The following is a 41,353-nucleotide window of genomic DNA, read 5'->3' as shown; positions in this document are numbered from 1 at the left end:
TACCACCTAAGAATTTTTCAAGACGGTCACGTTGTTTGATTAAAATCCCAACTTCTTTTTTAGGAAGGACATCAAAAGTTCCGTCTTCTTCCATTTTGTTGATAGCTTTCAAACGTTTGATACGTTTTTGGATAGTATCCCAGTTTGTCAATGTTCCACCTAACCAACGGTGGTTTACAAAGTATTGTCCAGCACGAGTTGCTTCATCTTTGATAGCTTCTTGTGCTTGTTTTTTAGTACCTACGAATAAAGCGATTCCGCCGTTTTCAGATACTTCTTTCATGTAGTTGTATGCTGTATCAGCTAACTTAACAGTTTTTTGTAAGTCGATGATGTAGATACCGTTTCTTTCTGTAAAGATATAACGTTTCATTTTTGGGTTCCAACGACGTGTTTGGTGACCAAAATGAACTCCTGCTTCAAGCAATTGTTTCATTGAAATTACTGCCATAATATGTTTCCTCCATTGGTTTTTTATTTTCCTCCTTCAAATTCAACTGTAAGGAGACTTGAATAATCAAGCACCGTCCTTTACATCCTTTGAAGTGTGAAATAATTTTCAGTGCTTTTAGCACCGTTAATAATTATATATTATCTATTTGAAAATATCAAGCCTAACTCACGTTTTTTATTCCTTATTACATTCCTATACTCAAAATCTCACGAATGTCATCTTCTGATAATTGACTTCCTTCTCTTTGGATAGAGCCATCTTCAGTAATAATTTGATCAAACAAGGCTTTTTTCTCTTGTTGCAATTGGTCGATTTTTTCTTCAATGGTTCCTTCTGCAATTAAGCGCAATACTTGAACAACTTTTTTCTGTCCAATTCTATGTGCTCTACCTGCTGCTTGTTCTTCAACTGCCGGATTCCACCATAAATCATAAAGGATAACCATGTCTGCACCCGTAAGATTTAGACCAGTCCCACCAGCCTTAAGCGAAATAAGAAAGACTTCTTTTTCTCCTGCGTTAAATCGATTAACCATTTCAATTCGTTCTTTCGGTTTCGTTTGACCGCTTAAATAGAATGTTTCAACACTTTGTTGCGCTAATTCTTTTTCAATGATAGCAAGCATTGACGTGAATTGAGAAAAAATCAAGATGCGTCTGCCATTTTCTCTTGCAGTTTGAACTGTTTCTTTTAATTGCTCCAGTTTTCCTGAGTCGCCTTCATAATCATCTATGAATAATTTAGGATCACAACAAATCTGTCTTAGACGTGTCAAGCCAGCTAAAATCTCGATACGGTTCTTTTTAAATTCGGCTCCATTCATGCTATTGACACTTTCTTGAATTCTTTGTAAGTAAGCAAGGTAGACCGTTTTTTGTTCTTTAGTCATTTGGCTGTATAGATTCGTTTCAATTTTATCAGGCAATTCTTTTAAAACATCTTTCTTAATTCGTCTTAATACAAACGGACGAATCATTTTAGCAATTTGTTCATTTGGAAGTGTTTTGAATTTTTTGACTGAAGGGAAAAATCCAGGCATGATTAGTTGGAAAATAGCCCATAATTCTTCTATTTTATTTTCTATCGGCGTTCCACTCAACGCAAATCGTTTTTTAATCGTCAGGTCTCTTAGCGCTTGAGAAGTCTTGGTATTATGATTTTTCACCATTTGCGACTCATCTAAAATCAACGTACTAAAAGGAGACTGCTTATAATGAACGACATCTTGTCTAAAACTAGGATAAGACGTAATCAATACTTGGTTTGGTTTAACATTTTCAATTAACTGCATTCTTTCTTCAGCTGTGCCTGAAACGACAATGCTTTCAATCGAAGGCGCAAATTTTTCAATTTCAAAGTGCCAATTGTAGATTAATGACGCTGGAGCGACAATTAGGAAAGGATCATTCTGGCCCTTTTCTTCTATTTCCGACAACATATACGTAATGACTTGAATCGTTTTCCCAAGTCCCATATCATCCGCTAAAATACCGCCAAATCCATATTTAGACAACATCTTCAACCATTGGAAACCTGTTTTTTGATACGGTCTTAACTCTGCTTTTAACGATTTAGGTACATCAACTTCAAATTCTTCTGGAAAGTTCAAATCATGAATCAAATTCTTGAATTTCTTTGATACGGTTCCTTTAGTTTTTTCATCCATTGAAAACTTTTCATTTAATTCAAGTCCGCGATAGCTAGGCAATTGAACTCCACCATTTTGAAATTTCTTAGTGACTCTCAACTCATTTAACACATCACTGACTTGTCTGAAACTTTCTGACTCCAAGGAAAGAATCGTTCCATTATCAAATTTATGAAAAGCTCTCTTTTCGATTAAACTTTTCAACACATCATCAACTTCTTCAGGTGTGATTCCTTTGATATCGAAACGAACATCTAAAAACGATCCTTCGTTTTGTAGATCAATAATGGTTTCTGGATCTATTTGGTTCAAAAACATACTGTCCAATAAATCATCTACATAAACAGTAGCATCCAGTTCTAATGTTGGAATTTCTTTCGTAAACAATGCATAAAAGTCATCATCACGAACCATTCGTTTCGTATAACTTGTTTCAGTTCGGTGGTAATCAAATCCGATTAATTGATTGATGATTTTCATTTCTTTTTCACTATCTCTAATAATCTGGACGCCTTCTTCTGGCAATTGATTTTTAGTAGGATCTGTAGATAAAATCATATGTTTGTAATTAAACTCTACGGTAGCATGTACCGCTTCATTACGGTATTCAAAATAGACAGCTGTTAATAAGGGCTCTTGTACAAAAGAGTCTTTCAATTGATCATCTATAGAGACCGTTCCTATCTTCACGAGTAACGGCATAACGTAAGCAGTGAAATCAGGCATATCAGCAGATTCTATAATGATATTATCGCCTTCATACCGTTGCAAAAACTGTTGCAACGGACGATACGCACGCATTTGTTCTAGCGATGGTTGGAAAACAACGTTATCAGACACAAACCAATCGTATTCTTTTAAATGACTATCTGCTAGCCCTGTGATAGATAAAGTGACCGTACTATTTTTTTGAGAGATGTCAAAAGAAAAAGGCATTTTTTCTTCCACAAACATCATCGTCTTATAGGTGTTTGTTTTTGTAATAAAGTTTAAATTTCCGCTATCTTGCAAATCTTGAATAGTTGCTTCGGCTAAAGCGGTCATTAAAATCAAGAACCGGCTATTGGCTAAGAGTGATTTAGCATCTTTGTGTTCGCCCGAAATTAATTGAATCGATCTCTGTTGCTTATACAAATTCGCTAAAATCTCACTATCTTCTTGTTCAATAGAAATATCTTTGAAATTAATTTCCTGACCTGATTTCAATTCAACAGTTTCTTTTTTTATAAAACTTTCTAAAAATAACGGTAAATCTTTTACAATATACATTTTATCTGTTCCAGCTTTAAGGCTAAGAGCAAGCACATCAAATGAAGATCTTATGAGCGCAGTTGTCATTGGTTTGATTTCAATTCTATATTCTAATTTTAATGATTGTTTTTGTTTGGTTACCGTTGTTTTTTTTCTGTTTTCATTTAAAAATATCCGAGTAAAGGACTCCGTTAACTCTTGACCTGGATTTGGAGAATCCACAGCGACTTGTTTAGCATTTTCGGCTGTCATAACCCGACTAATTTTTCTATCTCTCAATTCCAACTCAACAGCAACTGTATGTTTACAATAGCCATGGTTTTTCCAATATAGACATTCACAAAAATCATCCTCTTTTGTAGAACCATCTAACTCAACATGAAAAATGTCGCTTCCCATAACTTCTGCAGACCATATTTTCTTATCTAAAAACGAGTTGACTGAAAGGACGCGTTTCTCTGCAACATATTGTCTTCCCTGCTCAATAACGCGTTCTGGTATACTCCATTTCATTCAACATTCCCCTACTTTCTTGCTTTTCATAAAATAATTGTTTTCAAGCACGTTTTTTTCTATCTCTCTATTGTACGTCATTATGGCTAAAAAAGAAAATTTTTTCTTTTACTACTATAGGATTTCAGCTTGTTTTTATCATAAAATTCTTTGAATCTTCATTCCAAATGGGGTAACTCAAAAATAACTTGCTAAAATATGGGTTATGAATCATACTATTAGTATAAAAATGCACTAGAAAATTGAATGAAAAAGAGGTTGAATTATTTTGTTTTATAGACTATTAAGAGCCACTTTACGCTTTTTATTAGCGATCCTAAATGGCAATGCTCATTATGAAAACCGCGACAAACTCCCCACTGATTCATCTTATATATTAGTTGCACCACATAGAACGTATATTGATCCTGTTTATCTAGCTTTAGCTGCTAGTCCTAAACCGTTTACTTTTATGGCAAAAAAAGAATTATTCAAAAATCCCATTCTTAGTTGGATCATTAGACATGCCAACGCCTTTCCTGTAGATCGTGCTAATCCAGGACCTAGCGCGATTAAAACGCCTGTAAAAATCTTAAAAAAAGGCGATTTAAGTCTAATGATTTTCCCTACTGGAACCAGACATTCAAACGAAATAAAAGGAGGCGCAGCTACGATTGCTAAACTAAGCGGCGTACCCATTATTCCAGCTGTTTATCAAGGACCATTGAAATTAGGCGGGATTTTAAAAAGAAAAAAAGTGACCGTTCGTTTTGGAGATCCGATTATTATCGATCGCACAGTTAAACTAACAAAAGAAAACTTGAAATTGATTGACGAACAAATCCAACAAGCTTTTGATCAATTGGACTTAGAGATAGACCCTACATTTAAATATGAGTACAAAAAATAAACAAAAAAAAGAAAAGTCGCTGACTTTTCTTTTTTTTGTTTTTTTAGTGGATACCATTATTTTGCAATTGATACATATCAAAGTAGATACCATTTTGTTGAATCAGCTGATCATGTGTACCACGTTCGACGATTTTACCATGATCCAATACAAGTATTAAATCTGCATCGCGAATCGTAGATAAACGATGGGCAATAGCTAACGTTGTTCGCCCTTTGCGCATTTTTTTCAGACCCTCTTGAATCAAAGCTTCGGTTTCTGTATCTATATTTGCCGTTGCTTCATCTAATATCAGAATTTTAGGATCTGTCACAATTGTACTCGCGAAAGAAATCAATTGTTTTTGTCCTGTTGAATAACTTGCTCCTCGTTCAATCACTTTAGAATCGTATTGATTCGGTAATTTTTCAATAAAAGTATCCGCTTGAACAAATCGAGCCGCTTCTTCTATTTGAAAATCTGTGATAGAAGGATCTTTCAAACGAATATTGTCTTTGATTGTCCCATAAAATAAAAAGGAATCTTGTAAAACTAATCCCATTTTCTTTCTTAATTCATCTATCCGATAGTTTTTGATTGGAATATCATCAATCAAAATCTCTCCTTCATTGAATTCATAAAAACGCATCATCACATTGATAATAGAACTTTTCCCACTTCCAGTGTGTCCAACTAGAGCAACCGTTTGACCTGGAAATGCAGTGAAAGAAATATTATTTAAAACAGTGTGTTTTCCATCATAAGAAAAGCTCACGTTTCTAAATTCAATCTTAGCATCTTGAATTTTAGCTTCAGCCGTCTCATTTTGTTGCGGTGTGTATTCTTCATTATCTAACACATCTAAAACACGGCTGCTAGAAACAATTCCATCTTGAAAAATACTTAAACTATCCATCATGCTTGTCATAGGATTAAAGAAATTACGAGCATAAGAAGTGAATGCATAAATCACACCAACACTAACGGGACCATTCAATGACTCATATCCAAAGAAACCCAAAATCATAATTAAAGAGAACGTGTATAAAAAGTCAATTACTGGACTCAGTAAAATGGAATTCGTTTTTACCATGGCATAACGTAATTTGTAATAGTCCATATTGGTTTCGTCAAATTCTTTTTGCAACCTTTTTTCTTGACGGAACTGTTGAATAATACTCATACCATTAACCGATTCTGCTAATTTTGAATTTAGCAGGCTTAATTTTTCTCTCATGTTACGATACAAGCGAGAACTATATTTTTGATAATACCAAATAACGACTCCTAACACTGGAATCAACGCAACAATCCAAAGAGAAATCTTAACATCTAATAACAACATAGCGAAAAGCGATGTTGTTACAGCTAATATCCCTTGTAGGATCGTAAGAAATACTGACCAAAATTCTTTAATCGTTTCTGTATCATTTGTCACTCTCGTAACGATTGAACCAGCAGGAGTTTGATCAAAAAAACGCATACCTAACGTGTGTAGCTTTTTAAAGATCGCATTTCTGATGTTTTCAACAGTCTTCTCAGAAGCCATATTATAGAGATACAAGTTCAGATACCAAAAAATAATTTTTACTAACGTCATACCAAAATAAAGTAAGGCAAACAGACCGATAACTCGGTTTGTAGCCGTTCCTTTTGCTAAATACTCATCAATAAAAACTTGAAGAATCCTTGGCAAAAGAATGTTTGTAACGGCTAATAAAACGCCAAATAGGATACCAACTGAAAATTGAAGTTTAAAAGGTGAAGCAAACTTAATGATCCGTTTTAAAATTGTCATTTGTTCTTTAGTTGTAAATGATTTTGACCACACTGATTCCTGTTCCATTAGTCTGCACCTCCTTCAATTTTTCTTTCAAGTTGTTGACTGTCAAACATTTCTTTGTACCATCCATTTTGAAGCAGCAAATCAATATGCGTTCCTCTTTCAATCACTTCTCCATTATCAATCACAATAATTTCATCTGCATGCATCACACTACTAATTCGATGCGCAGCAATAATCGTCGTTTGTTCAGAACGCTCTTTTTTCAATGCAGATAATATCTTTTCTTCGGTTTTAGCATCAACCGCTGATAAGGCATCATCTAAAATCAATAATTCTGGTTTAATAATTAAGGCACGAGCAATTGCAATCCGCTGTTTTTGACCTCCAGATAAAGAAACCCCGCGTTCACCAACTACGGTATTATACGCATCAGGCATTTCCATGACGTCGGTATGAATTGCCGTTAGTTCTGCGGCTTTTTCAACTTCTTCTTGTGACAAATCTGGATCTGCAAAGCGAATATTCTCTTTGATACTTGTTGAGAATAAGAATTGATCTTGAGGTACGTATCCAATATGCTGCAACAAAGCATCTAAAGTATAATTTCTTATATCTTCATTTCCGTACAAAATACGTCCGTGATAACGGTCATATTCTCTTAGTAGCAACCTAAAGATACTCGTTTTCCCTGCTCCTGTTTTTCCTACTACACCTAATGTTTGTCCACGTTTCAATTCAAAGTGAACTTCTTTAAGCGCTAAAACAGTTGATTTAGGATAAGAGAATTTCTCAACCGAATAATGAATATTTCCTTTAATTGCTTTAGTTAAAGCAGCAGGTCTTTCAACAATTTTAGATTTCTCTAAAAGTAATTTCTCAACACGGTCATAACTTGCACTTCCACGTTCCAATATATTAAATAAACGTCCAATTGCAAACATTGGCCATACAAGCATAGCGATGTAATTAATAAAAGAAACCAATTCACCAATCGAGATAACACCTGAATTGATATAGATTCCACCCATTACGATGGTTAATACGTATGAAATTCCCATTATAAAAGTAATCGTAGGATCAAATAAAGAGTCGATTTTATACACTTTTTTGTTTTCAGTAACCACTTGTTTTGTTTTATTACTGAACTCCTCAACATCTTCATCTTCTTGACCAAATGTTTTTATCACTTTCATTCCTGAAATACTCTCTTGAGCTTTATCATTCATATTAGAAAAAGCTGCTTGCGCTCCTCTAAACCGTTCATGTAACTTAGAACCTAAAACGCGTGAAGCTATAGCCAACAACGGGAGTGGAATTAAAGCAATCAACGTCAATCTCCAGTCAACAACTAAAGCCATCGCAATAATCGTAGTACCGCCTGTAATGATTGAATCAGCTAAGGTCAATATCCCTCCACCGGCAACGTTCCGAACAGCTGTTAAATCATTTGTTGCATGAGCCATTAAATCTCCTGTGCGATACTTTTGAAAAAAGCTGTTATCCATTTCAGTGAAGTGATTAAATAACCGTGTTCTAAGTATCCGTTCTAACTTTGCAGAGGTTCCCCAAATATTCACACGCCAAATATAACGAAACAAATAAGTAGCGAGTGCAGCAATGCCTAATAGACTTAGCCATTGAACTAACTTAGTTAGCGTTAACGTTCCTTGAGCAACTTCATCTACAATGATCCCTATTATTCTAGGAGGCACTAATTGAATGATCGCTACAAGAAATAAAAATAAAACACCTGTCACGTATGCTTTTTTCTCTTGTTTAAAAAACCAACCTAATTTTTTATAGATCCCCATCTTATTCCCCCACCTTTTATTTATTCTTAATTAAAATAAAAAAACGCGAACAGATAACAATCTGTTCGCAATTCATTCTAATAAGCCAGTTTATGCACTTATTTTTTTTTAGTCGTTTTTGTTGTTTGTGTTTTCATTGACGACATCATTTGTTTAATTTTCTTTTCTGATGGTTTTTGTCCCATTTGCATCATTAACATACGCAACATGTTTTCGTCAACTGGTGGATTTTTTTTGAAATAATCCATCATGTATCTTCTAGCAATAAAGAATCCACCGACAGCTCCACCAACCAAAGCTAAAATAATTAAAAAGATAGCAAGACCTAAATTCATTTTTGATTCACTCCTTTCAAACCTCTCAAGTCTTAATTGTACTAAATAATAGTAAAAAAATAAACTAAAATTCTATTTATGAAGCTAAAAAGTCATATTTCATGACAAATTTGCACAAAAGAAAGCCATGTAAGTGAAAATACCAACTTACATGGCCATATATTATAAGTTATTGAATGTTTCTACAACATTTTCTACCGTGAAACCATAATTTTCAATAACAGTTGCACCAGGTGCACTTGCACCGTATTTGTCGATACCGATTGTAGCACCATCTAAACCAACATAACGTTCCCAACCGAAAGTAGCACCCATTTCAATAGATACACGTTTTCGTACATCATTTGGTAAGACACTTTCTTTATAGGCAGCATCTTGTTTGTCGAATAGATCAAAACTTGGTACTGAAACAACTGAAACATCTGTTCCATTTTCTTTCAAAACTTTTTGAGCTTCAATAGCTAATGCAACTTCTGATCCAGATGCTAATAAAATCCCTTCTGGTTTTTCACCAGCTTGAGCTGAAATAACATAAGCTCCTTTAGCAACATTTGTACGTGCCCCTTCTTTAGTTCCAGGCAATACAGGTAAGTTTTGACGAGACAATACCAACATTGTAGGGTGATCTGTTGAAGTCAACGCTAACTCCCATGCAGCAACAACTTCATTGCCGTCTGCTGGACGTAAGATTGATAAATTAGGCATGCCACGTAAACTAGAAAGTTGTTCAACAGGTTCATGCGTTGGTCCATCTTCCCCAACAGCAACAGAATCATGTGTAAATACATATGTTACTGGGAGTTTTGAAATAGCTGCTAAACGAACAGCCGCACGCAAGTAATCCGTAAATACGAAGAAAGTACCGCCATATACTCTAGAACCGCCATGCAAGGCAATTCCATTCATAGCAGCTGTCATACCAAATTCACGAACACCAAACCAGATGTTTCTGCCATCATATTGACCAGCTTGGAAATCTTTTACATCTGCGATCATCGTGTTATTAGATGAAGATAAGTCAGCAGAACCGCCCCAGAAATATGGAACTTTTTTTGCAATCGCATTTAGAGCTTGGCTACCGGTTACACGAGAAGCTAATGCATCATCTTCAACATTATAAGTTGGCAATTCAGCATCCCAATCTGTTGGCAATTCATTGCTTAATGCCATTTCAAACTGTTTAGCTAGTTCTGGATATTCAGTGCGGTATGCTTCAAATGCAGCTTTCCACTCTTCTTCAGCTTTTGCTCCTTTATCTACCATAGTTTCTTTAAAACGTTCTGCTACTTCGGTAGGAACAAAGAAATCTTCGCCTTCCCATCCATAAGCTTTTTTAGCAGCTTCAATTCCTTCTGCTCCAAGTGGTGCACCATGAACTTTGTGTGTTCCGGCATTAGGAGCTCCAAAACCAATAATTGTTTTAACTTCAATCAAAGTAGGTTTTTTCGTTTCAGCTTTTGCAGCTTCAATTGCTGCGTTGATTTCTTCTAAATCATTGCCATCTTTTACAAGAATATGTTGCCAACCGTAAGCTTCAAAACGTTGTCCAACATTTTCAGTGAACGCTTTTGAAGTTGGTCCATCTAAAGAGATATCATTTGAATCATAAAGAACTACTAATTTTCCAAGTTCTAAATGAGCAGCTAAACTTGCTGCTTCAGCTGAAACACCTTCCATTAAATCGCCATCTCCACATAAAGCATACGTGAAATGATCAACAATTGTGTGGCTCTCTTTATTATAAGTAGCAGCTAAATGAGCTTCTGCCATAGCCATACCTACACCATTTGCAATACCTTGTCCTAGAGGACCAGTAGTTGCTTCTACTCCATCAGTATGGTTAACCTCTGGATGTCCAGGTGTTTTACTATCCCATTGACGGAATTGTTTTAAATCATCGATTTTAACGTCATATCCAGCTAAATGTAACAAGCTGTATAATAACATTGAACCATGTCCAGCTGATAAGACAAAACGGTCACGGTCAAACCATTTTGAGTTTTTTGGATTTACTTTTAATTGTTTAGTCCACAATGCGTAAGCCATTGGAGCAGCCCCCATAGGTAAGCCTGGGTGTCCGGAATTGGCTTTTTGTATACCATCCATACTTAGTGTTCTAATTGTATTTACTGCTAACTGGTCTGTGTTATCAAACAAAAAAATCATCCTTTCGATTTGAACTCTCTATTAGTACTCTATTAGTTTACTATTATTCCGCTTTAAGTGCAACGCTTTCACGAACAGAATGTTCATAAATGGGAGAATCTAATGCTTATCCCATTTATGAACAAACCTTTTTATCTGCCATGAAGGCCTTTCTCTTTTTGGATGTCTTTCAATTTATCAGGCGTAACATCCGTACCTTCTTCATCTACTATTTTAACACCTTCAATTGTTTTTCTCATTCCACCTCGGAATGCTTCAATATAAGCGTCTCTTAATTTTTTTTGTTCTACTTGTTCTTGTATGGTCAATCCTTTGGTCTTTGCTTTATTCGCTAAAACGTTTATTCTTTCCATCTGCTCTTTTGGTAACATTTAATCACTCCAGCATTTTTTTTATTTCTGGTTCAACTATAACAAACTTCTTTGATAAAATCACTCTTTTATCCTCTTTATCTACGAACGTTTGTTTGATTTGTTGTGCTATATATGGTAATCTTAGAATGATAAAAAAAGAAACGAGGTGTTTATATCTATTATGAGTAAAAATCCGGAATCAAGACAAGTTGAAGTTTTGCAATATATATACAATCAAGTTAAATTGAAGGGTTATCCTCCAACTGTTAGAGAAATTGGAACAGCCGTTTCTTTATCTTCTACATCAACAGTACATGGACATCTTTCCCGCTTAGAAAAAAATGGATATATCCAACGGGATCCTAGTAAACCACGTGCCATTGAATTAACAGCTTTAGGATTAACAAAATTAGGGATTGCATTAGACAAAATTCCTTTATTAGGAACCGTTACAGCTGGAGAGCCTATCTTAGCAGTAGAAGAAGCTACCGATTATTTCCCTCTTCCTCCAAATTTACAATTTGAAAATGAATCGTTATTCATGTTGACTATTCGCGGAGAAAGCATGATTAATGCTGGTATTTTTGATGGTGATGAAGTTATTATTCGCAAACAAGGAACCGCTAATAATGGCGACATTGTCATTGCTATGACTGTTGATGATGAGGCAACGTGTAAAAGATTTTATAAAGAAGAAGATCATTATCGATTACAACCTGAAAATGATACAATGAGTCCTATCCTACTTAATGAATTAACTATTTTAGGTAAAGTTATTGGCTTATACCGTAGCCATATCCAATAATATAAAAAAAACGAATGAATAGTTTCCTATTCATTCGTTTTTTTAGGCTATATCGCGGTACCTATTTTAGTACGTTTTTTACAGGAGCAAATGTTTTTCTATGAATTGGACATGCTCCTTGTTTTTCTAATCCTTCTAAATGTACTTTAGTTCCATAACCAGCATTTTTAGCAAAACCATAGCCTGGATATAAATCATCATAATCAGCCATCATTCTATCTCTTGTTACTTTAGCAATAATACTTGCCGCAGCAATAGATATACTTTTGGCGTCCCCTTTGATGAAACTTTCTTGCGGTATACTAACTGGTAAATGCATAGCATCAATCAATAATTGTTCTGGTTGTACAGGCAATTGTTGTATGGCTTCAATCATGGCTAATTTAGTTGCTTCGTAAATATTTACTTTATCGATTATATGATGATCTTTTACACCAATTCCAATAGCTACTGCTGCTTCTTGGATCTGTTCAAATAATGCTTCTCGTTTTGCACTAGACAATTGCTTAGAATCATTTATACCTAACACATCAAAATCTTTCGGTAATACCACTGCAGCAGCCACAACAGGTCCAGCTAGTGGTCCTCTTCCTACTTCATCGATTCCAGCGATGTATTGCGTACCTTGTTCCCAAAAATAACGTTCAATTTGAAGCATTTCTTCTTGTTTATCAAGAATAGATTGCTGTTTCTTCAACTTATTTTCCCATGCTTTGTATGCACTCGCAGCCCCTTTACGGGAATCATTCCTAATTGCTGATAGTCGCTCATCGGTTGAATCGGAAATGGTTGACAATAATTCTTTGATTGCTGCAATACTTAAAGGCTTTTCCACACGCGTTCCTCTATTCTTTAGGTAAAGAAACCGGAGCAATATCTAATGTAAATCGTCCTACTTTACCACTTCTTATTTCAAAAATTACCATTTCAGCTGCACGGCTATAGTCATCACGAAATCCTCTGCGCTCACTAATAAGCATGAGCATCTCTGGTATTGCTAATGTCATTTCCTCTTCACTTAAGCGGTATCGTTTTGAAATTGATTCCGGATAATTTTCTCGCATAAATTCTATTCCATACATAGCGATATCATCTAGTTGAAGTATGGTATCTTTGATTGCTCCTGTTAAAGCAAGTTTTTGTCCAATAGCTGGATCTTCAAACTTAGGCCAAAGAATACCTGGAGTATCCAGTAATTCCAATTCTTTGCCCAATTTTAACCATTGTTGAGCTTTTGTGACACCTGGTTTATTTCCTGTTTTTGCCACATTTTTCTTAATAAAACGATTGATTAAAGTAGACTTCCCAACGTTTGGAATTCCAATACTCATTGCTCTGATAGCACGTGGTTTGATTCCTTTAGCGGCTCTTCTGTCAAATTTTGGTTTCAAAATTTCTTTTGCTTTTTCCATAACTTGCTTCATGCCTTTTCCTTCTTGTGCAACAATTGGGACTGCAGCTATTCCTTGTTCATTAAAGTACTCCACCCATTTTTTTGTTTGAACAGGATCAGCTAAATCGCTTTTGTTTAAAATAATGATTCTTGGTTTTTCTCCTATTATCTCGTCTAAAATGGGATTGCGGCTTGATAAAGGCAATCTTGCATCTACGAGTTCAAATATCACATCTACTAATTTAATTTTTTCGGTTACTTGTCGTCTTGCTTTGGCCATATGCCCTGGAAACCATTGAATGGTCATGTTATTTTTTCACCTTTCTATTTACACACAAAAAAGAACAATTTTTTCATCTTCTTTTTTTACATTTCTTTTTTATTCTTCGTCTATTGAGCCAAACTCTTTAAGTGGCCAAATCCGGAAATTAGCTGTACCACTTACAGTAGTTGCATCTACGAATCCAAAAAAACGACTATCTTTTGAATTTATACGATTATCCCCCATCACAAAATAGCTGCCCTTAGGAACCGTCTCTTCACCCGTTTTAGAGGCTAATGAAAAGTCTTCGGTAAAGTTGCCTCCTGTAGCATAGGATTCAATCGAACTTTGCAAATACTCTTCTTCAACTGCTTTATCATTAATATATAAAACATCATCTTGATAACGAATAGTGTCACCCGGAAGACCGATGATTCTTTTGATATACTGTTTCTCAGGCTCATCAGGAGCAGGAAAAACAACAACATCAAAGCGGTCTATATTAGAGACTTTATTTAAAATCAAACGATCGTGATCTTCTAAAGTAGGAACCATCGATTCACCATCTACACTTACTGGAGCAAACAAAAAATGCCGAATAAGTAAAAAAATGATTAACGCTACTATACAATAAAGTAGTGTGCTTAAAATTTCACTTCCAAGACTTTTTTTTTCTTTACGTTTTTGACTCGAAGAAAGATGACGTGACTTTCTAGGTTCGAAAGATCTTTCTGTTTGATTTTGATCATCAGAAAAATTTATTTTACTCAATAGCTTCTCCCTACTTTCATTGTTTATTGAACGTTCTTCATGCGATTAAAAGGATAATAAATAAACGAAGTTTCTCCAACAATTGACTCAACTGGAATACTTCCAAAATACCGACTGTCATTACTTGATCTACGATTATCACCTAATACAAAATACTCATCTTCTGGTACTACTTGAGTTCCAGTCAATTCTTCTAAGGTGAAATCAGATGTCCAAATTCCGCCAGCGTTATTCACTAAATCATTATCTAGAAATTTTTCCTCGAATTTTTTATCATTTACATAAAGCTGATCATTTTCATATTGGATTTTTTCTCCAGGTAAACCAATTACTCTTTTTACAAGAGTCCGATTTGAGAATCGTGAAATACAACTAAATCAAATCTCTCTATATCATATATTGTTTTGACAATAATTTGATCGTCCTGTTGAAAGGTAGGTATCATAGACGAACCTTCAATAGTCATAGGAATAAAGATGAAATTTCGCAATAAAACAGTGATCAATCCAGCTAACAATAGCGCCTTAGACCACTTCCATGAAAACTCCTTCCACGAATTTTTCCCCATATCCTTCGCTCCAAACCAATCTGTTTATTCTATCATACAAGAATTTTTTTCAAATAACTATCTATTTAACACAGTGCTGACCAAGAAAGAGAGATAGAAAACGCCTACCTCTCTTCCCTAGTAAGTTTTAACTGTTTTTGTTTACAACTCAATTGCTTATTAGTCGTTGGATTTAGTGGCTTGCAACTCTTTTATCGCTGCCTCATATTGAGTATCATTTTCATCAATCAATTTTCTTAACGATTCAACGAGTTGAGTTGCCGTTTCACCTGTCACTTTACCATCGACAGGGAGCTTTTTATCGATTTGGAATTGACTAACAGCCTTTTGGGTTGCTTCATCAAAGTATCCATCAATAGTATCTACAGAATAACCTAATGCATCAAGGACTTTTTCTAGGTTTTTAACTTCCTCAGAAACATCGCCCAATTGATAGGTTTTTGATCCATCAATTATCAATAAATTCGCATAATCCGGTAAAGCAACTTCGATAGTAGGCGTGATGCCTTTTTCATTGATCCATTTTCCACTTGGCGTTAACCATTTTGCAATCGTTATTTTTAACTCACTTTTGTCATTAAATGCAGCCACATTTTGGACTGTACCTTTACCAAACGTTTTCGTTCCAATTAGTTTAACATTTCCTGATTCATTAACAGCACCTGCTAGAATTTCTGAAGCACTAGCGCTGCCTTCGTCTACTAATAAAACAGCTGGTTCAGTAACTTTAAAATCACCCATTGTCGCATTATCAGCGACGATTGAGACAGGCTCTTGATCCTTTTCTTGCGTTTGTAAAATAGTATCGCCATTTTCTAAAAACAGATTAGAAATTGACATTCCCGCATTTAATAAACCGCCTGGATTTTGACGAACATCGAACACAAAGGATTTTGCACCTTGATTTCTCAAATCTTTTATCGCAGCTACTAAATCATCATAAGTTGGTGAAGAAAAACTCGTAATGGAAATATACCCAATTGTTGGATTTTCTTCATCTAATTGATAAACAACGGTTTCAACCGGAATTGTATCTCGTACTAACGTTACTTCAAAGGTAGAATCGCCACGCCTAATAGACAAAACAACTTCCGAACCTTTTTCGCCACGAATGTGTGAAACAGCTTCATTTAAATTCATGCCGGTTAATTCTTGATCACCAGCTTTTAAAATAATATCGTTCGGCTGTAATCCTGCTTTTTCAGCTGGTGAACCTGCAATAGGAGAAACAATCATAACATTGTCTCCTTGTTTCATCACTTCTGCACCGATTCCTTCAAAGGATGCTGAAATACTTTCATCTAAAGAAGACGATTCTTCTACATCGAGGTATTGTGTGTACGGATCGCCCACAGATTCAGTCATACCAGTAATGGCACCTTCAATCAAGGTTTCCCCTTCTACACCTTGATAATAGTCTGACATTAAAGTGTCATAGACAGCTTGGATTTTTTCAAAATCCTCTGTATTTACTGCAACACTGGATTCTGAGGAATTTACATTTTTTTGTACTTCATCATTATCATCATTTGCGTTTGTAACAGCAACAGTTCCACCAATTGAAAGTGCAGCAACTACTATGAGAGAAGCACCATATGCCCAAGGTTTGATTCCTTTTTGCTTTTGTGATTTCTTTGGTTCATTCTCCATTTGCAAGGTTCCTCTCTACTTTCAATTAGACTCTACATTCGCGACCATTCTAGTCTATTTCTTACATTACTTTTAAGAATTTAATAAACAAGGTCACTTTTTACTAGAATTTTAACGCTGTTTCTAGAGCTACAATCATCATATCATTAAAGGTTTTTTCACGCTCATCTGAAGAAGTTTCTTCTCCAGTAATTAAATGGTCGCTTATGGTTAAAATAGCTAGCGCTCTACGATTGTATTTTGCTGCTAACGTGTATAGACCAGCCGCTTCCATTTCAGTAGCTAGTACGCCATAATCTGCCAATTTCTTCTTATCTAGTTCAGCATTGTAGAAACGATCAGCAGATAAAATATTCCCCACTTTAACTTTCATTCCTTGTTCAGTTGCAATTTCATACGCTGTTCTAAGTAAATCAAAATCAGCAATCGGAGCAAATTGTACTTGATCATTAAATGTATTTTTTACAACAGCTGAATCAGTTGTTGCACCTTGCGCTAAAATAACATCACGTACTTTAACATCTTTTTGCATTCCGCCAGCAGTTCCTACACGGATTAAGTTTTTCACGTTGTAACCTGTTATTAATTCTTCAGCGTAAATCATCATAGAAGGTATTCCCATACCTGTTCCTTGGACAGAAACACGTCTGCCTTTATAGGTTCCAGTGTACCCAAACATATTTCTTACGCGGTTATACTGTTCCACATCTGTTAAAAATGTTTCTGCAATATATTTTGCTCTTAATGGATCTCCAGGTAATAATACCGTTTCTGCGATTTGTCCTTCTGTAGCTTCAATGTGTACACTCATGATTATTTCCTCCTAGTTGTTTTGTTGTTTTTTTTAATTATCTTTATCCAAATAGATTTCCCATGCTTTATCAAACGTTGTCATTTCTTCTAAGTAAGTACCATTTAATTCCAAATAATGACTAATTTCATGATAATCTTCTGATTGTTTAGGAAAGCTATTATCTAAATAAACGGCATTTGCAAATAACGTTACAGCATCTTTTTTATATGGATCTCTTTCAGTCATTAAATAATGATAAAACGGACGTTGCATTAACTTAATTCCTTTCTTTATCCTGCTGGTAATCAAGACGCTCTTTTTTTTCTTGAGCATACTTTTCTGGATTTTTTTGATAAAACTCTTGGTGGTATTCTTCAGCTGGATAAAAAGGTTGTACGGCTTCAATTACAGTAACAATTGGCTTTTTATATTTTCCGCTTTCGCTTAACTGTTGCTTGGATTTTTCAGCAACTTTTCTTTGATTCTCATCTCGTACAAAGATAACAGGTCGGTAATTATCTCCTCTATCTTGAAATTGACCCATAGCATCTGTTGGATCCGTTTGATTCCAATAGATTTCGACCAATTCTTCATATGAAATAATTGTTGGATCAAAGGTTATTTCAACAGCTTCCGTGTGTCCCGTTGTTTTGGCTAGAACTTCTTCATAAGTAGGATTAACCGTATGTCCGCCTGTATAGCCTGAAACAACTTTCTCAATTCCAGGCTGTTCATCAAATGGCGAAACCATACACCAAAAACATCCTCCGGCAAAAATTGCAGTATCTCTCACAGACCTCATCCTTTCTTAAATTAGATCAATTGGTTGGCACATAGACATTGATTCGAATATCATTCTCGGCTAGATCAATCTTATCGACCGAAAAATGGATACCGCTATCTAGCGTGAACTCATTTAAATTAAAAACAAGTGTTTCTTGTTCACTATCAATAGCTACCCAATCTGGAATATTTAATTGACTTTCAATTTGATTCAAGGCAAAGGAAATCGGCAAATTCAATTTTCCAATTGAAAGGCCTGTTGTTTTAAATTGCAGATTGCCATTTTCCATAACAAATGGCTCTAAAGAAAGCTGGAATTGGACATCCTTTCCAAATAATTGAAAGGTGCCAACTAATTGAGCCTGGTCTTCCAATTTAAATTGATAATTGACCGGACCTTTTACTATTTTTTCATCTTTAAGATACGAAGCTACCAATTGATTGATATCATCTTTCTTTGTTGATACTTGAAACGTCACTTCATCACTACTAGTTTGCGTTTCTAGATTAGGCTCTCCAATAATAACCGGAGTCATTTGAGTGAAAAACCAAAATAATGTTCCTAATACGATTGAAAGCAGGACAAGAAAAGCCCATTTCCAGCCATTTAATTTACTCTTTTGCTCATTACTTTTTATGCTCATAAAAACTCCTTACTCCACAAGTTTTCTTTTTATTCAGCTACAATAGCTTGAAATAAGACCTCACTCATTAACTGATATCCAGCTTCATTCGGATGAAATAAATCTTCTTCATACAAATAAGGATTGCTGATTGCTTGTTCTTTAGCTTCTTCCTCGTTTATCAATACGTCTTTTTTCTCCTCATGTTTCAATGACGGATTAAATAAGTCAGCTATAGGAAGAAAGGTCGCATTTTCAGTTTCATTTACTACTTCCTTTGTTGTTTCATTCCATTCACCTGCTATAGATTCCATTTCAGTTATTTCAGGAAAGTAAATAGAATAAGGATTGTAAATGCCAAAGATATATAGTTGAACTTCAGGATTCACTTTTTTAAAAGCCGATAAAAGAGTGGTTAGGTTTTCCCTATAAGTTGCTTCAGGTATAAGGAAATTTTCTTTAGTAACCGTTAAAAGATGTTGTTTTAAGATTTGGATAATATCATTTCCACCTACCGTCAATACAACGATATCAGCAGAGGCAATATCCTCTTGGATGGCCTTACTTTCATAGAAACGTTCCAATATTTGGTCACTTCGATCGCCACTTTTCCCATAATTACTTGTGGTTACCTCTTTATAATTATCCGTTTCTTTTAATAAGTCAGCTACTATGGGAACGTATCCGCCACTATTAGAAGTATCTCCAACACCTTGTGTTAAAGAATCACCAATTGCAACGATATGAAGAGACTCTTTTTTTAGTTCGCTTTTTTCCTCGTTGTTAGTTGAATTATTTTGAAATAAAACGGTTAGCAAACCAACAACGAGAAAACTAGCAATCATCAAAAAAAGGAAGATACCGATAATTGACCGTCCTTTTTTCATGTTAAAAACTCCTCTACTTGTCGATATATGAAAATAGTATACCAGATTCTCTATTTTTCGTATACATTTCTATCTGAAATGACTAGTGTATTTACTTATTTTTCATTTCGTACATACGTTTCAAAAACGTGTGGATATTTATTGCGGTCATCAAGAATCCCAGCTTCTATTTTATCTAGTTTCCATTGTGACCAATCTATTTCAGGCATAAAGGTATCGCCTTTAAATTCGCCTTCAATCATGGTGCGATGCAATACATCTACGTCATCCATAAAGAAACTAAAGACGTTTGCTCCACCTGTAATCAAGGTATCTCCTGAATACTCTTTAGCAAAGTCTAGTACTTCCTCTCGACTATGCATGACTTTAATCCCTTCAGCTTGATAATTGGGATCAGTTGTTAATATAATATTGATGCGATTAGGTAAAGGCCGTTTGTTCATTCCTTCAAAGGTTTTTCTACCCATCACAACCGCATTATTTATTGTCATTTGTTTGAAAAATTTTAAGTCATTCGGCAAATACCAAGGTAACGTCCCTTGATACCCAATTGCCCCATTTTGATCTTGAGCCCATAAAAAAGCAATCATATCATTCCCTACTTTCTTCTTGTTATACAGCTATTGGCGCTTTTATCCCGGGATGAGGGTCGTATCCTTCGATTTTAATATCGTCCATTTCAAAATCAAAAATACTTGTTTTTGATGAATTCAATATTAAGGTAGGCAATTCTTTAGGTTCTCTAGCTAGTTGTTTGTTTATTTGTTCGATATGGTTTGAATACAAATGTGCATCTCCCAAAGTATGAACAAATTCGCCTACTTCTAGCCCCGTTTCATGAGCAATAAGATGCGTCAATAACGCATAGCTTGCAATATTGAACGGGACTCCTAAAAAGATATCGGCACTCCGTTGGTACAATTGGCAACTTAATTTCCCATCCGCAACATAAAATTGAAATAATGTATGACAAGGAGGCAGCGCCATATTGGGTACATCTTCAGGGTTCCACGCTGAAACAAGCATACGTCTTGAGTCTGGAGATGTTTTAATCAATTTAATCACATCTTTTAATTGATCAATCGTTTCACCTTGCGTTGTTTTCCATTTGCGCCACTGTGCACCGTAAACATTTCCTAATTCACCATACTGCAATGCAAAGGTCTCATCTTCTAAAATACGGGTACAGAACGCCTCTTTTTCTTTTAGATAAAGAGTATTGAATTCTGAATCTATCAAAGACTTTCTGCCAAAATTAGTCATATCTGGTCCTTTATAATCTTCACTTTTCACAAAACGTTCAAAAGCCCATTCGTCCCATATATGATTATTATGCTGCAACAAATAGCGAATATTTGTATTGCCTTTAATAAACCATAACAATTCACTCTTAATCAAACTGAAAGGTACTCTTTTCGTGGTTAAAAGTGGAAAACCTTCTTGTAGATTAAACCGCATTTGGTGGCCAAATAAACTTTTAGTTCCCGTTCCTGTTCGATCCGTTTTTTCGTTGCCTACTTCCAAAACTTTTCTTGCTAGATTTAGATATTCTGACTCCACAACCTTACCTCCTATGGTTTAATCATTTGCGTATTGACTTAAATATTCCCAACGATTCATTTTTTCTTCTAGCTCTTTTTCAAAAACCGTTACTTGTTCTTGCTGTTCTTGTAGCAAACTAAAATTACTACCCGATTTTAGCATCTCTTGTTTGAGTGTCTCAATTTTATTTTCAAGATTAAACATTTCTTCTTCTATCGTGGACCATTCTTTTTGTTCTATAAAGGTTAATTTCACTTTTTCATCTACCACAACTGGTTCCGGTTGTGTGGCAACTTTTGTAACTGAATCACTACTTTGAACCGAGCGACCTTGTTTTTTCTCTTTTTCTTCTTCGATATAATCTGTAATACTGCCATAAAATGGTCTGATTTTTCCATGTCCATCAAATATCAGTAATTTTTCTACTGTTTTATCTAAGAAGTAACGGTCATGGGAAACTGAAATAACTGCTCCTGGGAATGTTTCGATATAATCTTCTAAGACCGTTAAAGTTGCAATATCTAAATCATTGGTGGGTTCATCCAGCAATAATACATTTGGTTGTTGCATCAATAACTTCAATAGATACAAACGTCTTTTTTCTCCACCAGATAATTTACCAATCAGCGTACCATGTGTATGACGCTCAAATAAGAACTGTTCCAATAAATTTGTCACACTGATTCGTTCACCATTAGTTGTTTCTACTTCTTCACCAACTTCTTGTAAATAAGAAATGACACGCTTATTAGGGTTCATTTCTTCAATTACTTGCGTGAAGTAAGCAACTTTTACCGTTTCACCAACAACCATTTCTCCTGAATCTAATGGGAATCTTCCAGCTAGTGTATTTAAGAAGGTTGATTTACCCGCTCCGTTTTCTCCGCTTATCCCAATTCGATCTTTCGTTTGAATCAACATATTGAAGTGATCTAATATAACTTTTCCGCCTAGATTCAGCGATGCATCTTTCAATTCAAAGACTCGTTTTCCTAAGCGCGATCCTTCTAAATTCATTTCAACTGATTCATCTACGTTTGATTGTTTTAAATTGTCTTCTAAATCTTTAAAACGACCGATTCTAGCTTGTTGTTTTGTTGAGCGTGCTTTTGCTCCAGTTCGCATCCAAGCTAATTCTTTCGTATACATCTGTTTCCTTTTATGATCTGCCACTACGGCTGCTTCTTGTCTTTGAGCTCTATTAATCACGTATTGCTCATAGTTACCTGTATAGAACGTCGCATTTCCATGGAATAATTCAACCATTCGATTAACAATTCGGTCTAAGAAATAACGGTCATGTGTTACAAGCAATAGGGCTCCTTTATACGCACTTAAATAACTTTCTAACCACGTGATTGTCTCAAAGTCTAAATGGTTTGTTGGTTCATCTAAAACTAGCAAATCGGGTTCTTGAATTAACACTTGTGCTAAACCTACTCGTTTTCTCTGACCACCGGATAACGTTCCCACCAATTGTTCTAAATCACTAATACCTAATTTAGTCAAAATTGTCGTTGCGTTTGTATCAGCTATCCAAGCATTTTCATCATTCATAGCTTGTTCAGCTCTTGAATACCTATTTTGGCATTTTTCATCCATTGGATCTGCCGTTAACAATTCTAAGGCTCTTTCATAGTTTCTAACAGCCACTAAGATGGGTGTATCTCCCTCAAAAACAGCATCGAAAACAGATTTATCAGGGTTCAAATCTGGTTCTTGCATCAAATAACTAATTGTATAGTCTTTCGGTTTTTGGATACTGCCTTTTTCAGCACTATCATTTCCTGTGATTACATTCAGTAAATTCGTTTTCCCAGAACCATTCACTCCAATTAAACCGATTCTTTCGCCTTCCATGATTGAAAAACTAATATCATCAAATAATACTTTTTCTCCGTATGTTTTTGTCAAATTCTGTACTTTTAATTCTTTCATCTTTTATCTTCACATTCCTTTATCCTACATATTTGCTTATCTTTAACATTCTACCATTTTTTATTCATAATATCTTTAGACTGCTCCAATTAAATTTTATGAATCAGTTTTTTAAATTCAGCAAGATCTTCGTGAATGGTTTCTAATAACTGACGATTGTAAAATATCGCTGCTGGATGAAAAGTCGAAAAAACAGCATAATCTTTTTCAGTCCAGGTGTACGTATTGTCCTTTAAAGAAACTAAACGTAATACTGGCCCTTTATACAATTGTCCATGTTGAGCTGAAACTTTTGCTTTTGGTCCAAGCAGTCTTTGCAACCCAATATTTCCCATAGTTAAAATGTAAGGTGCTTGGACTTTCTCAACTTCTTGATCTAATAATGGAGCATGTGCGATCAATTCCTGTTTAGTTGGAGGCCGGTTATACTTTCTTAGCACAACTTGTTTGGTTTTGCGGTCTATTTTTTCTTTATATCGATAAGGACGACTCCGAAAAGCACTTGTAATATAAACTTCCTTTCGATCAACTTCCAACAGGTCAAAAAAACGCATCAGTTCTTTCCCTGCTCTCCCAGAAAAAGGGATTCCATTTAAAGCTTCTGTTTCTCCAGGAGCTTCTCCTATTAATAAGAATTTAGGATTAACGGGACCTTGCCCATAGACAAAGCCTTCAACATTGAAATGTTGGGAACGTTTTTTAGCTAAGGCAACTAGGTCAGTTGTTAATACTGTATCCAAATCAATCAACCTCCTCTCTTCTTGGATTGCTTATCTAAAAAATCAATTGAAATATTTCTTTTAGTATTTTCAAAATTAGATAGAATTGACGAATAGCTCAATTGTTTCTATAATAATATTAGGTCAGTTGTTTTAGACTTTAGAATAAAGAAACTGAATGTTATTAAAACAGCTCAACAAGGGGGTTTCGTAGATGGAAAATGGAACAGTTAAATGGTTCAGCAACGAAAAAGGATACGGATTTATTGAATACAACGAAACCGAGGATATTTTCGTTCACTTTACGGGTATTGTGAATGAAGATGGCTTTAAATCTTTGACTGATGGACAACTTGTTTCATTCGAAATTTTGGAAGGCACCCGTGGCCCTCAAGCTACTAACGTCATTGTTCTAGACTAATTTAATTAGCTATATGAATACCCAAAAAACGATACGCCTGATTTAGGGTATCGTTTTTTACTTACTTATGTTCGGATAGCTCATCCCATCTATCTTGTTGTTCTAATTGAATTAATGGTGCATTAGTTTTGATATACTCATAAAACTTTTTTTTATTCTTTTTGTTTAAGTAAATCTGAAACCCTTCTTTATCTTGGTTGAGAAATACATTGATTTCCCTTTTATCAGAAAACGTTATTTTTGTTAGTTCATCTAGTGAAATACTCTTTTTTTTAATTCCTCTAAAATAACTAATTTTCAAGTTGTTATTTTTTATCTTTAGAGTAGAGCCTAGTCCAAAAAATAAAAGTATGCCAAATATAATAATTAAACTAACCATTGTAAGACTAATAGTTTGTGTTTCTAAAGCTAAAATAAGAAATAAAAAAAAGGCTAGCCAACAAATTGACCAATAAATAACTTGAAAAGCTGGTTCTATTGAAAGAGAAAATTTCAAACGAGTATTATCATCCAATACGTTGCACTCCTTATACGAAAGTATTCTCATTTTAACATATCTAAAGTCAGAAACCCATTTAAATGAAAGGAAGTAAATGAATATGATTAAAATGTATACTGATGCTTCCACAAAAAACAATCCTGGTCCCAGCGGTGTAGGAATCGTCATTAGTACTGAAGATAGACACGAGCAATTATCTATTGCTCTTGAAAAAGAAATGAGTAATCATGAAGCTGAATTTGAAGCACTTTTAAAGGGACTTCATTACTTAATTGAACACAATTTGACCGATGAAACTTTAATGATGTACACAGATAGCAAATTAGTAGCCTCGGCTGTTAAAAAAAATTACGTAAAAAAAGATCTTTTTAACGTTCACTTAACCACTATTCAAGAAAGACTCACACATTTCCCACTTTTTTTTATTGAATGGATTCCAGAATCAAAAAATAAAGGTGCTGATAATCTGGCTAAACAAGCTTTGCAAAAAATAATTTCAAAAAAATAACAGCCTTAAGACAAGCTTAAGCTGTTATTTTTTCTTTTTTAATTACGAGGTGCTCTAGGAGGACGTTCGCCCCAATATTGGAATAAATCTGTTCTCAAAGCGCCGTTATATAATTTACGTTTTTTAGTCGCTTTTTCTCTATAAAATGTTTCAAAAGCTAAATCACTTGTAATAATGTACTTACTCCAAGTTTTTAATGGGCGGTATACTTTTCCCATTTCTCTGTATAGTTTGTGAACTTCTTCTTCTTCACCTAACCTTTCTCCATAAGGAGGATTAGCTAAGATAACACCATATTCTTTTTCAGTCGTAAAATCAGCTAATTGCATTTGTTTAAATGTAATACTGCTGCCTACTCCTGCTTCATCTGCATTTGCTTTGGCAATTTCGATCATCGTACCATCAATATCAGTACCCATAATATCCAATACAATATCATGATCTACTGCAGCATCTGCTTCTGCACGAACTTCTTCAAAAACACTTTGATCAAACCATTCCCATTCTTCGCAACTGAATGAACGATTAGATCCTGGAGCAATATTATGCCCAATTAAAGCTGCTTCAATCACGATTGTTCCTGAACCACACACGGGATCATAGAAAGGACGGTCTTTGCGCCAATTCGTTAATTGCACAAGCGCTGCAGCCATATTTTCTTTTAAAGGTGCGCCACCTTTAGCAGAACGGTATCCACGTTTAAACAAACTTGGTCCAGTTGTATCCAATGTTAAAGTAACCTTATCTTTCAATAACGCCACTTCTAATTGATATAAAGCACCCGTTTCTGGTAAACGTGTATTACGATGATAAACTTCGCTCAAGCGATTAACAATTGCTTTTTTTACAATAGCTTGGCAATCCGATACACTATATAATTTTGACTTGATTGATTTTCCAGCTACAGGAAAATTAGCATCCATTGGTAAAAGATCTTCCCATGGTAAAGCTTTTGTTTTTTCAAATAATTCGTCAAATTCATACGCGTCAAATTCACCAACAATGATTTTAACACGGTCAGCTGTTCTCAACCAAAGATTTGTTTTAGCAATATCTTTTTCAGTTCCTTCGAAAAAGACTTTACCATTCTCTACTTGACACTCATAGCCTAAAGCTTTGATTTCTTTTCCTACTAATGCTTCTATTCCGCTAGCTGCTGTTGCAACAAGTTGAAATGTTTTCATATATTTGCTCCAATTCTTTTTTCTTTTTTTAAGTAATTTCTAAGATAAATATAAAACCCTCCAAAAAGGAGGGTTCCATACCTGAATTTGTAAATTTCTGTAAGCCATGTTCTGTCTCAGATAAAAAGTCAGGGTCTGTTTTATCCGGAGGTAATTATCTGTCTGCAATTACTGCCTCTTCCATCGGTTCAATTCCCTAGGAAAAGTGCCCCTACCAAAGTTTGGGTTGCTCGCTCGAGGGGTTTACCGCGTTCCACCAATACCGTTTCCCGTATTGCTTCGTCACTGTGGCACTTTCAAGAATACTCAAGCATAGCTTTACAGCCTTAGCTCTTTTTTCTGCCGTCTCTCCATAATTAAATGAAGGCCCTGGCTTATGATTTCGCCAGGCACGAACACTACAAGCATCGCAGCTTGTGCGAGCATGGACTTTCCTCAGTTTAGTCAAGCTAAACCGCAATTACCCGAAATTTACAAATGTTTTTTTATTGCTTGTTAACTGGTTTAAAAACTTCTTTAAACTAAAAAGTTTAAAGTTCGTCTTCCGTCTCATCTAATTTTGAGCCAAATACATGACGTTCTAAATTAGATAAACGTTTTAAAATATCAAAATTAGTTACTGTACTATTCGGCTGTGAAGAATAACTAGGTTTAGTAATTGACGCTTGTTTTGTTAATTCATCGATTTTACTCAATAAACGATCGTTCTCAGCTTTTAATTGGGTAAGTTCTTTATTGTATGATTCATAATCACGAATCACTTCATCAAGATACTCATCTACTTCAGCTGGGTTATACCCGCGCATACTTTGTTTAAATTCTTTTTGAAGAATATCTTTTGTTGTTAATGATCTATTTGCCATGTTTACACCTCTTTGTTTGCTTCATCTTCTAACAAATCATTGTACTCGTTTCTTCGATAATTCTTATTATACCAAAGATAATGAGAAAAAAAAACTAATTTTTATATTATGTTACAGCTTCACGAATAAAAGAGATGAAAAACGAATGAATTAATAGTATTCTTCGGTACTACTATTTTGTAATTGATCTACATCAATCAATCGCAGCTCAAATTCCTTTGTCTCTTGTTTCTTTATTATGGCTTGGTAGACAAACTTGGTTTTGCCTTCGAACTCAGGATCGTACACTAACAAAGCTGCTTGACAATGGTCTAATAAAAAAGATTGATGATTTTTTAATTGTGAGGGATCTTGGTACGTTTTATGGGACGTTGATTCAACATAATCAGCTAGTTTTTTTATAGAAGATAGTTTGCTTTGATTTTTTTCATTCCAATTTGATCCAAATTCTAAAAAAGGAAGAATAACAGCTACTTTGACAGTTGGGTATTCTTTTTTTAGTTCATCAACAACTTCGACTGCCCATTGCTCTGTGCCAAACTGAGCACTGGTTATTATCCACTCGACTCCGTCTTCAATAAATGAACTAATTTCTTGTTTCAAGCATTTTTTTATGACCGCTATTTTTGGATCATCTTCCTTAAATATGCCAAGTTCAAATGTCCGATAGCCGCTAATATATAAGTTTCTCATAAACTCATTTGATTCTCCTTTTCTTTAAAGGTCTTTATTTGATATAATACAATTCAGGAGTGTGATTTCAATTGGCTATTCGATATCCTAATGGTAAAACCTATATTCATAGTGACAAATCTTTACCAAAAAAGCAACTAAACAATCAGTTAACTTCATTTAGTAAACGTGGCATGTCCTTAGAAGATGACTTGAATGCAAGTAATCAATATTATTTAGCAAAAGGAGACGCCGTTATCCATAAAAAGCCCACACCTGTTCAGATTGTCAAAGTGGATTACCCTAAAAGAAGCGCAGCCGTTATCAAAGAAGCTTACTTCAGGCATGCCTCTACAACAGATTATAATGGCGTTTACCAAGGTTATTATTTGGACTTCGAGGCTAAAGAAACAAAGAACAAACTTTCCTTTCCATTAAAAAATTTCCATGAACACCAGATTATTCATATGCAACAATGCATAAAACAACAAGCTATTTGTTTTGTGATCATGCGTTTTTCTGCAAGTGAGCGTCTTTTTCTCTTAGAAGCAAAGCATTTACTTGAGTATTGGAATAAGCAACAACTAGATGGGAGAAAATCAATTCCTCTAAAAGAACTTGAAAAGAACGGATATGAAATGTATTATGAACTCTCGCCGCGGATTCCTTATTTAAGAGTCGTGGATTTTTTAATTGCTAAGGAAAAAGATAAATCAATATGATACTGGTTTTGTTTAATTAGTTCTAACTAATTTAGAAATTTTATCATACAAGAGAATTAAGGAGTAGATTTGACTATGCCAGAAAAAAAAGAAATGTCCCGTGTTTCAAAAAAACAAACTCAAAAAGCAAAACGTTCAAAAAAAGGTAAAAAAAATAAGAAATCCTCTTCTTCCCTTTGGAAAAAGATTCTTGTTGGAATGATCATTTTAATAGCAGCAGTATTAATTGGCGGTATGGGATTATTTGCCTATTACGTTTCATCGGCACCTGACGTAACAGAGAACGATTTAATTGATACTGTTTCTTCAACACTAATAGATTCGAAAGGAAACGAATTTTTAAGCCTATCTAGTGAAGACCGAGAACTTGTTTCTGAGAATGATGTTCCTCAAGTTCTGAAAGATGCAATCATTGCGATTGAGGATCAACGTTTTTATACTCACATCGGGATTGACCCTATTCGGATTGCCGGTGCAGTTGTCGCGAACGTTACAGATGGTTTTGCTTCTGAAGGTGGAAGTACCATTACTCAGCAGTTAATTAAACTTTCGGTTTTCTCTACTGGATCTGAAGACCAAACGTTAAAACGAAAAGCACAAGAAGCTTGGTTATCTATTAAACTAGAACAAAAGTATTCAAAAGAACAAATTTTAACTTTTTATATTAATAAAGTCTATATGTCTGCTAATCAATACGGAATGGGAACGGCCAGTGAATATTACTTTGGTAAACCACTAGCTGAATTGACATTACCAGAAGCTGCTTTGCTTGCTGGAATGCCGCAAGCCCCTAACGCCTATAACCCAAATACGAATCCAAATGATGCGACAAAACGCCGTAATTTAGTTTTAGACATGATGGTTGAGAATGGTGCAATTACTGCTTCTGAAGCTCAAGAGGCTAAAGCAGTCGATATTTCAGAAGGTTTAGTCGACCATTCTGATGAAGAAACAAACAGTCTCGTTTTTGATCCTTATGTCAAAGAAGTTTTGGCTGAAGTGGAGAGAAAAACTAATTTAGACCCCTACACATCAGGCTTGACCATCTATACTAATTTAGATATGGATGCTCAACAACGTTTATATGATATCGTCAATACCGATGAATATGTCTCTATTTGAAGACGAAAAAATCCAAACTGGAATTTCTTTAGTTGATGTGAATACAGGACAACTGAAAGCTTTGGGCGGCGCGCGTGACCAAGAAGTCCAATTAGGAACAAACTACGCTACGGAGTTAAACCGAAGTGTCGGATCAAACATCAAACCTTTAACGGCGTATGGTCCAGCAATCGAGTATTTAAATTACTCTACCTATGAACAAGTCGTTGATGAACCTTACACCTTTAAAGATGGGACACCTATCAACAATTATGATAACAGATACGAAGGTCAAATCAGCTTACGTAGAGGATTAGTTGATTCACGGAACGTCCCTACTACTAAAATTTACGAAGACGTGCCTAGAGAACAAGTGTCTGAATTTTTAACAAACCTAGGGATTGATCCCAAAACATTAAATCCTGGTTCAAAGGGACTAGTTGAATCCAATGGATTTACTGGAAATATCACTCCTGTTGCTTTATCAGGTGCTTATGCTGCATTTGCAAATGGTGGAACCTATACTGAACCATATACTGTTTCAAAAATCGTCTTAGAAGATGGCGAAGAAATCAATTTGAAACCTGAATCAGCTAAAGCTATGGAAGAATCTACTGCTTATATGATTACGGATATGCTGAAAGATGTTGCCTCAAACAATTCTTCTAGAGTCGGATTAAACGGTATTCCTCAAGCAGGTAAAACAGGTACAACCAACTATGAGGAAAAAGATAAAATCAAACACAACATTCAAAAAAACGGCGTACCTGACAAATGGTATACCGGCTATACAACAAATTATGCTCTCTCCGTTTGGGTTGGACATGATGACTTTTTTGACTCAATAGACAATGAAGGCAGCGAACGTTTACTGCCTCAACAAATTTACCAAGCGCTAATGTCCTATGTTTCACAATCTGTTGAATCAAGCGATTGGACAAAACCAAAATCAGTTGTAGAAGTTGCTGTTGAAAAAGGTTCGAAGCCTGCAAAACTTGCTGGTCCTGATACCCCATCCAGCGACATCACTACTGAATTATTCGTTAAAGGAACAGAACCCACTACTGTAGCAGCCAAGAAGCCTGAAAAAGAAGAAAGTAAAGAGGAAGAAATCACATTAGAAGCTCCAAGTGGTCTAACAGCTACTTATAACGAAGAGACTGATGCTTTGTCTATTAAATGGAACGCCTATTCACAAGAAGGTATCTCTTACGTTCTAACAGTAGGTTCTGAATCTTATTCAACAAATGACCTTTCTTATATTGTACAAAGCCCAACTCCAGGTGAGCTTCCAATTACGTTAGCTGTTCAAGCTGGCGATAAAACTGGTCCTGCCGCTTCCACAAGTGTTCTGATTCCACCTAAAAAAGAAGAGGAACAACCTGAGGAACCTGAGGAAGAAGAAAGCCCAGATAGCTCGTCAAGCAGCAGCTCGGCTCCAGCAAGTAGTAGTTCTGCTGCTCCAGAATCACAACCTTCAAGTTCGGCTCCAAGTAGCAGCTCATCGAGCAGCAGTTCTGCAGCAAGTAGTAGTTCTGTTGCCCCAGATTTGAAACCTTCAAGCTCGGCTCCAGCAGAGTAAAAAGATTTCTATTCGTTAATCAACCCTTAACTATAAAAAAAGATGCAACGTATCGTCAGAGATACATTGCATCTTTTTTTATTGCGCTTTTATCGCGCTATTCTCTTGTAACAGCTGAAGACAAATAGTATGGTCGTGATTTCTTGCTATGCACTGATAACGTCCGAAAAAGATTAGTCTGTGATGAGCAACACTCCACATATTTTCAGGCAACTGCTTCATCAATATCTCTTCTACTTCGCGAACAGTAGCATTAGGCGGACAAATACCTAATCTTTTGGTTACACGTTCAACATGGGTATCAACAGCGATGGCAGGCACATTAAATGCCACGCTTAAGACAACATTTGCTGTTTTTCTACCCACTCCTGGTAAAGATTCTAAGTCCATTCGATTACACGGAACTTTGCCATTAAAGTCAGTAATTAACTTTTGACAACAACCTTTAATAAATTTTGCTTTATTGCGGTATAAGCCAATCGTTTTCAATCGTTCCATAATGTCTTCTACTGGTGCAGCTAGAAATGCTTCAGGTGTAGGATATTTCTCAAAAAGTGCTGGCGTAATCTTATTGACCGCGACATCTGTCGTTTGAGCACTTAACATAACGGCAATCAATAATTCAAAAGCATTCTTATGAGTTAATTCGCATGCTGCATGAGGAAATAACTCGCCCATTGCTTCAATCATCTGAATAGTTCGTTTTTTAGACAGCATAACTCTCCTCCTCGTTAAGGATTATCATTATTGTTCAACCAATTGTGCAATGGCACTTTTGTTGTTGGTTCTTTAGATACTGAATAAGTATTCGTCTTGGAGTTTCCTTGCCTACGACGAGTTGCTTCTTTATCCACTTGATCTTTCGTTCGAATATTTTTTCTTTCCCAATTCAGCAAGATACGGTCAACATATTTCAAATTATAAACTTGACTCAACACAGCTTCTCTTAATGCTAATTCAATTAATTCAACCGCATAATGATCATCATCTAACCACATCCCAATCGTTTGCATTTCGATTGGCGATAACGGTCTGCCAAACTCAGATTCAAATAATTGAAATAATTCTTGTTCAGATAAATGTTGTTTCTCAACACGCTGTTGGTTTTCTTGTTGCGAAATAACTAATGCCAAACGATCCCACAACAAATCCAATCGATAACTATCACGTGTTTTTCCATCATTATTTTTTTCTGTTTCAATAGCAATCAATTTTTTATTGATTAGTCCATGTATCATTTGGAAGACCTCCGCAGATGAAATCTGCATCCGTCTTGAGATGATTTCTGTATCTGGAAAATCATTTCCAGCATCAATAAAAGATTTTAATTGTAAAATTAGAATCAATTGCTCATTAGTTAAGCCCACTTCTTTAAAATGAGTCAATAACACATTTGAAACAGTCGTATTTCCCGCTTTGAGCCATTTTTGTAAAAGATGATTGTTCATTATTTGTGTCCTCCTTGCTGTCTTCATATAAAAGATGGAGCTTCTTTTCTAATACGATTAAAAAAAACAGCAACTTAAGAAACTCAAGTTGCTGCACTAGCTTTTTTATGGATAAATACGATTTAATAAGCGTGGGAATGGTATTGATTCACGGATATGTTCTGTCCCACAAATCCAAGTTACAGTCCGCTCTAAGCCTAAACCAAAACCTGAATGAGGAACACTACCATATTTACGTAAATCCATGTACCAAGCGTAATCTTCTTCTGTTAAGCCAAACTCTTTAATCCGTTGTGACAAAGCATCAAAATCGACTTCACGTTCACTTCCACCGATAACTTCTCCATAACCTTCAGGAGCAATTAAATCTGCACATAATACAACATCATCACGGTCTGGATGAGGTTTCATATAAAATGCTTTTATTGCTTTAGGGTAATTTAAAATAAAGACAGGTTTGTCATACTGAGTCGCAATAAACGTTTCATGAGGTGATCCAAAGTCATCTCCCCAAGTAATATCATCAAATCCATTATCATTTAATAATTTAACTGCATCGTCATAAGAAATTCTAGGATATGGCAATTCAGTATATTTTTTAAGTAATTCTTTATCGCGTCCTACAACATCTAAAGCATCATCACAGTTATCTAGAACACTTTGAATAATGTAAGCCACATATTTTTCTTGTACTTCTAAACTTTGTTCGTGATCCATGAATGCCATTTCTGGCTCAATCATCCAAAATTCAATTAAGTGACGACGAGTTTTTGATTTTTCAGCTCTAAAAGTAGGACCAAAAGAAAAGACTTTTCCAAATGCCATTGCTGCTGCTTCCATGTATAATTGACCACTTTGTGAAAGGAAAGCTTCTTGATCAAAATATTGTGTATGGAATAATTCTGTTGAATCTTCTGCAGCGCTTGCTGTTAAGATGGGCGGATCAACTTTAATGAAGCCTTCTTCATTGAAGAAATTATAAGTAGCACGAATAATTTCATTACGAATTTGCATGATTGCATGTTGTTTAGAAGAACGTAACCATAAATGACGGTGATCCATTAAGAATTCAGTCCCATGTTCTTTAGGAGTGATTGGATAATCCTGACTTTCTCCGATTACTTTAATAGATTTCACTGCTATTTCATAACCAAATTTCGAACGGCTATCTTCTTGAATGATACCTGTTAATGAAATAGATGTTTCTTGATTTAATGATTTAGCTAATTGAAATACTTCCTCTTCAACTTCGCTTTTTACAACGATTCCTTGGAAAAAACCAGAACCATCGCGTAATTGTAAAAATGCGATTTTTCCGCTTGAACGTTTGTTAGCTACCCAAGCTCCAATTTCTACTTCTTCTCCAACATGATTTTTGGATTCTTTAATTGTAATATGATTCACGGTTTAAAACTCCTTTAAATAAATTTTGATGATTCACTTTATTTTTTACTGCCTTAACTATTATACAAGAAAAAAGGACTCTATAACGTTCTTTTTCAAGAATCTTTAAATATTTTCGATATCGCTCACCCATTTGCCCGATTTAGCAGTTAAAACATAATAACCTAGTCGGCCATTTTTTTGTTTATAAGAAATTTCCCAGATTGGCGTATCGCCTTCAAGCCCAATACGAGCTTCAAGAATATCGACAGCTCCCTTGTCTTCACGGGTTAACTCTTTAGCTTGTTGTTCTGTAATAAATTCATCTTGATTCAAAACAATTGTTTTTCCGCCGTCTTTAGCAACAATTACCAGTATTTCTTCATCTGCTTCATTCAATCCAGCAACTGAAAAATAAGTTTTATCTCGATTGTACCAATAAAAATCGGTTGTTTTTACTAATCCAGCTGTTTCTTTCGCGATAGCAACCGTTTCTTTTTCTGCTTTTTTTATTGGATCTTGACTGATCATCAAAAGGGTAATCGAAAACACCAGAATAACAGACATGACAACTGCCGAAGTGATGAGTATTCCTTTTTTCATAAGTATCCCTACTTTTAGTTTATTCTTTTATTTATTTTTCGGTAGTGACTTTCAATAGTTTATTATAACAGAAAATTAACCTTTTTTTCTGAAATTTTCATAAAGTTTAGTCGTTTAGTTTGTTTCATTTTCTTCTGTATTTAGAAAATGGCGTAATTTTTCACCCATATTTTTGGTTGCTACCTCTTCAATTGGCAATCCTTTAGGAAGTGAACTCACGATTTGCTTTCCATAACTCGTTTGAATCAACCGATTATCTAATACAATCATAACACCTTTGTCTTTCTCAGAACGAATAAGTCTTCCTAAACCTTGTTTTAAACGTAGGGTCGCCTTTGGCAAAGAATCAATTGTAAAAGGATTTAAGTGTTTTTGTTCCAAGTATCGATGTTTTGCTTTTACAAACGGTCGATCTGGCGATTCAAATGGCAAACGAGTGATGACAATGATGCTAAGTGATTTTCCTGGCAAATCGACGCCTTCCCAAAAACTATCTGCTCCTAACAAAATACCTCCTGTAGACCTGAAAAAGCGTTTTAACATCCGGTCTCTACTACCTGAAAATCCCTGTGCCAATAATTCTCGCCCAGATGCTACTGGATTTTGTTGCAGTGAAAAATACACTTCTTGAAGCATTTCATATGAATTAAACAACACCATCGTATTTTCAACAGAATTCTCAATAATATTTCCGACTTGTTCGACAACCATATGAACATACTCTTTCTTTGATAATCCTTTAATCGGTTTCAGTTCTTTGGGAACCCAAAGTCTTGCTTGTTTCTTGTAATCATAAGGGGACTCAATGATTAATTCCTTTAAGTTTTCTTCTCCTAATTGCGTTTCAAAATAATTAAACGATTGATTGATTTCTAGTGTAGCTCCTGTATATAAAATATAAGGTGTTTTATCCACTAACTTTTCTTTTATAAACTTACTGCTATCTACTTTCGAACGCTTAATTGTAAAACTATTTTTAGGGCTTTTTTCTTTATATGAAAACCACGTTACTTCATTTTCTTCATTCTCTTGAAAAACAGCATAAAAAATATCTTTTTGGCTTTCAAAAGTTGAAATCACATCAAAAAAATCTTCAAATAAATACCGCTCTTTTTGAGTTAACTGGTGCTGTTCATTTAAGCCTTGATTAACCACCTCATACCCTAAATAGCTGATTTCATTCATCAATGTGAGAACTTTTTTGGAAGCTTTTTTTAACGCTAAGTTCCAATGTGTCTCTCTATTGAACTGAATATCCATTTGCTCTTGTTGGGAATGTTTGTTACCTGCAGTATTTTTGCAATAAAGCAATAGTTGATTAATAAAATCCGACAATTCATCTTCTAATGAAAAAATGTTCATCTCCATGTTTTCAATATATGACACTTCTATTTTTGTAAGCTGTTGGCTTAACTGAGTAATTCTACCTAAAAAACTTTTTTCCTCTGAAGCACGGCCGATTAATTTTATTATTTGTTGCATGCGGTAGTATCCGAATATTTCACTTGAAGCTTCCATTGCTACATCTGGCAGATGCTGCGCCTCATCAACAATCAACTTCCCAATAGATGGCAATTCTTTTTCTTTACGATTCAAATCATGGCACAAAAAAGAATGATTGGTAATGATTACACTAGCATGCTTAATTTTATGTTGCGCATGTACATAAAAATCCTCATCATACCATCGATCTTCTTCAGGTCTCGTCAACCAGCCACGATGTCTTACTTTATTCCAAAACAAGTGGTTGTAATTGGTTAAATTCAATTCATCCAAATCCCCAGTTTCTGTTTCCGTCAGCCAAGTTAATAGTTTCATTTGATAGATCACTTCAACTTTTTGGTCAACAGGCTCTTTTAACACTTCTTCAAACTTAGTTAAGTGGATGTAATGGTTTTTACTTTTTAAAATAGCCGCTTGTACTGTAAAAGGTAAAATCGTATTTAGTTGAACGATATCTTTATCTAATAATTGTTTTTGTAATAGTGTAGTATACGTGCTAATAACTACTGGATTTTCTACAGATGCGATATAAGCTAGAGGCAATAAATAGCCTAATGTTTTTCCAACTCCTGTTGCTGCTTCAATTGCAAAATGACTCGTCTCATCGCTTGTAAAATAATCATATACTGCATCCATCATTTTAATTTGTTGGTTTCTGGTTGTCAGTTTTGTTTGAAATAAGTGTTCCTTTTTAGTTACTGTAGTTGGGTAGCGAACATTATCGCGGTAATTTTTCTGTTCAAAAATAGGATTTTTTCGTTTGATTGCTAATCCATTCTTTATCAGGAGTACCTCAGAAAGTGGCAACCTCTCCGTTTTCATTTCTGCTAAACACATTTTAAAAAAATAAGCTGTTTCCATAGTAAGATTTACTGAAAGTTCAACCATCTTTTCGACAGTGACCAATGGCAATTCTTTTAATTTCTGTTTTAATACAAGAAAAAGTTCTGCCGTAACAGCTGCATCACTATCTGCTTGATGTGGATTGGTGTGTTCAATATTAAATTTACTGACCAAATCGTTTAGTCGGTAGCTAGATTCAGTAGGCAGTAAGACTTGTGCAAGTTCAACAGTATCTATCCCTTTATTTTGCAAGGCTGGCATACCACAACGTTGGAGTTCTGCCGAAAGAAACGTATAGTCAAACTGGATATTATGCGCAATGATAATGCAGCCATCTAATAAATTATAAATAGTCGCTGCAATATCTTCAAAATAGGGTGCTTGGGCGACCGTTTTATTTGAAAGACCCGTTAAATGTTCGATTTGTTTTGGGATACTGGTTAAGGGGTTGATATTGGTTGCAAAACGATGAACAACTTGATCGCCCTCTAATAAGACGCAACCAAATTGAATCATGCGATCTCCGCTAGCTACATTCCCGCCTGTTGTTTCAATATCTACCACAGCATATGTATCTTTATGGTTCACTCTATTCACCTAATTCTTTAGACATATTATTTTCTTTACCATCATACTATGAAGCATAAAAAAAAACAAAAAAACTCAAGAAAATATGGATAGATTCCAATTTTTCTTGAGTGTATTACTTGTTTAAAAAGTTTAAAATTTTTCTTTATAAACTTCTTTTGCTGTTTTATCTTTATCAATTACAATGTACAATTTATTTTCTTTTGAGACAAATGAACTTTGATAAACATTGTCGATTCGATCAGAATCTTTTGCTTCATAAGGAAAGTAAACTGTTTCTTCAGCAACAACATCTACAGAATTTTTATTTTCGCCATCTTTATACAAAATATCCATTTTTTCAATATCCGGATCTTTTGCTGCTCGTTCAAACATACCCATTTCTAGGCCGCCTAAATTGATGTCATTTGAATTCACTTCATCTGCTTCTGGAAAAATTTCAATTTTTAGAGACTCACATGGGAAAATTTCTTGAAAATCACTATCGCCAATCCGTCCAAAACTTCTCGAAATATGTTTAATCCATAAATCACCAATAAATTCTTTATTGATTGTCCAAGTTTCTCCGTTTTTAAACATCATTTTTAAAGCCATAACTTCTTTCTTCATTTGTATTCTCCCCTTTTACTTTTATTAAACGAAAAGTTTGTGATTCTTTCGATAAATCTATTTTACCATAAAATAGATGAATGTAAACACTTAACTCCATTATTTGTGATTATTTTAACAATCGAATTTAAAAAAGAAGGAATAGAAAGTTCACCAACTTTTCCATTCCTTCTCTTATTCATTTTAACAACAGTTTAGTGGCTAAAAATTATTTAAATACAAGAACTCTAGCAGAATCATCCATGTATTCTTTTTCACCAGCTGGAGCTTCAATAGATCCAATTGGCATTTGTCCAGTTAATTTCCAGTCTGCAGAAAGGTTCCATTCTGCTTGAACTGCACTATCGATTAATGGATTGTAATGTTGCAAGCTTCCTCCAATATTTTCAACAGCTAATGCTGTCCATACAGAGTTTTGTGCGATACCAGTAGATTGTTCAGACCAAATAGGGAAGTTATCTGCATACAATGCAAATTGTTTTTGTAAAGCTTTAACAATACTTGTATCTTCGAAGAATAGAATCGTACCAAATGCAGCACGGAAACTTTCTATTTTTTGTTTAGTTGGAGTGAAATCTTGTCCTTCTGGAACAGCTTTAAGTAAAACTTCTTCAGTAATATCCCAAACTTTGTTATGAGCAGCTCCAAATAAAACAACTGCACGTGAAGTTTGTGAATTAAATGATGATGGGCTTTCTTTAACAGCTTTAGCTACTAATCCAACAATTTCGTCTTCAGATAAAGTAACAGACTTTCCTAAAGAATAAATTGAACGACGTTCTTCTAATAATTTTGTGAATTGATTTTCCATAATTAAAATTCCTCCTTAAAAATAACTTACTCAATAAGTATAACAACTTATTTTTTGTTAGTAAACCTTTTTGTTAATTTTTGTGAAAGTTTTTTTAAAGTTTTATTTTTCCTTATGAGTGGCCCATTCAAGGATAGCTTGTTTTTCGTTAACTAATTCGCCAGCTAAAATAGCTGTTTCCATTTCTATCATCAAATCTCCTAGCCATTTTCCTGGTTTTCTATTTAATGCTGCTTGTAAATCATTGCCGTTTATTTTAATTTCTTTTTTATTATAAATCGGCAAACCTTGGTACATAGAGTGAATTCGCTCAAAACTAGCAGTATGCCCTAAACAAGCCATTATTTTTTCAACATCTAAAGCTATCGGTAACCCTACTTGGTAAAGAACTTGGCTGTTGAAGGTATCATTCAACCGTTGTTCTAAAGCAAATAGTGCAGACCTCACCTGAGCAATTTCTTTTTTTGAGCATTTCCAGGCTCTTAAAAACGGCTCAGCTTCACTAGCTGGTTTTGACTTGCTCAGATAATAAATCAACATTGTCCAAGCAACGATGCGATTATCGATTGTACATTCTAATTTAGCAAATTCTTCTAATGCTTTTTTCTGGTCTTTCAATCCTGGACAATAATAAAATAAATTAGTTCGAATAAATAATTCTAACCCTTTTTTTCTGCCACTTCCTAAAAGAAGCTTTGTAAATTCAACTTGAATACGCTCAATGGCTATCTTCTCAAGTAAAGGATGATTTTTTTGAATGGCAAGCTCTGTTTCACGGTCCATTTCAAAGTTCAATTGACTAACAAAACGCACTCCACGCATCATACGCAAAGCGTCCTCAAAGAAACGTTCCTCAGGATTCCCAACCGCTTTGATTAGTTTCTTTTCTAAATCTGTCTGACCTTCGAAATAATCAATGATTTGACCATCCCGATTCATAGCTAATGCATTGATGGTAAAATCTCGTCGTTTTAAATCTTCTTTTAAAGAACGAACAAATTCAACATTATCCGGTCGTCTAAAATCTTGATAGGTTGACTCTGTTCTAAAAGTCGTAATTTCATACGTCGCATCTTTCCATAAAACCATTACAGTCCCATGTTCAATTCCTACATCAATTGTTTTTTGAAATATTTGTTTAATTTCATCTGGTTTTGCACTAGTGGCGATATCTACATCATTAATTGTTTCTTTTAATAATGTATCCCGCACACTTCCACCTACAAAGTATGCCTCGAAGCCTGCTTCTTCTATTTTATCAATAATCGGTAATGCTTGTTTAAACTGAGGATCGAACAAAATCATAAAAGATTTTCCAATCCATAAGCTAACTCATTTAATGTCATGACCTTTTCGCAACCTAAAGCAACACCAGTCATAAATGAAGAGCGGTCAAATGAATCGTGGCGAATCAATAGGCCTTCTCCAACACTTCCGAACTGAACTTGTTGATGAGCAACTAGACCAGGTAAACGCACACTATGAATTTTCATGCCTTCGTAATCAGCTCCACGTGCACCTTTAATTAATTCTTTTTCTTCAGGGTTTCCTTGTTCATGGTATCCTCGTTCCGCAAAAATCATTTCAGCTGTTTTTATCGCTGTACCGCTGGGAGCATCCAACTTGTTGTCATGATGCATTTCAGTTATCTCAACATCAGGGAAATATTTAGATGCTTTAGCAGCAAATTCCATCATTAAAACTGCGCCAATAGCAAAATTAGGTGCGATTAACCCTCCGATATTTTTTTCTTTAGCCAAACTTTGAACTTCTTTAACTTCTTTCTCTGTAAAACCTGTTGTCCCAACGACTGGACGAATCCCGTGTTCTAAAGCGAAACAAGTATTTTTATAGGCAACAGCTGGGATAGTAAAATCAATCCATACATCTGCTTGAACTTCCTTTACCAATTCTTCTTTATCTTGAAAAACACGCACATCCACGTTTGTAAAATCGCTCATCTCATTTAAATTCTTTTCTAAAGAATGAGGATCCAATACACCCACTAATGAAAACTTTTCATTTTCTAGCACCATTTTTGTGGCTGTTAATCCCATTTTACCTTTAAAACCTGCAACAACGATTTTAATCATT

At 35.0% G+C, this 41,353-nt stretch carries 40 protein-coding genes, 1 other RNA gene and 1 pseudogene; 7 read left to right on the top strand and 35 right to left on the bottom strand.

All coding sequences use genetic code 11. From position 1 onward, the window contains the following. Both rpsB and CAT7_RS08455 read right to left on the bottom strand, forming a co-directional pair. Positions 1-451 (bottom strand): 30S ribosomal protein S2 (gene rpsB, locus CAT7_RS08460; protein ID WP_007724448.1); only part of this gene is annotated, 451 nt, incomplete at its 3' end. 187 nt (positions 452-638) lie between these two features. After that, positions 639-3,866 carry a DEAD/DEAH box helicase gene (locus CAT7_RS08455; RefSeq protein ID WP_007724440.1) on the bottom strand — a complete coding sequence of 1,076 codons (3,228 nt, stop codon included), beginning with the start codon at positions 3,864-3,866 and terminating at the stop codon, positions 639-641. Between the two features lie 268 nt (positions 3,867-4,134). On the opposite strand from CAT7_RS08455, the gene CAT7_RS08450 reads away from it, so the two are divergent. Further along, the gene (locus CAT7_RS08450) at positions 4,135-4,755 is read left to right on the top strand and encodes a lysophospholipid acyltransferase family protein (RefSeq protein WP_007724438.1); all 621 of its coding nucleotides are present in this window, start codon (positions 4,135-4,137) and stop codon (positions 4,753-4,755) included. A gap of 43 nt (positions 4,756-4,798) precedes the next feature. Here CAT7_RS08450 and CAT7_RS08445 read toward each other — a convergent pair whose 3' ends face one another. The 5 genes from CAT7_RS08445 to CAT7_RS08425 all read right to left on the bottom strand — a co-directional run bounded on the left by CAT7_RS08445 (position 4,799) and on the right by CAT7_RS08425 (position 11,203). Continuing rightward, positions 4,799-6,580, bottom strand: a complete 1,782-nt coding sequence (locus CAT7_RS08445) for an ABC transporter ATP-binding protein (protein ID WP_007724435.1) — start codon at positions 6,578-6,580, stop codon at positions 4,799-4,801. Then, complete coding sequence (locus tag CAT7_RS08440) at positions 6,580-8,331, bottom strand: ABC transporter ATP-binding protein (RefSeq protein ID WP_007724432.1); 1,752 nt, start codon at positions 8,329-8,331, stop codon at positions 6,580-6,582. The genes CAT7_RS08445 and CAT7_RS08440 overlap by 1 nt, the downstream gene beginning before the upstream one ends. Positions 8,332-8,429: 98 nt before the next feature. Further along, positions 8,430-8,666 carry a YneF family protein gene (locus tag CAT7_RS08435; protein WP_007724429.1) on the bottom strand — a complete coding sequence of 79 codons (237 nt, stop codon included), beginning with the start codon at positions 8,664-8,666 and terminating at the stop codon, positions 8,430-8,432. 162 nt (positions 8,667-8,828) lie between these two features. Continuing rightward, the gene (tkt, locus tag CAT7_RS08430) at positions 8,829-10,832 is read right to left on the bottom strand and encodes a transketolase (protein ID WP_029278089.1); all 2,004 of its coding nucleotides are present in this window, start codon (positions 10,830-10,832) and stop codon (positions 8,829-8,831) included. A gap of 131 nt (positions 10,833-10,963) precedes the next feature. Beyond that, on the bottom strand, positions 10,964-11,203 hold the full coding sequence (locus CAT7_RS08425) for a DUF896 family protein (RefSeq protein WP_007724425.1): 240 nt from the start codon (positions 11,201-11,203) through the stop codon (positions 10,964-10,966). A 163-nt stretch (positions 11,204-11,366) separates the two neighbouring features. Here CAT7_RS08425 and lexA point away from each other — a divergent pair, with 163 nt between their 5' ends. Then, positions 11,367-11,990 carry a transcriptional repressor LexA gene (gene lexA, locus CAT7_RS08420; protein ID WP_007724423.1) on the top strand — a complete coding sequence of 208 codons (624 nt, stop codon included), beginning with the start codon at positions 11,367-11,369 and terminating at the stop codon, positions 11,988-11,990. A gap of 61 nt (positions 11,991-12,051) precedes the next feature. Here the strand turns inward: lexA and CAT7_RS08415 are convergent, their stop codons facing one another. The 14 genes and pseudogenes from CAT7_RS08415 to CAT7_RS08350 all read right to left on the bottom strand — a co-directional run bounded on the left by CAT7_RS08415 (position 12,052) and on the right by CAT7_RS08350 (position 23,940). Then, a complete protein-coding gene (locus tag CAT7_RS08415; RefSeq protein ID WP_007724421.1) occupies positions 12,052-12,825 on the bottom strand; it encodes a ribonuclease HII in 774 nt (257 codons plus the stop codon). Positions 12,826-12,835: 10 nt separating this feature from the next. After that, complete coding sequence (gene ylqF / locus CAT7_RS08410) at positions 12,836-13,690, bottom strand: ribosome biogenesis GTPase YlqF (protein WP_007724417.1); 855 nt, start codon at positions 13,688-13,690, stop codon at positions 12,836-12,838. Between the two features lie 72 nt (positions 13,691-13,762). Further along, a complete protein-coding gene (gene lepB / locus CAT7_RS08405) occupies positions 13,763-14,416 on the bottom strand; it encodes a signal peptidase I (protein WP_007724414.1) in 654 nt (217 codons plus the stop codon). A gap of 23 nt (positions 14,417-14,439) precedes the next feature. Then, positions 14,440-14,984 (bottom strand): annotated as a pseudogene (lepB, locus tag CAT7_RS12705) (signal peptidase I). A 159-nt stretch (positions 14,985-15,143) separates the two neighbouring features. Then, positions 15,144-16,634, bottom strand: coding sequence for a S41 family peptidase (locus tag CAT7_RS08395; protein WP_007724403.1), 1,491 nt, complete (start codon positions 16,632-16,634; stop codon positions 15,144-15,146). A 103-nt stretch (positions 16,635-16,737) separates the two neighbouring features. Continuing rightward, the gene (gene deoD / locus CAT7_RS08390) at positions 16,738-17,445 is read right to left on the bottom strand and encodes a purine-nucleoside phosphorylase (RefSeq protein ID WP_007724401.1); all 708 of its coding nucleotides are present in this window, start codon (positions 17,443-17,445) and stop codon (positions 16,738-16,740) included. 33 nt (positions 17,446-17,478) lie between these two features. After that, complete coding sequence (locus CAT7_RS08385; RefSeq protein ID WP_007724398.1) at positions 17,479-17,700, bottom strand: YozE family protein; 222 nt, start codon at positions 17,698-17,700, stop codon at positions 17,479-17,481. Between the two features lie 4 nt (positions 17,701-17,704). Further along, entirely contained in the window at positions 17,705-18,229 is a 525-nt protein-coding gene (msrA, locus tag CAT7_RS08380; protein ID WP_081897323.1) for a peptide-methionine (S)-S-oxide reductase MsrA, read from the bottom strand. Between the two features lie 16 nt (positions 18,230-18,245). Then, on the bottom strand, positions 18,246-18,854 hold the full coding sequence (locus CAT7_RS08375; RefSeq protein ID WP_007724393.1) for a YpmS family protein: 609 nt from the start codon (positions 18,852-18,854) through the stop codon (positions 18,246-18,248). Positions 18,855-18,883: 29 nt separating this feature from the next. Further along, a complete protein-coding gene (locus tag CAT7_RS08370; protein WP_007724390.1) occupies positions 18,884-19,720 on the bottom strand; it encodes an SGNH/GDSL hydrolase family protein in 837 nt (278 codons plus the stop codon). Positions 19,721-19,815: 95 nt separating this feature from the next. After that, positions 19,816-20,310 (bottom strand): dihydrofolate reductase, encoded by a 495-nt coding sequence (locus tag CAT7_RS08365; RefSeq protein WP_007724388.1) that lies wholly within the window; start codon positions 20,308-20,310, stop codon positions 19,816-19,818. Between the two features lie 22 nt (positions 20,311-20,332). Beyond that, positions 20,333-21,280 (bottom strand): thymidylate synthase, encoded by a 948-nt coding sequence (locus CAT7_RS08360; RefSeq protein WP_007724385.1) that lies wholly within the window; start codon positions 21,278-21,280, stop codon positions 20,333-20,335. Positions 21,281-21,298: 18 nt separating this feature from the next. Next, positions 21,299-23,200, bottom strand: a complete 1,902-nt coding sequence (locus tag CAT7_RS08355) for an ABC-F family ATP-binding cassette domain-containing protein (protein ID WP_007724383.1) — start codon at positions 23,198-23,200, stop codon at positions 21,299-21,301. Between the two features lie 89 nt (positions 23,201-23,289). Beyond that, positions 23,290-23,940 carry a uracil-DNA glycosylase gene (locus CAT7_RS08350; RefSeq protein WP_007724380.1) on the bottom strand — a complete coding sequence of 217 codons (651 nt, stop codon included), beginning with the start codon at positions 23,938-23,940 and terminating at the stop codon, positions 23,290-23,292. A gap of 193 nt (positions 23,941-24,133) precedes the next feature. Between CAT7_RS08350 and CAT7_RS08345 the strand changes: the two genes are divergently transcribed. Continuing rightward, the gene (locus tag CAT7_RS08345) at positions 24,134-24,340 is read left to right on the top strand and encodes a cold-shock protein (RefSeq protein ID WP_007724378.1); all 207 of its coding nucleotides are present in this window, start codon (positions 24,134-24,136) and stop codon (positions 24,338-24,340) included. Positions 24,341-24,401: 61 nt separating this feature from the next. Here the strand turns inward: CAT7_RS08345 and CAT7_RS08340 are convergent, their stop codons facing one another. Beyond that, positions 24,402-24,854, bottom strand: coding sequence for an EbsA family protein (locus CAT7_RS08340; protein WP_007724374.1), 453 nt, complete (start codon positions 24,852-24,854; stop codon positions 24,402-24,404). Positions 24,855-24,939: 85 nt separating this feature from the next. Between CAT7_RS08340 and CAT7_RS08335 the strand changes: the two genes are divergently transcribed. Further along, positions 24,940-25,347, top strand: a complete 408-nt coding sequence (locus CAT7_RS08335; protein WP_007724373.1) for a ribonuclease HI family protein — start codon at positions 24,940-24,942, stop codon at positions 25,345-25,347. A 38-nt stretch (positions 25,348-25,385) separates the two neighbouring features. Here CAT7_RS08335 and CAT7_RS08330 read toward each other — a convergent pair whose 3' ends face one another. The 4 genes from CAT7_RS08330 to CAT7_RS08320 form a co-directional block, all read right to left on the bottom strand. Beyond that, positions 25,386-26,531 carry a THUMP domain-containing class I SAM-dependent RNA methyltransferase gene (locus CAT7_RS08330; RefSeq protein WP_007724371.1) on the bottom strand — a complete coding sequence of 382 codons (1,146 nt, stop codon included), beginning with the start codon at positions 26,529-26,531 and terminating at the stop codon, positions 25,386-25,388. Positions 26,532-26,626: 95 nt separating this feature from the next. Then, positions 26,627-27,003: RNase P RNA component class B (gene rnpB / locus CAT7_RS12200), an RNA gene on the bottom strand. A 58-nt stretch (positions 27,004-27,061) separates the two neighbouring features. After that, positions 27,062-27,394 carry a cell division regulator GpsB gene (gpsB, locus tag CAT7_RS08325; protein WP_007724369.1) on the bottom strand — a complete coding sequence of 111 codons (333 nt, stop codon included), beginning with the start codon at positions 27,392-27,394 and terminating at the stop codon, positions 27,062-27,064. Positions 27,395-27,544: 150 nt separating this feature from the next. Then, complete coding sequence (locus CAT7_RS08320; RefSeq protein ID WP_007724368.1) at positions 27,545-28,087, bottom strand: DUF1273 domain-containing protein; 543 nt, start codon at positions 28,085-28,087, stop codon at positions 27,545-27,547. A gap of 71 nt (positions 28,088-28,158) precedes the next feature. Between CAT7_RS08320 and recU the strand changes: the two genes are divergently transcribed. The 3 genes from recU to CAT7_RS12035 all read left to right on the top strand — a co-directional run bounded on the left by recU (position 28,159) and on the right by CAT7_RS12035 (position 31,471). Beyond that, entirely contained in the window at positions 28,159-28,788 is a 630-nt protein-coding gene (gene recU, locus CAT7_RS08315; RefSeq protein WP_007724367.1) for a Holliday junction resolvase RecU, read from the top strand. A gap of 75 nt (positions 28,789-28,863) precedes the next feature. Then, the gene (locus CAT7_RS12040) at positions 28,864-29,910 is read left to right on the top strand and encodes a transglycosylase domain-containing protein (protein ID WP_007724365.1); all 1,047 of its coding nucleotides are present in this window, start codon (positions 28,864-28,866) and stop codon (positions 29,908-29,910) included. Then, a complete protein-coding gene (locus CAT7_RS12035; protein WP_198008053.1) occupies positions 29,873-31,471 on the top strand; it encodes a transglycosylase domain-containing protein in 1,599 nt (532 codons plus the stop codon). Before CAT7_RS12040 ends, CAT7_RS12035 begins: the two co-directional genes overlap by 38 nt. Before the next feature lie 78 nt (positions 31,472-31,549). On the opposite strand, the gene nth is transcribed toward CAT7_RS12035, so the two are convergent. The 9 genes from nth to dapB all read right to left on the bottom strand — a co-directional run bounded on the left by nth (position 31,550) and on the right by dapB (position 41,352). Next, positions 31,550-32,188, bottom strand: a complete 639-nt coding sequence (nth, locus tag CAT7_RS08305) for an endonuclease III (RefSeq protein ID WP_007724361.1) — start codon at positions 32,186-32,188, stop codon at positions 31,550-31,552. A 14-nt stretch (positions 32,189-32,202) separates the two neighbouring features. Next, positions 32,203-32,919, bottom strand: a complete 717-nt coding sequence (locus tag CAT7_RS08300; RefSeq protein ID WP_007724359.1) for a DnaD domain-containing protein — start codon at positions 32,917-32,919, stop codon at positions 32,203-32,205. 105 nt (positions 32,920-33,024) lie between these two features. After that, the gene (asnS, locus tag CAT7_RS08295) at positions 33,025-34,323 is read right to left on the bottom strand and encodes an asparagine--tRNA ligase (protein ID WP_007724357.1); all 1,299 of its coding nucleotides are present in this window, start codon (positions 34,321-34,323) and stop codon (positions 33,025-33,027) included. Between the two features lie 105 nt (positions 34,324-34,428). Then, positions 34,429-34,905, bottom strand: a complete 477-nt coding sequence (locus CAT7_RS08290; protein WP_007724356.1) for a cell wall elongation regulator TseB-like domain-containing protein — start codon at positions 34,903-34,905, stop codon at positions 34,429-34,431. Positions 34,906-35,019: 114 nt separating this feature from the next. Next, positions 35,020-37,839: an ATP-dependent DNA helicase DinG gene (gene dinG / locus CAT7_RS08285; RefSeq protein ID WP_007724355.1), complete on the bottom strand. Its 2,820-nt coding sequence runs from the start codon at positions 37,837-37,839 to the stop codon at positions 35,020-35,022. Positions 37,840-37,971: 132 nt separating this feature from the next. Next, on the bottom strand, positions 37,972-38,448 hold the full coding sequence (locus CAT7_RS08280; RefSeq protein ID WP_007724354.1) for a hypothetical protein: 477 nt from the start codon (positions 38,446-38,448) through the stop codon (positions 37,972-37,974). A 208-nt stretch (positions 38,449-38,656) separates the two neighbouring features. Then, positions 38,657-39,259 (bottom strand): nitroreductase family protein, encoded by a 603-nt coding sequence (locus CAT7_RS08275; protein WP_007724353.1) that lies wholly within the window; start codon positions 39,257-39,259, stop codon positions 38,657-38,659. 102 nt (positions 39,260-39,361) lie between these two features. Next, positions 39,362-40,564, bottom strand: a complete 1,203-nt coding sequence (locus CAT7_RS08270; RefSeq protein ID WP_007724352.1) for a CCA tRNA nucleotidyltransferase — start codon at positions 40,562-40,564, stop codon at positions 39,362-39,364. Then, complete coding sequence (gene dapB, locus CAT7_RS08265) at positions 40,561-41,352, bottom strand: 4-hydroxy-tetrahydrodipicolinate reductase (protein ID WP_007724349.1); 792 nt, start codon at positions 41,350-41,352, stop codon at positions 40,561-40,563. Before dapB ends, CAT7_RS08270 begins: the two co-directional genes overlap by 4 nt. Position 41,353 lies beyond the last annotated feature (1 nt).

This window comes from Carnobacterium sp. AT7, from assembly GCF_000171855.1.
Taxonomy (GTDB): Bacteria; Bacillota; Bacilli; order Lactobacillales; family Carnobacteriaceae; genus Carnobacterium_B; species Carnobacterium_B jeotgali.
Note: the sequence above shows the minus strand (reverse complement) of the source record. Positions and strands in the feature narration are given on the sequence as shown.

Excerpts from the sequence above, each read along its gene's own strand:
- CAT7_RS08335 (WP_007724373.1), top strand. The coding sequence starts at position 24,940 with ATGATTAAAATGTATACTGATGCTTCCACAAAAAACAATCCTGGTCCC.
- CAT7_RS08300 (WP_007724359.1), bottom strand. The coding sequence starts at position 32,919 with ATGAACAATCATCTTTTACAAAAATGGCTCAAAGCGGGAAATACGACT.
- CAT7_RS08445 (WP_007724435.1), bottom strand. The coding sequence starts at position 6,580 with ATGGAACAGGAATCAGTGTGGTCAAAATCATTTACAACTAAAGAACAA.
- msrA (WP_081897323.1), bottom strand. The coding sequence starts at position 18,229 with ATGAGGTCTGTGAGAGATACTGCAATTTTTGCCGGAGGATGTTTTTGG.
- CAT7_RS08275 (WP_007724353.1), bottom strand. The coding sequence starts at position 39,259 with ATGGAAAATCAATTCACAAAATTATTAGAAGAACGTCGTTCAATTTAT.
- dapB (WP_007724349.1), bottom strand. The coding sequence starts at position 41,352 with ATGATTAAAATCGTTGTTGCAGGTTTTAAAGGTAAAATGGGATTAACA.
- CAT7_RS08435 (WP_007724429.1), bottom strand. The coding sequence starts at position 8,666 with ATGAATTTAGGTCTTGCTATCTTTTTAATTATTTTAGCTTTGGTTGGT.
- CAT7_RS08320 (WP_007724368.1), bottom strand. The coding sequence starts at position 28,087 with ATGAGAAACTTATATATTAGCGGCTATCGGACATTTGAACTTGGCATA.
- CAT7_RS08455 (WP_007724440.1), bottom strand. The coding sequence starts at position 3,866 with ATGAAATGGAGTATACCAGAACGCGTTATTGAGCAGGGAAGACAATAT.
- CAT7_RS08375 (WP_007724393.1), bottom strand. The coding sequence starts at position 18,854 with ATGAGCATAAAAAGTAATGAGCAAAAGAGTAAATTAAATGGCTGGAAA.
- tkt (WP_029278089.1), bottom strand. The coding sequence starts at position 10,832 with ATGATTTTTTTGTTTGATAACACAGACCAGTTAGCAGTAAATACAATT.
- CAT7_RS08370 (WP_007724390.1), bottom strand. The coding sequence starts at position 19,720 with ATGAAAAAAGGACGGTCAATTATCGGTATCTTCCTTTTTTTGATGATT.
- CAT7_RS08425 (WP_007724425.1), bottom strand. The coding sequence starts at position 11,203 with ATGTTACCAAAAGAGCAGATGGAAAGAATAAACGTTTTAGCGAATAAA.
- CAT7_RS08365 (WP_007724388.1), bottom strand. The coding sequence starts at position 20,310 with ATGATTGCTTTTTTATGGGCTCAAGATCAAAATGGGGCAATTGGGTAT.
- CAT7_RS08385 (WP_007724398.1), bottom strand. The coding sequence starts at position 17,700 with ATGCAACGTCCGTTTTATCATTATTTAATGACTGAAAGAGATCCATAT.
- CAT7_RS08290 (WP_007724356.1), bottom strand. The coding sequence starts at position 34,905 with ATGAAAAAAGGAATACTCATCACTTCGGCAGTTGTCATGTCTGTTATT.
- CAT7_RS08355 (WP_007724383.1), bottom strand. The coding sequence starts at position 23,200 with ATGAAAGAATTAAAAGTACAGAATTTGACAAAAACATACGGAGAAAAA.
- deoD (WP_007724401.1), bottom strand. The coding sequence starts at position 17,445 with ATGAGTGTACACATTGAAGCTACAGAAGGACAAATCGCAGAAACGGTA.
- CAT7_RS08395 (WP_007724403.1), bottom strand. The coding sequence starts at position 16,634 with ATGGAGAATGAACCAAAGAAATCACAAAAGCAAAAAGGAATCAAACCT.
- CAT7_RS08330 (WP_007724371.1), bottom strand. The coding sequence starts at position 26,531 with ATGAAAACATTTCAACTTGTTGCAACAGCAGCTAGCGGAATAGAAGCA.
- CAT7_RS08440 (WP_007724432.1), bottom strand. The coding sequence starts at position 8,331 with ATGGGGATCTATAAAAAATTAGGTTGGTTTTTTAAACAAGAGAAAAAA.
- CAT7_RS12035 (WP_198008053.1), top strand. The coding sequence starts at position 29,873 with ATGATATCGTCAATACCGATGAATATGTCTCTATTTGAAGACGAAAAA.
- CAT7_RS08280 (WP_007724354.1), bottom strand. The coding sequence starts at position 38,448 with ATGAAGAAAGAAGTTATGGCTTTAAAAATGATGTTTAAAAACGGAGAA.
- nth (WP_007724361.1), bottom strand. The coding sequence starts at position 32,188 with ATGCTGTCTAAAAAACGAACTATTCAGATGATTGAAGCAATGGGCGAG.
- ylqF (WP_007724417.1), bottom strand. The coding sequence starts at position 13,690 with ATGACCATTCAATGGTTTCCAGGGCATATGGCCAAAGCAAGACGACAA.
- CAT7_RS12040 (WP_007724365.1), top strand. The coding sequence starts at position 28,864 with ATGCCAGAAAAAAAAGAAATGTCCCGTGTTTCAAAAAAACAAACTCAA.
- CAT7_RS08345 (WP_007724378.1), top strand. The coding sequence starts at position 24,134 with ATGGAAAATGGAACAGTTAAATGGTTCAGCAACGAAAAAGGATACGGA.
- gpsB (WP_007724369.1), bottom strand. The coding sequence starts at position 27,394 with ATGGCAAATAGATCATTAACAACAAAAGATATTCTTCAAAAAGAATTT.
- CAT7_RS08270 (WP_007724352.1), bottom strand. The coding sequence starts at position 40,564 with ATGATTTTGTTCGATCCTCAGTTTAAACAAGCATTACCGATTATTGAT.
- lexA (WP_007724423.1), top strand. The coding sequence starts at position 11,367 with ATGAGTAAAAATCCGGAATCAAGACAAGTTGAAGTTTTGCAATATATA.